Here is a 57,671-nt window from a genome sequence, read left to right on the forward strand (position 1 = left end):
CACGCCTTTTCTGTTAAAATATAAATGGAGTAGGAGGTTGTGCATGGATTTTTTAGAAGGCGCTTTGCTTGGACCTATGTGGAGCGATACTGATTATCAAACAAGGAAACATACAGGTGTCAACTTGCTGATTTCTTTGATTTTCTGGTTGTACCTGTTATATGCTTTTTACCGTATCAATACGTCGGGTACGCCGTTTTTAATTGCCGATAATCATTTGAATTGGTTATTATTGGGTTCTTTACTCTTTTTAATTTCTCCTTTGTTGTGCGTTATTTATTATCGCAGTTCTTTGCTTGTGCGCTTTATAATTTTATTTGTGCAGTTTTGCAAATATCTGATGCTTTATTTAGCCTTTTTCAAGTGGCTGGCACCTAGCTTGGATATTGATTTCAGCAATACATTAAATTCTATGACCGTATTTTTGAATGATACTGTCGGTACGGCGATTGAATATTATACTGAGAGATATCAAACTTCCGGCCTTTTTGCCAGTACCGCCGTTTTGGCTTTTATTGCTTTTGTTATCGGGATAATATTGCTCTGCTTATGTATAACATTACCTTTCCTCTATTTTAAGTTGTTGCGCTGGTTACAAGCGGTAACTGACGATGTGATGTGGATCTGTGTTGACTTCGGACGGGTTTTAGTACGCAACAAAACTATTACAATCCCCGCAAGGTTACATAGCCTGGTACAGCATATCAGTCAGGTACAACGCCGAAACGATGCCGGACGCAATAAAGTGCCTAACAAAAAATAAATTGAAAATTCAAATGAATAAGAGGTTGCATTATGAATAAGCGTAAGACAAAAATCATTTGTACATTGGGACCGGCTACCGACAATGAAGATGTTCTGCGGAAGTTGATTATCAACGGTATGAACGTTGCCCGTTTCAACTTTTCTCATGGAACATATGAGGAGCACGGGCGGCGTCTGGCTATGTTAAGACGTTTGTGTAAAGAGTTGAATATGCCTGTTGCGGCTTTGATGGATACTAAAGGACCGGAAATTCGTACAGGTCACTTTGTTAATAAAGGCGTTAATTTGCAGGAAGGCACGAAAGTCGTTATTTCGCATGAGGATGTTTTAGGTACGGCGGAAAAATTTTCCGTCAGCTATAAGGACATGGATAAAGACTTGAAAAAAGGAGACCAAATCTTGATTGATGACGGTTTGGTCGGCTTGCGGGTTGAGAGCATTGAAGACCGCGATATTCATTGTGTCTGCACCAACTCAGGTCCGGTTTCTGATTACAAGAGCATCAACTTGCCTGAAATTAATACTAATTTGCCGGCATTGACCGAAAAAGACGTGGAAGATTTGAAATATGCCGCAACCAACGATTTTGATTTTATTGCAGCTTCATTTATTCGTAAGGCCGCGGATGTTATTGCTATTAAACGTATCCTGAAAGAATACGGTGCCGCTCATTATGAAATTATTTCTAAAATTGAAAACCGGGAAGGTGTCAGGAACTTTAACGAAATTCTGGCAGTTTCCGACGGTATTATGATTGCCCGCGGCGATTTGGGCGTTGAAATCCCGGTGGAAGAAGTTCCGGCTGTCCAAAAAATGATGGTCCATGCTACATATAAGGCGGGCAAACCTTGTGTAACAGCGACCCAGATGTTGGATTCGATGATTAGAAATCCGCGCCCGACAAGAGCTGAAGTTACCGACGTTGCCAATGCTATTTATGACGGTTCATCCGCTACGATGCTTTCAGGTGAAACGGCAGCCGGTAAATATCCGGTTGAAAGCTTACAGATGATGGACAAAGTTGCCCGCTTTACCGAATCTAAGATAGATTACTGGAAACGTTTCGAGCAGGAACGTCACAGCGAACTTCCTTCAGTTTCGACGGCAATTTCCCATGCTTGCTGCACCACGGCTATGGACTTGAATGCCAAAGCCATTATGACGGTCACTATGTCGGGACGTACAGCCCGTGCTATATCACGTTTCCGTCCCGCCTGCCCGATTGTTGCAACCACAGTTTCCGAACGGGTCTTAAGAAATTTGCAGTTAGCTTGGGGTGTTCAGGCTTTTTTGGTGAAAATTGCGAACAAGGAAGATGATTTATTTGCCGAATCGATCGCTTTGGCGGAGCAGAACGGTATTGTCACCAAAGGCGATGTTGTTGTTGAAACATGCGGTAAACCTTTAGGTTTGAGCGGCACGACCAACAGCTTGATGGTTCAGAATGTCGGCAATATTTTATCTAAAGGCTTGGGCTACGGTAATCATAAAGTTACCGGAGAAATTATGGTCTTGAAGAGCACCGACTTTGTGGAGAATCTGGAGATGCCTCACGGTACAATAATTGTAGCTAAGCGCATCAGTGAAAAACATTTGCCGATTATCAGAGGAGCTGCCGCCCTGGTGGTTGAATCACAGGGTTCGGAAGATTATACGAAGATCGCCGGTTCAATTTTGGATATTCCGGTCCTTGTCGGCTGTGAAAATGCCACTAAGATTTTGAAAAACGGCTCTATTGCCACGTTGGACCCCGATAGAGGTATTATCTATTAATGCGGCAAGCGACATGATTTGCTTGATTAATCCAAACTGCCATTATTCCTGTTAATAGTGGCAGTTATTTCATAGTTGACGCTGTTCGAAGAAGGAGGGAGAAGAAAATGGTGAAAACGACAAGCAAGGAAGAATTTGTTGTAACTTGCCCGTTTTGTCGACAGGAATCTGTCTGGTCGCTGCAATTGCAATGGAGACAACAGAAAGATTTACTTTGTCCTGAATGTAAGAACAATGTAAGCAGAATAGTTTTGCAAGGTGCTTTGAATTTACAAAAACACCGCTTATTGAACTTGTTATACATTTGTGCGGCGCTTTTTGTCGGTGCTTTTTTGACCTGCTTATTTATCGTTAAAGCTTATAGTAACGAATTTAATCGCCTGCCGGCGATGGCGACTTTTTTATTTTCTCTGGCAGCAGTTGTTCTGGCACTTGATGCGTCGGTGTTAATAGTTTTAATTAATCGGCTAAGATTTCTGCGTAAGCGTTTACAGCTGCTTCAACAATAAAATACCACTTAGTCGGCGCTTTATTTGCAATAAAGTCAAATTTCATTGTTATACTAAGAGCGAATTAAAGTTCAAAGGAATAAGGTGATTATATGCAGGATGAGAATAATAATAATTTTGATTATCAGGCTTTTTGTGAGCAAATGTCGAAAAATATGCCGTCTGTTAAGAAAAACGCGGGAGCGAAATTTTGGAAAATCAGTTTTGCCGTTCTTATAATTGCGGGTGTAGCTTTTTCGCTTTTTTCCAACTTCATTTTGCTGCAAAAATACAATAACTTATTAGCCAATCAGAGTTCTGATAACAGAAGCGCTCAGCATGCAGCTGCTTTTGAAAATCAGGATAATACGACGAGCGGAGAACAGCTGGCAAGCGGCGGTTTAAGCACGCAACAGGTGGTGAAAAAAGCAATCCCGGCCGTTGTTGCTATTAAAACGGAAATAGAAGTCCAGAATTTTTGGGGCAAAGACAAGGTGACGGGAGCCGGTTCCGGCGTAATCATTGATAAGGACGGTTATATTGTAACTAATTATCACGTAATTGAAGGCGCGAAAGAAATTACCGTCAATTTAGCCGGTGATGATACTGCGCACAAAGCCAAGTTGGTAGCCGGAGATGCCAGAACTGATTTAGCGGTACTGAAGATAACCGACAAAAAAGGACCTTTTCCCTATATCAAACTTGCCGATTCGCAAAAAGTCGAGATCGGCGAAAAAGCTATTGCCATCGGCAATCCTTTAGGTGACCTGGAAGGTACGGTGACCCAGGGAATAATTTCCGGTTTGAATCGTGAAGTTTACACTAAATCTGCGCAAAGCGGTAAATTAACCAGATTGAATAATGTAATTCAGACGGATGCTTCCATTAATGCCGGTAATTCCGGCGGCGCTTTGCTGAATAATCGCGGCGAACTGATCGGTATAAATACGGCCAAGGCATCATCCCGTGACGGCGTAGGGGTAGAAGGTATCGGTTTCGCTATTCCGTCCAACACTGTCAAAAGAATAATCAGCGAGTTGTTGAAAAAAGGCTATGTCAGTGGCAGACCGGTTATGGGCATAAGAGTAACGGATGTTTCCGAAAGTAACGCCGAATTATACGGTATGCCCGTAGGTGTCTATATTGTTGCCGTTGATAAAGATTCCGCCGCCGAAGCAGCCGGTTTACGCAGACACGATATTATAACCAAAATGAACGGTGAGCCTACCAAAAATTCAACAACCTTGAATGCTATTAAAGATCGTTATAAAGCCGGTGATACGGTTGAACTTGAAGTTTGGCGTCAAGGTGAGACTAAGAAGATTAAATTGACATTCAGCGAGGCCAAACCTGAGAAAAACACTTCAGCCAAAGAAGAAAAACAAAAAGATGCAGATAAGGCTGAAGATGACAACAATAAAGAAGATAGTACGGCGAATGGCGCGGAAAAGAAAGGCAAAAATAGCCCGAACGGCAAAAGTAAAAGAAAAGCGGTCAAACGGAACGATTCTGATAGCGACAATGAGTTTGAAGGCAATGATCGGGAACCGGACGCTTTTAAGTGATTGATTCTTGCGTAATATTTGTAATCCCTTTTACCGTCTCTCTTTGAGGCTGTAAAGGGGATTTTTCTATTTTCGCTGTTTTTTTTCGGTGGCTGTTATTACTAGGATAATTCCGTCACTTGGAGCTTTTTTCCTGCTCTTTGGCTTGCCAATAGGCAGCTTGCAGCAGCCGCATAATTTCATCCCGTTCATCTGCATTCAAATTACCGCCGACAAACAAGGAGGTCAGACTGTTAAGTAAAGCATAAGCGTCATCTTTGGCCTGCTTCCCGCTCTCCCTGTAAACTTGATGCACGAAATTGCTTTGTTCATCTAAAAGATAGTTATAGTCAACTTGAAAAATTTGAGCCAACTTTTCGTAAGTTTCTTTATGTTTGGGAAAACGTAAGCCGTTTTCGTAATTAGATAAACTCCTGACACTGACACCTAATAATTCAGCTAAATCTTCTTGCTTAATGTGTCGTTCAGCACGAAGCTTCTTTAATTTTTCGCCAAAATTCACGGCCAATCTCCTTTTCTTAGATGTATAAACACAGCTATGCCGAAACTCGCTGCACATGCAATTAAATTCAAGTGAATTGTAACTTTACATGTATTTAATGTCAAATGCAGGTAAGATTATAAGAAAGATTGCGGAAAAGACTAATCAACACGAGATATTTTAACAAGCAGGCAGACACTCAAACTCAATGCCGCCGAGAGAATTATCGCCCCTCCAAGCGGAATATCGGCCAGATAAGAGAGGATAATTCCCCCGAAAGAATTTATTAAAGCGATAAGCACAGAAAGATGTAAAGTGCGATAATAGCCCTTTTTCAATAACATGGCGGCAGCTGCCGGTAATACCAACAGTCCGGAAATTACCAATGTTCCGGCAACTTTAGCAGCTGAAGCGACCGTAATTGCAGTTATGACGGAAAGGGAAATGTTAATTAAATTAACCGGCAGACCTTGAACGGCGGCAACTTTTTCTTCCAGAGAGATTAAAAGTAAATAACGTTGTAAGACAATAAAATATATTAAAACAATAACTGTCAGAACTATAATTAACAGCAGATCAAAATTACTTACACTTGCCAGACTGCCGAAAAGGTAGGCGGACAAATTGCCGGCAACAAAAGCATAATTTGCGAAAATTGCCGCCAAAGCAATAGTTACACTCATCATAATAGCCAGCACAATCTCACTGTATTGAGGATAATAACGGCGTAAATATTCAATTACTGCAGCACAAATAACAGTAAAAATCAGCGCCGTCACGGTAGGATTGATGCCGCAGGCAAAACCTAAAGTGACACCGGCCAAAGCTCCATGCGACAAAGTATCTCCGGATAAAGAGAGATGACGTAAAACTAAAATATGTCCCAAAGCGGCACAAATAAGACTCAGACAGACGGCGCAAATCAAGAGCTTAAGCAAATATATCTGCATAGATTAAAATTCTCCTTCTTGCATTTGTTGTTCGGAAAATTCGGAAAAAGTATAGCGGACGCAAGCAGTCTGCTCAATTTTGAGCACGGTCGGGGCCTGCTTAGCCCAATTTTCCCAGGCATGTGTTACGAAAATGCCGATAAATTTCGCTTCCTTCTGTGCTGCCCGTAAAAAACGGAAAAAATCATTTTGTCCCAATTTATCCAAGTTTACAGTAGATTCATCCAATAAAAGGATTTCAGGCCGGCGCAGCAGGCAACGAGCCAACTGTAATTTTTGCCGTTGGCCGGAAGACAGGTCGCTGAGCAGGCAATTGCTGTAACGACTTAAATTCGCTTTATCCAACCAGTCCGAGCACTGTTTTTGTTCTCTGGGCGACAAAGATTGCCAAAAAGGGAGATTGTAGTAATAACCTGATTCTATGTATTCTTTACAAGTTATCGGAAAATCCGGAGCGGCATTGGCGTTTTGCGGCAGATAAGCAATATTGATTTTACGCTGGCCGAATTCTATTGTTCCTTGCTGCGGCTTTAGCAAACCGCAGATTAATTGTAATAAAGTAGATTTGCCGCTACCGTTTTGTCCGACTACGAGATAGTTGTTTTGCGGATATAAATCAAGGTTGACATTTTGCAATACGATTTTGTTATGATAAGCAAAACTTAGATTGCGGATTAGTAATGTTGGTTTTTCAATAGTCTGGCACATCGTTTTATCCCTGATAATTGCTGAATTTGAAAAAATTATAGTTCTAATTGATTTCTTTGTTATTGTAATTGCTCTGCCCGGCAACTACAAGTCGGGTGAAATTATCATAGATTAATAGCAAGAAGCCTGTCGATGTATTGCATATGCTTTTTTTATTTGTTACAATAATGAACACGGCTCTATGGTCAAGCGGTTAAGACGCCGCCCTCTCAAGGCGGAATCCCGAGTTCGATTCTCGGTAGAGTCATTAACGGTCAATCAGGCATCAGCAGGTTGACCGTTTTTCATATTTACTATGAGATTAATTGCATATGTTATAATTTGAGAAATCATAAAAGGGGCATGATTATGAAAAAGGATAAAGACAACAAAAAATTGCAGGACAGTGAATTAAACAACGAGGAAGTTGAAGTTATGCCGGAAGAGTCGGAACTTTCCGATGACGATTTAATGGCCGCTTCAACAGTTGTTTTAACCGATTATGAAACAGGAGAGGAATTTACGTATTACGTTGCGTATGAGTTTCCTTTTGAAGATGAATATTATTATGTATTGGTTTCAGCAGCTGAAACTGATGAACCGGAGGCTTTATTCGCCCGTTCGGTCAAGTTGCCCGACGGCAGCGAAGGCTTTGAAACTTTGGCGGATGACGAGTTTGATAAAGTTGCCGATGAATATGAGAGATTATGCGATTTAATGGATGAGGATGATGAAGAGGAATTGCCCGACATCATCTATAACGAATAAATAGTTAAAGTCAAAGATTGTCAGGTAGATATATGCGTGGACAGAGACCGACAGATTTAGAAGAAAAGCTGATTGTTTTAGAAGATTTGGATAACGGCTATGAATTTTATATGCGAAAACTCGATTTGTTTGAATTGAATCAGCAGGAATATATAGTTTTTGCGCCGTTTGAACCTGATGACGGAGAACATAACGCTCCGGATATTATTATTATGCGAATTTTACATATTAAACCGAATAAAAATAACAGGCTCAAGCAGGAAGAAATTCAATTTGAATCAATACTTAATCGCAATGAGCTGGATGCGGCATTTACCCGTTTTAATGAAAGAATGGTTCTGGACGCTTTGGCAAAGGAGTAAGAAATTATGTTGACAAAAATTAAGGCGATTGCTAAAACTTTCGGAGGCTTGTTGTATTTTTTTCTTGTTGCGGCTGCAGTTCAAACTTTCGTTTTTATTTTTGCCATGCAAAAACCGCTAACGCCGGAAAATGCAACAGATAAATTAGCAGCTTCTGTTTTTCCGCTTGCAGCTTTAATTTACAGTATCATTCAAAGCGGTACATTCATTTCGTATGCGCTAGTTCGCAGGCGCAAACAAACTGATTATATCGCCGTGAAAGTTCCGGCAGGCAGAACTTTTCTCTATATACCGTTTATCGCCTGTCTTTTGTTGTTCGTCAGCTCGCTTTTTTCCAACTTACTCGTTTTTTTAGCGAAAAATTATGCCTTTTTTCAAAGTGCTTTGGAAGAATACAACAATATGATTTTGCAGAAAATCAATCCGTTTGCACCGATTACAATTTTGTCTGTAGTAATTTTAGTGCCTATAGCGGAAGAATTATTTTTCCGGGCGATGGTTATCGGCGAATTGAAACGCTTTTTTCCCTTGCCTGCAGTTTGTTTTATTTCCGCCTGTTTGTTTGCTTTGGCCCATTGGAATTGGTTGCAGTCGGCATATACATTTGTTGCCGGCTTGATTCTTGCCGCCGTATACGTTTGGACCGACAGTATTTTTTATAGTATTTTGTTGCATGGATTTTTCAATTTGTTGGGTTCTATGCTGCCTTATTGGATTAATCAGCTTAATTTTGCTGATGCGGAAGTGATTTTCAATTTGCTTATAATATTATTCGCTGTAGTCGGCTATGTTTATTTGCGTAAACTGTATCGTAATTACCGGCATTTACAGGACCTTAAATTACATACTTCTGAAAATGAAGGCGCTGATTGACTGTAAGTCCGTTCAGCGCTTGGCGGTTTTTGGCGACTTGGTAGAGAAAACAGAATTATGACTACTTTTTTGAGAGGCGAAAACATGCTTAAGAAACTTTTTTATCTGATCTTGTCGGTAGGTATTTTAACTTTTATGCTACCTAACAATTTGCAAGCGCAGAGTAATGTGCTCAACTTGCAATATACAATATATAGTCAAAATCCCGATATACAGAGTTTTAAGAATGAAGTTGATGACGGTGGATTCTTTTCAGATGTATATGAATACGAATTTGAGCAAAAAGATATTAAGCAGAAGACGCAACTTAATAACGGATTATATCGTTATGTTATTGAAACGAGCGATGAGGACGCGAATTATAACGGCAATGTTCTGAATGTCAATTTTACTGAACCGAAATTGGGCAGAAAACAGGGAAAAATTACTATAATTAACGGGCAAAAATATTTACAGTTAGAATTTAGAGAGAAAATACTAAAAAAATATGCGATTAAGTTTCAGGATGCTGCCGGAAAAGAATTGCAATTTACGGCAAGTTCTATTTCCTTAAAATTAGCAGATAATAAGAGTATTAATTTGCAACAAAAAAATAAGATGTATTATTTATATAGAGAAAAAGAATATACAGATCAAGGCGATTTTTTACCGTTGGCTGATTTAAATCTGTTGAGTAAGCAAATTGTCGAAATTTCCGGACGACAATATATACTGGAGAAAACTGTTTTAGACGATGATGTATACACTTTCACTTTGAAATTAGCAGAAAAAGCTGAAAGAGAAATCAAAATCAGCTTTGATATGAGCTTGCCTTATACTATAAGTGACGGGGATGAGCTGGAGTTGCTTATGCCGGACGGTACAGTTAATAAAGTTAAATTATCTGCATTTAATGGTCGAGGTGAAGCTGATTACAACTATAAATTGCTAACTATAAAAGAAGGCGCAATCAAGTTGAAGGAATTGCCGAGAAGTTTACGCTCCTATTATGGAATAATAAAGCAGGAATTTGATCCGAAGACTGAAACCCTGCGCGTTAAATTGGGCAAGCGTATAGGCATTGTCGTATTGCAGCCGCAGGCAGATGTTAATTATAACAACTGGATACCTAAGTCTATAATTTCCGGAGTTGCTTTAAATTTAGCGGATGAAAAGGGAAATATTATTCAAAGCGGGCAGAAGCGAGTAAACATGTACGGCTGGGAAGCTAACGATGTTTTTGTATCGCAGGCAGGAACTTATTGGATTCAAATTACGGCAATAAATGGGAGAAACGATTTAGACATCACAAGAAAATATCAATTGCAAATAAAAGAAAACGGTAGACCATATCTGCAAACTTACAACGGTCAGGAATATGCTTTGGCCAATCCTTTAGGAGCGGAAGACGGCACGATTGCCGATGATAATTCTTATACGATTAATTTGTTAGGCAGCAAAACTTTATATTATATTTTGCCGGGTCATAAAGCTGAATTTGCGAAAAATGTAGTAGATAAAACAAACAATCAATTGTTACAGACGCAACAGGTAAAAAATGGTGATACGGTAACTTTTAATTTAAAGATGCTTATTCCGTCTGATCACAATATCCTTTTACATAGCGGCAAATATGCTAAACTTGGCAATAAAAATGATTTAAGTTTTGCTGATAACTTAGATCCGCGCTTGCGTTTCGTTGAAGGAAGCTTACATTTAACCGTTAACGGTCAGCCGACTGATGATTTTATCGCTACATACAATGCGCAAAAGCACGCTATCGTCCTGCAAGACAAGTCAAAAACGTACACAGCCGATTTTGACTTTAATAATAATATTAAACTACCGCCTAAGGCCACGTTGGAATTAAGTTTTACGACAAAAGTTAATTGGACAAGCAATTCCCCCAAAGGTAATATAATCAATGAATTGGCCGGCGAAAAAGTAATATTGAAGCCTGTCAAAGATATTAAAGTACAGAAAATATGGCAAAATTCTGAGGGTGATAATATATCTGCGCTGCTAAAAGCAGTTAACGTTAGACTTTATCAGGATGGTCAGAAAACGGATAAAACTTATGAATTGACTGAATTAAATCACTGGCAGATTACAGTCACCGATTTACCGATATACAGCTCGCTTGATCAGCATAAAATTAGTTATGAATTGAAGGAAGAATATGATGATAATGCTTATCAAGTAATTTATAACAAGAAAGATGATAAAGTAACGATTATTAATAAGTTGAAAGAAAAGAAGCCGCAGCCGACCAAAAGTGAAAAAAATAAATTGACCGAAATCCCGGATAATCCGCTGCCGTCGACCAAGATTACCAAAAAAATTGTTGCAAAGACAGGGGAGAGGCATTCTAATACAAAAGCCGGAGGATTTTGTTGCTTGCTTTTAGCTGTTGCAACTGTTTTTGGGCGAAAGCAGGTCTTTACAAAAACCGACTATTAATAGCAATTAGCATAAAAATTACGCAATTGAAAATAGTATTTTTAGTCGGATAAAACATAAATATGTGAAAAGAATCACTAATTCTTGTTTTTCCCGCTCGCTTAATTCTATAATTATAGCTAATTGAGGCGAAAAGAGGAAAAAACTATGACGAAAAAATTAAAGTTATCTCTGGCTACGCAAATACTTATAGCTCTTTTTGGGGGCATAATTTTCGGCTTGATTTTAATGGAGACGGGACAAGCTGATTTTGCCGCTGCTTATGTTAAACCGTTGGGTCAAATTTTTCTTAATTTATTAAAATTTGTCGTTGTACCTCTGGTTTTAACTTCCATTATCGACGGTGTAATTTCGCTGAAAGATATCAAAAAAGTAGGAACGATCGGTTTAAGCACAATACTTTATTATAGTTTAACGACAGCTTTTGCTGTCGTCGGCGGTCTGCTGTCGGCGCATATTTTTAAAGGAACATTTCAATTGCTGCAAACAACAAATTTGAAGTTCGATCCGGGCAAAGCTACAGGTATTATGTCAACTATAGTCGGTCTTTTCCCTAAAAATGTTTTAGGACCTTTAGTTGAAGCCAACATGTTGCAAACGATCGTTATCTCTCTTTTTATCGGCTTTGCAATTATAATCTCGCAGGAAAAGGGTGCACCGCTGGCGAAATTAAATCGTTCAATTGAAGATGTATTCATGGTTATCATGGAAATGATTGTCAAAATTTCACCTTATGCCGTTTTTTGCTTGATAACTCCGGTTATCGCGGCTAACGGGGCGGAAGTTATCGGCTCTTTAACGATGGTTTTATTGGCGGCCTATGTTGCTTATGTTTTTCATTTGTTGGTAGTCTATTCTTTCACAGTTAAAGTCTTGGGTAAGACTTCTCCGAAAAAATTCTTTCAGGCCGTCCTGCCGGCGATGGTCTTCGCTTTTTCCAGCGCATCCTCTGTCGGCACCTTGCCGCTTAATGCTGCTTGTTTGGAAAATAATTTGCATATCAGAAAAGATGTTGTCAGCTTTGTTTTACCGTTGGGCGCGACGATTAATATGGACGGAACAGCTATTTATCAGGGCGTTTGTGCCGTTTTCATTGCTGCCTGCTATGGTATAAATTTAACTCCCGGTCAATTGTTGACTATTGTTTTGACAGCTACTTTAGCCAGTATCGGGACAGCAGGAACCCCGGGATCCGGCATGATTATGTTGGCCATGGTTTTGCAAAGCGTCGGGCTGCCGGTGGAAGGAATTGCTTTGGTAGCGGGTATTGACCGGATCTTTGATATGGGAAGAACTGTGGTTAATATAACCGGTGACGCCAGTTGTGCTGTAATTGTCAATCGCCGGGAAGACTTGAGAGAAGCGGCGAAATGATGTAAGTTTATGCAGCGGCCGTTTGTTCGGCATTTTATACAAAGACGGTATTATTACCGCCTTTTTTTGCATTCAAATAATAATTTTACTATACCGGGACATTATCATTTGTGACTCATAAAATCACCAATTCAGCTGTCCGACGTATTGACAAAAAAACATAAATTACTACAATGAAATTAATACAATTAATTGTATAGCAGTTTTTAATAAGTGTAAATAAATGTTTACACTTGAAAGGAGCATCTTATGAAGAAGATACTTAGTTTTTTTCTACTCCTTTTTGTTACGTTGGGATTATTTATTTTATTTCAGTATTTTGCCAAGCAGGAAATAAATCAATTCAGTTATGTCGGGCGTACACAAATTATCTTAAACACCGATGCAAGATTAAAAAATGAAGAAGCGTATCAGGAAATAAAGCAAATAACCGCCAAATTCGGCGTTAATATTTCTCGCTTAATTTGGCATGACTCTCAACATTTAGCTATATATACTACGGACGGAACGCTTAAAAACAACATTTTTTTACAACAAGGAAGCTTTCCGGCCGAAAATTCCGACACTTTTATCAGCAACCGACAAACGGAAGATCCGCATCAAGTAGGAAAATTTAATATTCTTTCTCAAAACTTTCGCCTGGAAATCGCTCCGTTCAGTCGCTTGCAGGAGCTAGGCGGCTATATCGGTATATTTTATTTAGACGCAACAAATATTGACGTTGTCAAGCAAATAAAAGAGGAATTTAGCGCTAAGTTGGGCAAGTGCGAAATTTTCCAAGCTTACGCTCAAAATAATATATTAGAAGAAATCATTTCAATGATACATAACTACAGAATCAATGCGGCATTTTTATTGCTTTGCTTTTTCCTGTATTCTATATTCTATATTTATTATATTTTACGCCAAGCTAAAAAAATAGGAATTCTGCAAATTAACGGTTATACCGATTTTAATATTCTAAAATCCCTACAATCGGGCGTAATTAGTGCCTTTGCCGTTTCAATCTGTATAAATTTAATTTTTCTTTTTGCTTATTTATACTATTGTAATATAACCCATTATATCTTCAGATTGACACTAATTATTTCAGCACTGTATTTATTCCTATATATTTACAGTCTCTTGCTTGCATTCTTCTACATTAAAGTGCAAGCATATATGTACAACCAAGCAGAAATCATCAAGGGTAAAAGACCGTTCGCTGTCCTTTTTTCTTTACAATTGGCAGCTAAAATGTTAGTCCTCATCTATTTAGTATTTTGCATTACTTTGAATCAAAGTAATTTACAACGGCAGAAAAAAGAACTGAAAAACAATGAGCAATGGCAGGAGGCCCAAAATGTTTATTTATTAAGAACCTCCTTTATTACTAATAAAATCAAAGAAAGAAGACCTTTAGAAGTAAGAGCCGCCAATCTTTACCGAATTTTGGAAAAAGAAAGAAATTTATTTTTGCTCAATACTAAGAAGTATAAAAATACAAATAATTTGGAAGTATTAAATGAAAAGGATCTTCGAGCTGCTTTGACAGAACAAATTATAACAGTTAATCGGAATTACTTAAAACGGCATCCTGTATTTTTGCAAGAAGATAAAAAAATCAGCGAAAAAGATCTACTTGTTGATAATTTTACCTTGAATGTATTAGTTCCGAAAAAATTGCAAAAGTTTGATAACTTACTTAAGGATATTTTGAAGGAACAATTTTATTTCCAAAAAGTTAAGGTGGCCGATATTTACCACAAAGAATTTAAGGAAGAATTGGAGAAAATCAAGCAAGCAGACTTGCGAATAAATATCATTTATATTGCCGATGACAACAAATATTTTACTTATAATGAAAATGTAGAAAAGGCAAAGGGCAATATAATTTACGACCCGATTGTAGCTGTCGATACCGCTAATATTGATGCCAGCTATTATTACGCGTATTTAATGTCTTCCTGTTATTATTACAGCCAAAACAGTATTAATCCGATTAGTGAGATAATGCCTTATATTCAGAAACTGGATTTAGCAGCTTCGTACAATTCGGTTGCGTCCGTTTACAATCAAAGAGGTGCTGTAATTGCAAATATAATTAAAAACATTAAATATTTGTATATCATAACCGGATTACTTATAGGTTTGCTTTTTTTGACAGTCATACTGTTTACCGTTTGCTACTTCACTAAAAACAGATACAGTATTTGTGTTAAACGCTTACATGGTTATAATTTCGGGCAAATTCACGGTTTATATCTACTCTTTAATATCGGAATTACTTGCCTTTTTATTTTGCCGTCAGCAATAAGTATGTGTAATAAATTGTTGATAGTTACAACGGAAATAATAGTGATTTTTTCTTACGGCATGTATTTGCAAAGAAAAATATTACATCAAGTTTTACAGGAGGGGAAATAGATGATTCAATTAAAAAATATCAGCTTAGCCTACGGCGAACATCAAATATTTCATAATTTGAATTTGGATATTGCCGATGGTGAATTTGTTGCAATCGTCGGGAAAAGCGGCAGTGGGAAAACTTCATTGCTTAATATTATCGCTCTTTTAGAAAAACCTAATCAAGGATATGTTTTAATTGATGGGAAGAAGTATACGTCTCAACGTCATATACTCAGATATCATCGCAGTTTGATGAGTTTTTTGCTGCAAAATTTTGCTTTGATCGATGAGGAGAGCGTCGCTTTTAACTTGCAGATAGCGGCTAAATTTGCCGTAAATCCCGATAATCCGGCGCAAGATATTGCTTCTGCCTTGAAACAGGTCAATTTACCGGAGAGTGTTTTGTCGCAGAAAGTGTATCAATTGAGCGGAGGTGAGCAGCAAAGAGTAGCTTTAGCCCGATTGTTAATTAAAGATGCAAAATACATCTTGGCGGATGAGCCTACAGGTAATTTGGACCGGCAAAACAGTAGAATTGTTTTTGAAATTTTGCAATTGCTCAATAAACTTGGAAGAACAATTATCATGGTAACGCACGATGAGAATTTAGCACAACAGGCCAAGCGAATTATTGAGATTTAAGTCGCTAACGTCAAGTCTTCAGCTTATACCGGGACATTATCATTTGTGACTTATAAATAATAGCGGAACTAATACAAGAAGTTTGACAATTATCTCAAAACATGTATAATTATCTTGCTTCGGGTGGTTAGCTCAGCTGGTTAGAGTACTTGCTTGACATGCAAGGGGTCGTTGGTTCGAGTCCAATACTACCCACTTAAAAAGGCTCAGATTAATCTGAGCCTTTTTCTTTACCTGATTGTAAGATATTGTATATAACAAATTAACAACAAGTGTAGGGGATAATAGAAATAAAGCAGACGACTGACCCACCATTTCGGCCGGTGACTTTTGGCGGCTAACGGCAATAAATAGGGAATAAAAATAACGAAAGTTTGCACATCGCCGAACATTAAACTGTTTATACCGAACCAGGGAAGCAGATAATCGGCCAATAATAAATAAACTCCGATAACACAAGCTAAGCGTAAAAGGTAAACGGGAATTAAATTTTGCAAAGCGGTCTTATCGAGCTTCGGATTGAAATCGCCGCATTTATAAACGATAAAATGCAGAGTCGCGATAAACAGCAACCCGAAAACGGCATAATCGGTTTTGAAAATATAGACGAGTAAAAGACAGCAAATAGCTAAAACCAAGCCCAGGAGCAGACAAATAAAAGCAACATACCTGTTTTCGGTCGGCGCTGTTAATTTTTGCCATAAGCGGCAGTTGCCGTAATGAAAAAGATGCCACTTTTCTGTCTTGCGTTTGCCGCTTAATGAGCGGTAGGAAGCGATAATCAGATCCAAGCTCATTATAAAAACAATTCCGGCAAACAACGTGAAGAAAATATTGACGAAATCAGCTATATCCCGTACGTGCCAATGGGTATAAGCGAAATGTATGGCATATTGTGAAATTACAGCCAAGAGACCCAAACGTGCTAAATATTTGGCAATACTGTGCGTACGCCTTAAACCCATTACGCAGTCATATGCGAAAATAGGGAAAGAAAGACGGCATATTAAGCGCAGAATAAAACCGACTTCGTAAGGAATATAATGGGGCCATAACCAACACATATGGTCGATAGTCATTAAAATAAATGCAATTAATTTCAGCATTTTTACTTTCCTGCCTTTTTCTGAATTAGTAAATATGTTAAAATACTTTCTGTTACAAGTCTAGTACAGAGGTCAAATTTCTGTTTTTTCCACTGATTATACTGCTTGCTCGTTACAACGTTCGGGTTATTTCCGCTTATCCGGACAATTTTATTTTCCTTGGAGGATACATGGTTCCGATATTTTATAGTGAACTCAGCAAAGAAACGCTTGTTAAATTACTGGTCAAGCGTAAATTAATGAAAATCAGTAAGGCGCTCCCGAAGAAACGTCAGGAACTTATGGAAACCCTGATGGCCGATGATCAGGCGCACGGTTACAAAACGATTGTGGAAGCTAATCCCGATGTTGAATTTACCCCGGAAATGTTCAGCAAAAAGCCTCGTAAAAAAGAAATTTACGAACAAAAAATTATGACTCAGGAAGCTGCTGCCGAACAGGGATTTATAGCAAACTCGGCAGAACCGAAAATTTTACCGACCGAAGCAGGAGAAAGACAGAAGGAAACAGTAAAAGAAGCAGCGAAAAAAGCGCAGACCGTTTCACCGACGAATGAAGAAAAAAAGCAGATTTTAACGGTCCGGGATGATAACAGCAATACAAAAATAACCGTTACCCCGCGTACACCTCAAATTCAGACTAAATCTTATAAAGCTAATAAAGCTGATAATTCTCGTAAATTCAATGCTCACAAACGCGAGAACCGCAATTCGGAAAATAATAAAAAGTATGCGAAAAAAGTGGCGGAAAACAGCGAATTGAATTATGAAAACACCCCTGAAGTATTACTTAATCCGGAAATTGAAAATAATAATGTAGCGCCGGAAATTATTACCGTTAATGAAAATCAGGCAGTTAATCCTGTCAATGAAAATTCGGAAGTTAATGAGATTAATGAAACGGAAGCACTTGAGCCGGAAAAAAGAGAAGTAGTCGGCGGCGTCCTCAATATTACCCAGGAAGGTTACGGATTTTTACGTACAGAAAATTACAATTTAAGCAGTAATGATTATTTCGTTTCCCCGCAATTAATTCGTCGCTTCAATTTGCGGGAAGGCGATTATGTCCGCGCCTATTTACGCAAAAAAAGAGGTGATGAGCGCTTTCAGGCTATCAATTATATTAAAGATGTTAATGATTTAAGCCCGGAAAAATTGTTCAAACGCCCTAATTTTTCGCGTTTGGTTCCTATTTATACGCAGGAAAGATATACTCTGGAAACTTCAAGTAATGAATTAAGCACCCGCATTATTGATTTGATTTGTCCGATCGGTAAGGGACAACGCGGTATGATAGTTTCGCCGCCGAAAGCCGGTAAAACCATCTTATTGCAAAAAATTGCCGATGCTATCAGCCATAATAACCCTGAGGCGCATCTGATTGTTTTGCTTATAGACGAGCGACCGGAAGAAGTTACCGATATGCAAAGACGAATTAACGGAGAAGTTGTCTATTCAACTTTCGATCAAACGGCGGAAAATCATGTCAGAATTACGGAATTGGTTTTGGAAAGAGCTAAAAGACTGGTGGAATTGGGCCGCGATGTGGTAATTTTACTTGATTCGATAACCCGTTTGGCACGTGCTTATAACCTGACGATTAATCCTACGGGAAGGACTTTATCAGGCGGCTTGGATCCGGGCGCTTTATATGGCCCGAAACGCTTTTTCGGTGCTGCCAGAAAAATTGAAAACGGCGGCAGCCTGACGATTGTTGCGACAGCCTTGGTTGAAACAGGTTCCAGGATGGATGAAGTTATTTTTGAAGAGTTCAAAGGTACGGGTAATATGGAAGTCTTCCTGGATCGTAAATTGTCGGAGAAGCGTATTTTCCCGGCTATTGACATTAATCGTTCCGGTACGAGACGGGAGGAGCTGCTGCTGAATGAAAGAGAGCTTGATTGTGTCTGGGCTATCCGTAAGGCTTTGAGCCGCCTGGATACAGCTTCAGTAACTGAACTTATCCTCAACTTTATGCAGAAAACTAAAAATAATGCTCATTTCATCGAGTGTATCACTATGTCTTTGAATGATAAGGACATTATAGAATCGCTGGTGAAAAAGAATACCGGTAATAAAAATAACTCCGCTAACGCTTTTTAGTCGAATGCTATTGACAGTGACGGGGAATTAGCGGTAGACTTATAAAGTTATTACTGGTATGGCATATGTGAAGTTTAACTGTCACACGCTATATTTTTGTGAGGTGAAATTATGAGAGAAGGAATCCATCCGAAGTACGAGAAGTGCGTTGTCCGTTGTGCTTGCGGTGAGACTTTCGAGACCAAGTCGACTATGGATAGTATAACTGTTGATATTTGCAGCAAGTGCCATCCGTTCTTTACAGGTCGTCAGAAGCTCATTGATACAGGCGGTCGTGTTGATAAGTTCAAACGTCGTGAATCACGCAAGTAAGAATAAGGGAGGCTTAGACCTCCTTTTTTCTTATTTACAGATAATTTAACAAGTGGAATTAAATATTATGGCCGAAACTTATTTGCAACTTATAAAAAATGCCTGCTTGCAGCTGCGAACTTGTCGTAATGATATTACCAGGCGGGATTTGATTATTTTGTTAGCTCGTAAATATTTGCAAATCAGCGAGTCACAACTGCGCTTGCGTTTGTACGATGATGAACCGGCTGCTGCCGATATCAGTCGTCTTTTTGCTGCAGATATAGAAAAGCTGGCGCAGGATTGGCCATTGGCGTATGTTAGCGGTTTTGTCGACTTTTTTAATTCTACTTACAAAATTGTTCCCGGAGTTCTGATACCTCGCCCCGACAGTGAAGTTCTGGTAGAAGAAGTTTTAGAAAGCATTAATTCTTTTCCCAAGTCGCAAGCTCAAACCTGGACTGCAACTTTTGCACGCCGGAAAACTGCTGCAGAAACGACGCCGGAGAGACTGAAAATTTTGGAAATCGGTATCGGCAGCGGGGCGCTGCTGGCAGCTATAGCCGGTGAATCTGCAAGAGAGTTGGAATTGACAGGAACGGACATCAATCCTGCAGCTATCGCTCTAAGTCGAGAAAATTTAGCTTGCCGTCAGGTCAAAGCACATTTGGAAGAGGCTGATATTTTCCCGAGTTTAACGGAAAATGAAAGAAAATACGACATAATATACAGCAATCCTCCTTATATTTCTGCAAGCGAGATGCAGACTTTACCGGCTTCCGTCGCTGCTTATGAACCGCAAAACGCTTTACAGGCTGCGGAAAACGGCTTGTATTTTTACAGAAAAATTCTGCAGGCAGCACCTGCGTATCTTGTAAACGGCGGATATATTTTATTCGAACACGGTTATCGTCAGAAAAAGCCTTTACAGGAACTTTTGAAGAAATATTCTTATGACGTTGTTAAATGGCGGCAGGATTACGGCGGTCGGGATCGAGTCCTTGTGTTGCGCTATTTTGCTTCGGAACTTTAGCCGGGTAAGTCGGACGGGCTGACAATTCGGACCATCGGTCAAGCCGGATAAGCCGGATAGGAGCAGGCGGAAAAGCCGGACCAAGCGGATAAATCGGACAATCAGCGAAAAAGAGCGGCATTAAAATACGTAACATTAAAGAAGGCGGAATACAATGATGTTGGAAAGCAATATACTGAAATTACAAAAATACGCACTGCGTCTGGAAGAGTTGGAACAAACACTTTCTCAACCGGAAATTATTAACGATATAGCCCGTTATACGGAATTATCAAAAGAATTGGGCGATTTACAACCTTTAGTCGAGCAGTATCGCCAATATACAAGTTTGCAGACGGAAATTGAGAAAAACCGTCAGTTGTTATTAGAAAATCATGACCCGGAATTACACGAATTGCTTAAAAGCGAACAGGAAGAACTGGAAGCGCGTTTGCAAAAAACGGAAGAAGAATTGAATCTCAGTCTTTTACCCAAAGATCCTAGAGATAATTTGAGCCTGTTTATGGAAATTAGGGCAGGAGCAGGCGGAGAAGAAGCGGCGCTGTTCGCAGCGGAATTGCACCGTATGTATTTAATGTATGCCGCCAAACAAAATTTCAAATGCAAAACCCTGGAATTGAACGAAACGGAAATCGGCGGCATAAAAGAAATTGTTTTTCAGGTCGAAGGTAAAGGTGCCTGGTCCAAATTGAAGTATGAGATGGGGGTCCATCGCGTGCAGCGGGTACCGGCGACTGAATCAGGCGGCAGAATTCATACTTCGACAGCAACTGTAGCCGTTATTCCGGAAGCGGAGACGAAAGAATTTGCAATCAATCCGAAAGATTTGCGCATCGATACTTATAGAGCGTCGGGTGCCGGCGGTCAGCATGTCAACATGACAGACTCGGCCGTCAGAATTACCCACTTCCCGACCGGTTTGGTTGTTACTTGCCAAGATGAACGATCACAGATTAAAAATCGGGAAAAAGCGATGCTTGTTTTAATTTCCCGTTTGCAACAATTGCAACAGGAAGAAGAGAACGCTAAACTTTCAGAGGAACGGCGTTCCCAGATAGGTACAGGTGATCGGAGTGAGAGAATTAGAACTTATAACTATCCTCAAGGTAGAGTTACAGACCACCGTATCGGTTTAACTTTGTATCAGTTGCCGCAGATTCTGGCCGGCGATTTGGATCTGTTGGTCAAAGAATTGCAGGCGGCGGAACAGCACAAGGTGAACGAATAGAGAGAAGATGATTTTATGCAAACAAAATTAATTACAGCTGTGCAGGCGGCCGACGGGCAGTATAAAATTGCACCGGACGAGCTTTTACAAGCGGCGGAATATTTGCACCGAGGTCAATTGGTCGTTTTCCCGACCGAAACAGTCTACGGTATCGGTGCCTTGGTCGATCAACCGGCAGCTTTGCGTGAAATATTTACAGTTAAAGGCAGACCGCAGGACAATCCGTTGATTTTACACGTAGACAGTTATGCGATGCTGCAACGCTATGTGCAGCCGCTCAATGCTGAAGAAAAATTGCTGGTGGATAATTTTATGCCCGGTCCTGTAACTTTTATTTTGCGGCGGAATCAGCAAGTTAATGATATTATTACAGCCGGACTTGATACAGTAGGCATCAGAATGCCGGGAAACGTTATTGCCCGCAGCTTAATTACAGCTTGCGGCGCCGGTATAGCCGCCCCTTCAGCTAATATTTCCGGCAAACCCAGCCCGACTGAAAGTAAAGCGGTTATTGATGACTTTTGGCAAAAAGTTGCCTGTATTATTGATGGCGGTGACAGTGCTTTCGGAGTTGAATCGACTATCTTGGATTTAAGCCGAAAACCTTATCATATTTTACGGCCGGGAGCTGTCAGTGCCGCCCAATTCAATGCCATTTTACAAGCTAACGGCTATGTTGCTGAAGTTGTAGAACAGCATGACTATTATTTACCGAATTTGAAGGCGGCGGATGTGCCCAAAGCTCCGGGGATGAAGTATCGCCATTATGCACCGGAAGCTGAAGTTAAAATTTTGCGTGGTTCACCGGCTGAGATGGCGAAAAATCTAATTAAACTTGTAAGTGGGAAAAAAGCAACTGCCGCTACAGCCAAGATCGCTGTTTTTGTCAGTCGGGATTTGTATGCCGCCTTACCGGGCGCTGTACAGAAACAAATTGATTTTCCTTATTTTTTTGAAGATTATGCCTGCAATCTCAAACAATTGCCGCACGAGGAATTGGTGGAGAGCGGTTTTTCTTCTTTGGACAAAAAAGCTTTTCAAGCTGCTAACGGTTTATTCCAAGCTTTAAGGCAGGCAGATAGAGATCAGGCGGCTTTAATTTTAGTGGAAGCGGTCGAAAATATGGGTATTGCGCAAGCGTACATGAACAGATTGACTAAGGCTGAAACCAAATAATTTTCAGTTTATAACAATCTGTGAGATGGGATAAACGCACAAAAAGACTTGAAAAAACTGTAAAAATATCAACATTGTGACGCAAAAACGGATTCTGCTATTTATAGGCAAGTAATTTTGTGCTAATCTAATAGGCGTATGAAATTATATTGTAATATAACCGTAAGGTTAAAAACATGGAGGAATATTGATGACAAAGTATGTTTACCTCTTTAAAGAGGGCAACGCTTCAATGCGTAATTTGCTCGGCGGTAAAGGTGCAGGTTTGGCAGAAATGACCCGTTTGGGTTTGCCGGTACCACGCGGCTTTACAATTACGACCGAGGCATGTAACCGTTATTATGAAGATAACGAAACCATTGCTCCGGAAATTGAAAGCGAAGTCTTCGCTACTTTAGCAAAGATGGAAGAGATTACCGGTAAGAAATTGGGCGATATGAAAAATCCGCTCTTAGTATCCGTTCGTTCCGGTGCTCGTGCTTCAATGCCGGGTATGATGGACACAATTTTGAACTTGGGTTTAACTGATAAAGTTGTCGAAGTTGTTGCCGAATTGACGAACAATCCCCGTTTCGCATGGGACTCTTATCGTCGTTTCATTTCAATGTTCGGTGATGTTGCCATGCACGTTGATAAATCCCATTTTGATGCCGCTATGGATGAAGTTAAAGCAGCTCGCGGCGTTAAGGGCGATTTGGAATTGAATGCTGAAGACATGAAGGAAGTTGCCCAAAAGATGAAAGCTGTTTATCAACAGCAATTGGGCAAACCTTTCCCGCAGGATCCGAAGGAACAATTGTTGACAGCCGTTAAGGCCGTTTTTGAATCCTGGAACAATGAGCGTGCTATTTATTATCGTCATATGCACGATATTCCCAGCAGCTGGGGTACAGCTGTTAACATTCAGGAGATGGTTTACGGTAATATGGGTGAAACATCCGGTACAGGTGTTGCCTTTACACGTAACCCTGCAACAGGTCAAGCCGGTATTTTCGGTGAGTATCTCATGAATGCTCAAGGCGAGGACGTTGTTGCCGGTATTCGTACTCCGTTCCCGATTACCCATATGGCCGAGCAGATGCCAGAATGCTACGCTCAGTTCAAGGAAATTGCCGCTACATTGGAAAAACATTACGGCGATATGCAGGATATGGAATTCACAATTGAGCGCGGTAAATTATTCATGTTGCAAACTCGTAACGGTAAACGTACAGCTTTTGCCGCCTTGCAGGTTGCAGCCGATATGGTCAAAGAAGGCTTGGTAACAAAAGAGCGTGCTTTGATGCAAATCGATCCTTCTTCTTTGGACACCTTGCTCCATCCGAATTTCGATCAGGAAGCTTTGAAAGCTGCTAAATCCATCGCCAAAGGTTTGCCGGCTTCTCCGGGCGCAGCATCAGGCGGTATCGTTTTCTCCGCTGAAGAGGCATTTGAAGTTACTCAAAGCGGCGCCAAGGTTGTTTTGGTCCGTACAGAGACATCACCGGAAGATATTGTCGGTATGAACGTTTCTGAAGGTATCTTGACAGTGCGCGGCGGTATGACTTCGCACGCAGCCGTTGTTGCCCGTGGTATGGGTAAGTGCTGCGTTTCAGGTTGTGCTGAAGTTTCTATCAATGCTGAAGCTGAAACCATGACAATCGGTGATAAAGTTTTCAAAAAGGGTGACTGGATTTCCCTTGACGGTGCTACAGGTTGTGTTTATGACGGCGCTATTGCTACCAAACCGGCTTCTTTGACCGGCAATTTTGCTACAATTATGCAATGGGCCGATGAAATCCGTGAGTTGGGTATTCGTACTAACGCCGATACACCTAAAGATGCTAAAGTTGCCCGTGAATTGGGCGCTGAAGGTATCGGTCTGGTTCGTACTGAGCATATGTTCTTCGCTGAAGACCGTATCTTTGCCTTCCGTAAGATGATTGTGGCCAAGACTGTAGAAGAACGTCGTAAGGCTTTGGCAGAATTGTTGCCGATTCAACAAGGTGACTTTGAAGGTATCTTTGAAGCTATGAAGGGCTTGCCTGTAACAGTTCGTTTGTTGGATCCGCCGCTGCACGAATTCTTGCCGCAGGCGGAAGAAGACATTGTCGAGTTGGCTAAGGCTTTGAACATCACAGTTGACAGCTTGAAGACCACAATTCACGATTTACATGAATTGAACCCGATGTTAGGTCACCGCGGTTGCCGCTTGGCTGTTACTTATCCTGAAATTGCCGAGATGCAGACAACAGCTATTATTAATGCCGCTTTGAAAGTTTCAACTCCTGAACAACCGATGGTTGCCGAGATTATGATTCCGTTGGTTTGCGACATTAAAGAGTTGCAATTTGTTAAGCGTGTTATTGTCAAGACTGCCGATAAGATTATTAAAGAATCCGGCAAGAGCTTGAAATACAAAGTCGGTACTATGATTGAAATTCCGCGTGCCGCTTTGACAGCTGATGAAATTGCGACAGAGGCTGATTTCTTCAGCTTCGGTACTAACGATTTGACACAGATGACTTACGGTTTGAGCCGTGATGATGCCGGTAAGATTTTGGAATGCTACTACAATGAAGCTATCTTCGAATCTGATCCTACAGCTCACTTGGATACCAAGGGTGTCGGTCAATTGATGCGTATTGCAACTGAGAAGGCTCGTGCCGTTAAACCTGAGATTAAATTGGGTGTTTGCGGTGAACACGGCGGTGATCCGGCTTCTATCAGCTTTGTTAATACTTTGGGCTTCAATTATGTTTCCTGCTCACCTTATCGTGTACCTATTGCTCGCTTAGCTGCCGCTCAAGCAACAATCAGTCAAAAAAAGTAAGCTGAATTAGTTTTGCCAATTCAGTTAATTGCCGGCTTTCTGTAACGGAGGCCGGTATTTTTTTGCCCTTGAAACAACAAGCGCTGCGCAGCGGCCTGAGAGAGCTTTGATTAGATTGCTTTTTTTCGGAATTAAGTTAGAATGAAGCAATGATAAAAATTAGGCAAAAATTCAGTTTATTAGTAAATGATGATTTGACTTCCGGGCCGATTATCTTGAAGTTGGCTGCTTTTTCCGCTCCCTTGCTGTTGGGAAATTTCTTACAACAGTTGTATTCAACTATAGATTTAATAATTATCGGCCGTTTTGCCGGTAGAACTGCTTTTGCAGCGGTAGGTTCAACCGGATATATTATTGTTTTACTGATCGGCTTGTTGGTAGGCTTGGCCGGAGGTATTGCAGTTAATGTCGCTCAACTTAAGGGTGCCGGTAATTATCGCGGCTTAAGCTTGATGATTCATACAGCTTATGCTTTGGCTTTTATCGCCGGAGTTGTACTTACCTGTTTCGGTTTGCTGACGGCGAGATTCTGGTTACGTTTGACACAAGTTCCGCCGGAGATATTTGCCGGGGCCGAACGTTATCTGGACTATACATTTATCGGCTTGATTCCCGGTATTGTATATAATTGCGGCGCTGCAATTTTACAAGCTTTGGGGGACAGTCGCAGACCGCTTTTACTTTTGTTTCTGTGCTCGGTAATCAATTTTATTTTGGATATGCTTTTTGTCGCATTTTTCCACTGGGGGATTGACGGAGCGGCCTTAGCCACCGTGCTTTCCCAGTTAATATCGGCAATAATTTTAACTGCTCATTTATTGCACGTAACAGCCGATTATCGTTTGTATTGGCGCAAGATTCATATTGATAAGCAGTCTTTGCAGGCTATTGTCAAAATCGGGGTACCGGCTTCTTTACAGGCAACAGTACTTAATGTTTCCAATATTTATATTCAAACTATGCTTAATACTTTCGGGGTTGTAGCGGTGGCTGCCTGCACGGCGGTTACGAAAATCGACGGCTTTTTCTGTTTGTATTTTAATGCCTTGGGTACAGCAACAATGACTTATGTCGGCCAAAATTATGGGGCGAAGTTAAGTCGGCGGGTTGTAGTCGGGGTCAGAACTATGGCTGCATTCGGCGTTATCAGCGGCATGTGTTTATGTGCTTTAAGCACCTGGTACAGATTTTCTTTGTTGCGGATTTTTACCGATGATCAAGTAATACTTGATGTTGCCGGTCGCCTGTTTGTCGCCTATATCCCTTATTTTTTCCTTTTAGCGGCGATGGAAATTTATTCCGGCAGTTTGCGCGGCTTGGGTAATGCCGTTTTGCCGATGACGATATATATTTTGGGAATTTGTGTTTTTCGCTGTTTATACGTATTTACCGCCTTACGGATTGATAATACGCTCAGTACCCTTTTTGCTGTCTATCCTTTCAGCTGGATAATTACAGCTGCGGCTCTGTTCTTGGCCTATAATTTGCGCAAAAGACGCTTATTGCGTGAATTGCAGTAAAAGTGCATACCGACTTTTCGCTTTGCTTAAAAGCTGAAAATAGGGGAATTTATTCATAATTTCCTACTGAATATTATTGATGGGGATATATTAATCACTTTCCTATCTTATAAAAGATTTCCTATCTTATAAAAGATAGGAAAGCAAGATGAAAAAGCTAAACAAGCTAATTATAGAATTAGTTAGATGATAAAACAAGGGGTGTGTATTAGTTCAATTTCTTGCAGTCTTAAATCCCCTTTCTTTTTGGACTAATACAAAAAACTTGATTTTAACGAAATTATGTATTATAAATGAAAAAGTAATATATGACTGCGATATTTTGGTCATTTTACACAAAAAATAGAGGAGGAAGCAGCAGAATTTTGCTGACGATTTTTATGAAAAGACATAGTACAAAATCGCTTTCTTTTTTGTTATCCGTTTTATTGATTTTTTCCGCTTTTATGCTTTTAACAGCAGATATGAAGGCTGAAGGAGAAGAAGAGGAAACGCAGGAGGAAGAATTGCAGGATATTGCCCTTGATGCGGAGCATTTTCCGGATGCGCAATTTTTAAAGTGTCTGCAAAGCGACCCGCAAGTTGATAAGGATGCGAACGGTGTTTTATCTGCGGATGAAAGGCAGAATGTTAAACAGTTGTACTTGGCGAATAAGGGAATTGGTTCCATTCAAGGTATTGAATATTTTCCTTTATTGAATATCTTGGAAGTAAATGATAATAAACTGAAAAAAATTGATCTCAGCCGAAATCCCGAAGTTATATTGCTGAATGCCGCCAATAATCAGCTGAGTGAGCTTATTTTGCCTCAGAAATGCAGCTTGTACGATTTAAAAGTCTATAGTAATCAATTAACCGAATTGGATTTGTCGTCCGCCGTCGACCTGAAAAATATAAATGTCAGAGATAACAAATTAACTGTATTGGATTTTACGAATAATAAAAAATTGGAGTCTATAATTCTCAAAAAAAACAGATTAACATCATTTAATTTTGACGGTTTGGGCGTAGCCATTTCTGATGCACCCGAAGTACCTTCCGGTCAACTTTATGCTATCGAAGTCGGAGATGATTTACTTTTTGATCTTAGTAAATTGCCGGGAAAATTTGAACTTGAGCGGGCGAGTGCCTGGGAGGATGCCGCCGTTAAGAGCGGTAATATCCTTAAACTTGCCGATAAAAGGCCGACAACGGTAAGCTATAAATACAGATATTACGGCGATGAAATGACAAATTTTCATTTGAAAATCAATTATTATGAGCTGGTTGATTTCCTTGCTGCCGGTGGCGAAGGCAGCATGCCGTCCGTAAAATTGCCGGAAAACACGGAATATCAATTACCGGCATGTGCATTTAAAGCTCCGGCAGATAAAAAATTTCACGCCTGGTCGATAAACGGTCGGGAATATAAACCTGAAGATAAAATTACAGTTAAGCGAAATACGAAAGTTGCAGCTGTTTGGCAGGACCTTAATCCTGCGCCGAAAAAAACTGAAGTTTCGTTACCGGCACCGACGCCTGAAACTTCGCTACCTCAAGCAGTAAGCACGGAAGAGGTGCGCCCGGGACGAGTTGCTAAAACGGGAGAATCAGCAAGCGGACAGATTTCTGCCCTCTTACTGCCGCTGCTTACAGCAGTTTTTATCATCAAGAAGCGGGAAATAGAAAATAATAAGTAAATTCATCGGAAATAAGGAAAAATTAAGAGCAGTGCTGTCCCTTGGCGGCGCTGCTTTTTTCGTGGCCGCCTGCCGCTTTGGCGTTCAGATACCTAAATCGTCCAAGCTGAAATAAGTAAAAGCAATATTACAAGTCGGGATTGCAAACAATCACAATTGATAAATTAGTAAATTTGTGCAGATTATCCATTTATTTGAGGAAAATACTGTTAAAATGGACGAAATCACAAAAATAAGTCACTTTTTTGCCCATAAGCTATTCCTATTTAATGGATAAAAAGTTATAATAAGGTTAAGTTTGAATTTAGGAGGACTAACATGTCAGAAGTTACACAAACTCAGGCAATGATCGACGAACTGGTCAAGAAAGCTCTGGTGTCTTTGGAAGCATTCAGAAAATTAGATCAGGACAAAGTCGATTACATTGTAGGTAAAGCATCAGTTGCCGCTTTGGACAAGCACGGCTATTTGGCCGAACTGGCGGTTAAAGAAACCGGCAGAGGCGTATTTGAGGATAAGGCGACCAAGAACCTTTTTGCTTGCGAGCATGTCGTTAACAAAATGCGTCACTGGAAAACTTGTGATGTTATCAAAGAGGATCCGGTCGAAGGCTTAGTTTATATTGCCGATCCGGTCGGTGTAGTTGCCGGTGTTACACCTGTAACCAATCCTACTTCTACAGCTATTTTTAAGTCATTAATTTGCTTAAAGACACGTAACCCCATTATCTTCGGTTTCCATCCGGGTGCGCAGAAATGCTCAGTTGAAGCGGCTCGTATCGTGTATGAAGCTGCAGTTGCCGCAGGTGCTCCTAAAGATTGTATTCAATGGATTGATAAGCCGTCGTTGGAGGCAACTTCCGCTTTGATGAATCACAAAGATGTTGCTACCATTTTGGCAACCGGCGGTAATGCGATGGTGCGTGCCGCTTACAGTTGCGGTAAACCGGCTTTGGGCGTCGGTGCCGGTAACGTTCCTGCTTATGTTGAGAAATCGGCCAATATTCGCCAGGCCGCACATGACATAGTTATGTCCAAGACTTTCGATAACGGTATGGTTTGCGCCTCCGAACAGGCTGCGATCGTCGATCAGGAAGTTTATGACAGCTTTATCAATGAGATGAAGACCTATCATGTTTATATGGCCAATAAGAAAGAGAAAGCTTTGCTGGAAGAGTTCATGTTCGGTGCCAAAGCTAACGGCAAAAACTGTGCACTGGCCAAACTCAATCCGGATATTGTCGGTAAACCGGCTACCTGGATTTGCGAGCAGGCGGGCTTCAAGATTCCGGCAGACTGTACCATGGTAGTGGCAGAGTGCGAAAGAGTAGGCGAATCTGAGCCGTTAACAAGAGAGAAACTTTCGCCGATTTTGGCCTTGTTAAAATCCCATTCCCGGGAAGAAGGCGTGAAGATGGCCGAGCAGATGGTTGAGTTTAACGGCTTGGGTCACTCAGCTGCTATTCATACTGCAGATAAAGCTTTGGCCGATGAGTTCGGTCATAGAGTTAAAGCCGTTCGTATTATCTGGAATTCTCCTTCGACTTTCGGCGGTATCGGTGATGTTTATAACTCAATTATTCCGTCCTTGACATTAGGTTGCGGCAGCTACGGTCATAACTCCGTATCCAATAACATCAGCGCTTTCGATTTGATTAACATCAAGCGTATCGGTAGGAGAAGAAATAATATGCAATGGTTTAAGGTTCCGCCTAAAATCTACTTTGAAAGAGATTCAATTCAATATTTACGTGTTTTGCAAAACTGCTCACGGGCGATGATTGTTTGCGATAAGTCGATGATTGAATTAGGTTTTGTCGGTATTATTTTGAATCAGTTGGAACAACGTCGCAATAAGTGTGTTTATCAATTGTTCTCCGAAGTTGAGCCTAATCCGGATATTACAACTGTCCAACGCGGTGTTGAGATCATGGATGCCTTCAAGCCGGATACTATTATTGCTATCGGCGGCGGTTCACCGATGGATGCGGCCAAGGCTATGTGGATGTTCTACGAGCATCCGGAAATCGACTTCCGTAACATGATTCAGAAATTCATGGATATTCGTAAACGTGCCTTTAAGTTCCCGCAATTAGGCGAGAAGGCCCAGATGGTATGTATTCCGACAACCTCAGGTACAGGCTCCGAAACTACACCGTTTGTCGTTATTTCCGATAAGAAGGAAGGCAAGAAGTACCCTGTAACCGACTACGCTTTGACGCCGTCAATTGCTATTATCGACGCTTCTCTGGTTGACGGTGTACCGGGAGTTATTGCTGCCGATACCGGTATGGATGCTTTGACCCATGCAACTGAAGCTTATGTTTCCATGTTGGCCAGTGATTATACCGACGGCTTGGCTTTGCAGGCGATCAAAATGATTTTTGAATATTTACCGCGTTCCGTTGCTAACGGTAGAAACGATAAGGAAGCGAAAGAGAAGATGCATAATGCCGCGACCATCGCCGGTATGTCCTTTGCTAATGCTTTCTTAGGTATAGTTCACTCCATGTCGCATAAAATCGGCGGTGAATTCGGTACGGTTCACGGCAGAACCAACTCCGTCTTATTGCCTTATGTTATTATGTACAACGGTTCACGTCCGAATAAACTTGCAACTTGGCCGAAGTACAATTATTTCAAGGCGGATGAGAAGTACTTTGAAATTGCCAATATGTTGGGCTTAGGTGCTACAAGTATTGAAGACGGTGTCCGCAAGTATGCTAAGGCATGTCGTGATTTGTCGAAGCGTTTGGGTATGCCAAGTTCCTTCAAAGAGATGGGTGTCGATCGGGAAGCTTTCATGGCGCAAGTGCATAATTTGGCGATGCTGGCTTATGAAGATCAATGTTCTCCGGCTAACCCGCGTTTGCCTATGGTTAAGGATATGGAACAAATGATGATTGATGCTTACGACGGCAAAGAATGGTTTTTGAAGTAATAAGTTAATCTTTTTTCATAAATTAACGCGATAACGATTGTTATCGCGTTTTTTTTTTTGTGTTTTTTTCTTGCGCAGAAAGAGCTTTATTTTACCTTGATTGGTGTTATTATGTTCTTCGGCATAATTTTTGCAGAAAAGGAGGTTTGCGGAAAATTAAAGACATTTCAGCAGCTTGTGCTATGTCGATAAGAGGCGGCATATTGTGGGTAACGGATGTCATAGAAACAGGATCGAAAAAATCACAGCCTCAAGTCATGCAATGAGGCGAAAAATATAAATTAAAATATAAAAATCTTTTACAGGAGGATTTGTATGAAATTATTGAAAACAATAATGGCTTTGGCTTTGTGCTGTGCTTTGACAGCGTGCAGTACAACTGCTCAAAAAGCTAAAGAAAATAAAAATAAAACAACTCAAGTTCCAACTACGACTGCTAAACAGTCAGTTGCAACGACAAGCAAAGCTGCATCGGATAACAAAGACAAGAAAGACAAGGAAACGACAGCTAAGAACTTGGAGTGGAAAAATATTAAATTACGCAATAATTTAGATAAACAAAAGGGCTTGGAAATTAAGTATCCGGAAGCTGTACAAAAAAAGTACGGCAAATCGCTTAAATTATCCAAATATCCGGCAAAAATTGTCGACCTTTCTACTTCAAGTTTGGCACTTATGGCGAAATTGAACGTTAAAATGGCGGCAGTTTCCCGGACTGTTAAGACAACTAAGGCCGCAGAATACTACAAAGATGTGAAGGACATTGAGTCGGGTATGCGCGGAGTTGATACGGAAGCTGTTATTGCTCTGGAACCGGATTTGGTTATTATGAGCGGCGGCATGAAGGAAAAATACGGCGCACAATTAGAAAAATTGAAAATTCCCGTATATTACACTTCTGAAGGTCCGTTAGTAAATTTAGCAGCTAATCAGGCGGAAACTGAAGCTTTGGCCGAAGCTTTCGGCGGCAGTCAGGCTAAAGAAGATGTTACGGCTATGTACAAAGCAGCCGAAGAGGCTTGTCAAAATTACGCCAAGGCACATGCATCAAAGAAAACGGCCATTATGTTCGGTGTCGGTGGTAAAAGTATCATGTTGGCAACCTCAAAGAGTTATTTCGGAACCATAATTAAAATGTTGGGCTTTGAAAATGCAGCTGATGCCAAAGATGTCAAGGGTAGCGGTATTTTACCGTCAAGTCTGGAAACATTGGTACAGGCCGATCCGGAAGTTATCTTTTTAATTGCGCCGCCTACAGGCTATGATCCGCAAAGTTTGTTGACCGCTTTTACTAAAGCTAAGAATGCCGATAAAGCCGTATATGAAGGTATTAAAGCGGTAAAAGCCGACAAGATTGTTGCTTTACCGGGGAATTACACAACCAGCAGAGGCTTAGAAATTGTTCCGGATCTCTATCATTTGTGTGAGATTTTAACAGAAAAGTTAGGGAAATGATGCAACGCCCGTCCCTTACCGGGCGAGCAGGAGCTTGGGGTTTCGCAGGCATCCTCTTAGGAATTCTGGCTCTGCTCGCCCTGCTTTCGTTAAGAATCGGATCGGCGGGATATAGTTTGGATGAAATAGTTCGGGCCTTGTTCGGCAACGGGTCCGTTACGGTCAGAAATATTTTATTACATTTACGCTTACCGCGTGTCATTGTCGCGATGGTTGTAGGTGCCTGCCTGGCTACTGCCGGCTCTTTGTTACAGGCGGTAATGCGTAATCCTTTAGCTGATCCGGGAATTATAGGTGTTTCAGCCGGTGCCGGTACGGCGGCAACGGCGATTATGTTACTTTGTGCCGATTTAAGCTTAAGCATTCCTTTTTTTGCCTTTATAGGTTCTTTGACGGCGTGTGCTCTTATTTATATCATGGCATACGACGGCGGATTAAGCCCTGTCAGAATTATTTTGGCAGGAGTGGCTATTAATACTGTTTTAGGTGGATTCAATGCCTTGTTACAGTTGTTGTACAGCGACAGCCTGACGGGAGTGTTATCTTTTTTGACCGGTTCAATAGCCGCTTCCACCTGGTCGAATGTTCGCTTGATTTTGGCATACGGGATTCCCTGTTTGTTGTTAAGCTTTTTAACAATCAGAGGAGCCAACGCTTTGCAATTGGGGGATGAGATGGCTACCAATCTCGGCTTCCCCATTACTTTAACCAGAATTTTAATTTCGGCCTTGGCAGCTTTTTTAGCGGCGGCAACAGTTGCCGCTGTGGGCATTATAGGCTTTGTCGGTTTAGTTGTACCGCATATAACTCGTATTCTGGTAGGGTCGGATTATCGTCGCTTATTACCGATAGGGATGATTTTGGGAGCAGTTGTAGCATTGGCAGCCGATACTGTCGGGAGAGTTTTAATTTCCGGCATGGAATTGCCTTTAGGCATTGTGATGGCGGTGGCAGGAGGTCCTTTTTTCCTTTATTTGCTTAAAACCAAGAGCAAAATTCAACAAGGAGGTAAGTGATCAGGTGCTTATTAAAGTAGAACATTTGCAAGTCGCTTATGGTACGAAAACGATAATTACTGATTTTTCCTGTGAAATATCCGAGGGTGAGATTTTAACGTTGATCGGACCTAACGGCTCGGGTAAATCGACTTTGTTGAAAGCTGTGGCCGGAATATTGCCTTATCAAAAGGGCAAGGTGTATTTGGACGGCAAGGATTTACACTGTTGGAAAAAGAAGGAAATTTCCCGCAAAATTGCCCTGTTACCTCAAATTCATCAGGCCCCGGAGGATTTTACCGTGCGTGAACTTGTCAGTTACGGCAGAATGCCGCATCAAGACTTGTTGCACCGAGACTCGGAAGAAGACCGGGAAATAGTTGATTGGGCGCTTAAGCGTACACATACGGCAGCCTTTGCCGAACGTTATTTGTACGAACTTTCCGGCGGAGAATTGCAAAGAGTATGGCTAGCCTGTTCTTTGGCACAAAAACCGCGGATATTATTTCTGGATGAACCGACAACATATTTGGATATTTGTCATCAGCTGGAAATGATTACATTGATTAAGGAATTGCAAAAACAGGAAGGTTTGGGCATTGTTATTGTTTTACATGATATTGCTCAGGCGATGGATATCAGCGATCGGGTCATTGTGCTGGCAAACGGCAGACAGTATGCAGCCGGAAATCCGGAGACGGTTATCAATACCGCGATGCTGGCTGAAGTTTATAAAGTTCAGGCCAAATTATTGAAAATTGCCGGCCGTCGACGCCCGCTGATAGATTATACGGTTTATACTGAAGAGAAATAGAAAGAGGTTAATATATGAAATACGCTGTTTGTTATCGGTCTTTGACCGGTTGTACGAAAAAAGTAGCACAAGCTATATACGATGATATTAAGGAGAAAGATAAAGCTTTGCTTGATATTAAGGACAATCCTGATATCACTGCCGTTGACATTGTCGCTTTGGGCTATTATGTTGATCAGGCCGGACCGGATGATCTTGCTTGCAAATTTATTACAAGATTAAAGGGTAAACGTGTCTTTGTTTTTTGCACTTTAGCTTACTTTGCCGACTCTACGCATGCTTTTGAAGCTATTCAGAAGGGTATTAAACTTGTTCAGGAAGCCGGCGGTCAGGTTATCGGCAGCTTTATTGCCAACGGCGCCCTGGCACCGCAAATTATTGCCGAATTCAAGCGGATGGCCCAATCCGGTAACGGTAATCATCACGCTTACACCCCGGAAAAAGGCTTGCGTTATGAGCTGTTCAAAAATCATCCGACAAAAGCTGAATGTGCTTTGGCAAGTGAACGCTTCCAAGAAAGAGTATTGCTGTCGGATCAAGTTGAAGCATTAAAGGCGCAACATTAGTTATCATATTTTAATTGTTGAGTAATTAATTTGCTATTAAAGCCAACTATACTGAAAGCTAAATATCAAGGCTGAAAATGAGGCAAAAAAGATGACATTAAAAGAAGCTATTTTGCAACGCGCTTCAGTGCGCAAATTTAAGCAACTGCCGATTAAGTCGGAAGAATTAAATAATTTTATGCGCGGTTTGAAGTCCATTCCCGGATTAATGCCCGGAGCGGAGCTTAATTTTGTCGTTTTAACTTACGAAGAGGCACAACGGAAATATAAGAATTTTTCCAAAGTTTGTACCTTTGCTCCGTATTATTTATTCTTTTACGGAGACGATTGTCGGGAAAATTGGCAAAATGCAGGCTATCTGGGTGAGATTGCTTCTTTGTGGTTGACTTGTAACAATTTAGGCGCCTGTTTCCAAAGATGTGATAAATTGTTGCCTTCTTCCGATACTGTTCCTGTAACTGAGCTGGTGCCCGCTGCTCCCGTTACTCCCGCTGCCCCTGCTGCTTCTGTGTCAGAATCTGAATCCGAACTTGATTCTGAGCCCGAAACGACGCTTAAAACAGCAGCGACAACGTCAACGCCGGCAGCAAGTGCAGCCGAGGCCGAGACTGTCAGCGATGCGGAAAAATTTGCCGAAGATAAACGTCTGCCTTTAATTTTAGCTATCGGCCATCCGGATAAGTATCCCGGAAAATGTCGGAAGATAGCGGTAAGAAAACGCTTAATCTCAGGTTCACCTGCAATTAATGCGAAAGTCGAGCTACTTTTGCATGCAGCCTGTCAGGCGCCATCCGAGTACAATACTCAGCCCTGGAGATTTTGGGTTACAGAGGACACGATACATATTTTCAGCAAACCGAGTCTTATTTTTCGCAGTGCCTGGCACAAAAAAGCGCAGGCGGCGGCAGTAGGAGCTTTAGTGGCCAATTTGGCGACTTTAGCCGAACTTGACGGTTGCAATTATCGTATTTTTGCTGAAACACAAGCTTTTGCCGATATTCATAATTTGCAATATCAACTCAGTGTTTCGTGGAATTAAAGCTTTAAAAGTCGAAAAAAAAGCGCCCGTCACTCAACGGGCGCTTTTCTTAATAATCAGCGACTTTGCTGTCGCTATGAATTATCGAGGTGACAGGACTCGAACCTACGACATCCTGCTCCCAAAGCAGGCACTCTACCACCTGAGCTACACCTCGACGTCAGGTTATTATACAAAATTAAGCTGCCTAATGCAAGGCGATTTTGCAGCGACAATATGTGATGTATTTATTTGCCTGGGACATTTTTCGTCACACCTCTTTAAAAAAGAAAAAAACTCTCAAAAAAGAGAGCCTTTTAAATATATTTTCTTTATTGCCAGCTATGCCCACAATTATTACATACAAAATGTTTTTCCACTCTATTAATAGTTTTATATTTTTTGGGCTTAAGTATTTTTATTATTAAAGCTAACCAAAAAAAGAACAACCATTTAATAGTGATAAACCACCAACCTATTAATATCCACCAGATTATTCCTTTTCTTTTTACTTTTAAATCTATTTGATTTAAAAGTTGTACTTGTACATTGCTTGAGCCACATTTCTCACATTGTAGCAAACTTTGATTTTCCATAAATCCTCCATTTAATTTATTAAGTGTTGCATTTGTTATTGTAAATCATCATACGAAAAAAGTAAAGATAAGACTCTACCGACGATAATCTGAATTAATTTCTATAATTTTTTTGTGATAATAAAAATGGTGCCGGCGGGTTTGGCGTTCGGCAGGAGAGAATGTTATCTTTATAATAACTCATACAAACAGCAAATTTAGTGAACTTGCACAAAAACAATGCAAAAATTCATCGTTTTATTATTGCAGTGAGAATTTATGCTTGATAAAATAGACATATATTACAGTCTTAGTGGCTTGTTATGGAGGTAAGCATGGCCAAAAAAGAAATTATTTCCATGATTCTGGCGGGCGGTCAGGGCTCACGCTTAGGGACATTGACCCAACATATGGCAAAACCGGCAGTTCCTTACGGCTCACGTTATCGCATAATAGATTTTCCTTTGAGTAACTGCGTTAACTCGGGAATAAATACAGTCGGTGTATTAACTCAGTACCAACCGTTAGGCTTGAACACTTATATAGGCAACGGTCATCCGTGGGATTTGGACAGAAGCACGGGCGGAGCTTTTATTTTGCCGCCGTACCAGCGTTCAGGCGGCAGTGACTGGTACAAAAATACAGCCAATGCTATTTATCAGAACATCGGCTTCATTGATATGTTTTCGCCGAAATATGTCCTTGTTCTTTCCGGTGATCATATTTATAAAATGGACTATGCCAAAATGCTGAAAATGCATGTCGACTCGGGCGCCGGAGCGACAATAGCCGTTCTGGAAGTCCCTTATGAAGAAACTTACAGATTCGGTATTATGAATGTGGATGAACATGACAGAATAATCGAATTTGAAGAAAAACCGGCCCACGCCAAAAGCAACCTCGCTTCGATGGGAATCTATATTTTCACCTGGGAAACCTTGCGCCGCATGCTGATAGCCGATGAAAACGATCCGGCAAGTTCACACGATTTCGGTAAAAATATTATCCCGAAATATTTGGAATCGGACATCAAATTACAAGCCTATCGCTTTGCCGGCTACTGGAAAGATGTCGGTACGATTGCCTCTTTGTGGGAAGCTAATATGGATATCTTGGATTATCCTGATGAAATTAATTTGCGTGATGCTTCCTGGCGTATATACAGCCGTAACCCGGTAAAACCGGCACATTATATTGCCGATACGGCCAAAGTTATAAATTCGGCCATGACAGACGGTTGCCAAATTTACGGTAAGGTACAACACTCTTTATTGTCGGCAGCCTGCATTGTAGAACCGGGAGCCGAAGTTATAGATTCCGTCTTAATGCCGGGTGTACATGTCAAAGCCGGAGCCAAATTGGAAAGAGTTATTGCCGGCATAAACGCGGTAATCGGCGAGGGCGTAGTTATCGGTCATAATGTAGACGATAATTCTCCTTACAAGAACAAGCTGTGCACTGAAGGCGTATCTGTTATTAATCATGGTGCGACCATCAAAGCCGGCAGCAAACTTCCGGCGGAAGTTATGGTTTGTCAGGATATGCAGATTGAAGCGGCAGAAAATGTCGTGGAAAAAGAAGTCGCAATTTTGTGGGAGGGTAATGTATGAAAAATGACGCTTGCGGATTGATTTTCGCTGACGGTCAGGGCGTATCTTTGAGTGACTTAACCCGTCTGAGAGCCTTGGCGGCAGTTCCTTTTGCCGGCAGATACCGTATTATTGATTTTGCTTTGTCCAATTTGGTTAATACCGGTGTCAGCAAGGTGGGTATTGTCACGCATAATAAATTCAAGTCCCTGATCGACCATGTCGGAACAGGATCCAACTGGGACCTGGATCACAAAAATCAGGGAGTATTTCTCCTTGCTCCTTATATTACTTCCAGCTTTTATCCCGGCCATATTGATGACTTATCGTCCATCGCTAATTTTTTGAGACATGACACTTCGACCGACGTCATTATTTGCGGCGCCAATGTTGTCTTCAATTCCAATTTGCTCGATGTTTTGCGCTGTCACAAGGGAACAGGGGCTGATATGACCGTAATGTACGATCGCCATGATGAATTTCCCAGTGAACCGAACATTGTTTTGGAAACCGATGCGGAAGATAAACTGTTGAATGCCTGGAATAATCCGATTGAAAAAGTCAGCAACAAATTATTCCTGGGAACGATGATTATCCGGCGCAATTTACTTCTGAAAATCGTCGATGAGGCTATCAGCAAAGGTTTCGGAGAAGTAACGGCACCTTACCTGTTAAGAATGTGCAACAGCCTTAATATTCGTTGCTATGAATATAAAGGCTTATGTCTGAGAATTAATTCTATTAAAGATTATTTCAGAGAAACTTTTGCTTTACTTAACCCGCAAGTCAGTCAGCAGCTGTTTGAAACCGATGATATTTTGTATACTAAAGTAAAAGATGAAGCGCCGACTATCTACACGGAAACTGCCAAAGTTACCAATACTATTGTTTCAGACGGTTGCTTGATCTCGGGCCAAGTGGAACATTCCATGATTTTCCGCCATGTGCGAATCGCTGAAACGGCAGTCTTAAAAAATTGCATAATTTTTCAAAATGTCGATATCGCCAACGATTGCTATCTGGAGAATGTTATACTTGATAAGGATTGTGTAATTCAACCGGGAATTCATATGGTCGGACATAATGATTATCCTGTAGTAATAGGTAAAGGAGCAATAGTGTGATGAACGACAAACAAGTCAAGGTTTTGATGGTAACGGCAGAGGCTGTGCCCTTTGCCAAAACCGGCGGGCTGGCGGATGTTGTAGGAGTTTTACCGAAAGAGTTACAGAAGTTGGGTGTAGATGCGCGGGTCGTGATGCCCCTGTATAAATGCGTAAAAGAAAAGTTCGCCGCCGACTTGGAGTTCGTTCGTTGGTCAATGTTGCGTATGGGCTGGCGTACACTGTATGCCGGTTTATTTCGCTGCAACTACGAAGGCGTAGAATATTACTTTATAGACAATGAATATTATTTCGGTTATGACGAAATTTATAAAGACTATGATTTTGACATTGAAAGATTTTGCTTTTTCCAGAAAGCGGTGCTGGAAGCGTTGGGACAGGCGATGCGCTTTTATCCCGATATTATTCATTGCCATGATTGGCAGGCGGGCTTGATTCCCGTACTTCTGCAGGCACAATACCAACAGTTCGGCTATTTCCCTGAAATTAGGACTTTGCTGACTATCCATAATTTGCGCTTCCAGGGATATACAAGTTATGAGAAAATTGCCGATTTGACTGGCTTGGATAACAGTTATTTGAACGATTACGGTGTCCTCAAAGACGGATATGCCAATTTCTTGAAAGCCGGTATTGTTTATGCCGATAAAATCAATACAGTTTCCCATACTTATGCGCAGGAAATTATGTATGAATTTTACGGCGAACGGCTGGAAACCGTCCTTAACTATTACAAGAATAAATTATGCGGTATTACAAACGGTATAGATACGGTTGAATTTAACCCGGCTACGGATCCTGCTTTGGTGAAAAATTATTCCGTCAGCGATTTTGCGCAAGGCAAGGCCAAGAATAAAGTGGCAGTGCAGAAACAGCTGAACTTAACAGTGGATGAAGATGTGCCTCTAATTGTTATGATCAGCCGCCTGACCGACCAGAAAGGCTTGGATTTGTTCAATTGTATTGCAGAAGATTTACTAAAGATGGAAGATTGCCAAATCGTCATTTTGGGTACAGGACCGAGTATGTATGAAGATTCGTTACGCTATTTCAGTAACAAATATCCGCAAAAAATGCGCGCCTGTTTACGCTTTGACGACCATTTTTCCAATCTCCTTTATGCCGGGGCCGACTTGTTGCTGATGCCTTCCATTTTTGAACCTTGCGGTTTGAGTCAAATGATTGCCATGCGTTACGGGACATTACCTATTGTCCGGGAAACAGGAGGCTTGGTCGATACGGTGCAGCCGTATAATCGTTATGAACACAGCGGCAACGGCTTCAGCTTCACAAATATTAATGCCCATGACTTCCTGCACGTTATATGTCAGGCTTTAAGATTATATCGAGCGTATCATAATGGTGAAAATATGGATTTCGCCAACTTGATAACAACGGCGATGAAATGTGATTTCAGTTGGAACAATGCCGGCAAAGAATATCTGAAATTATACGAAAGTATGATAGAATAAGTAGGAAACAAAGTTACTGCTGCCGCTTCAATTGAGGCGGTTTTCTTTATAGAGAGGCGTAAACGGATGCATATTAAAGGATTCAGAACGCGCGATTTTATCGCTTACGCATTGATAGCGGGTGCAGTTTATTGGCTGTCGCTCAATTTCAATTTTTTACCTAACTGGCTGCACAGCTTTTCCTCCAAGTTATTACCGATAACTTTGGGAGCCGCTTTAGCTTTCGTAATCAATATCCCGACGTCTTACATAGAGCACAAGTTTTTCTCGATTAATTGGGGCAAATATGATTCTGCCAGAAAAAAAGTGAAAAGACCTTTGTCGTTATTACTGTCATTGTTCTTCTTCGGAGCTTTGATTTATGCTTTTTTCGCTTTGCTCTTACCCCAAATTAACGCTACTTTGGTGCGCCTGAGTACGCAAATTCCGCTGACAGTTGCCCGTTTGACCGATCAGGTTGAGAATTTTTTAGAAACCAAACCGCAAATTCGAGAATTTGCCGAAGCCAATAATATCCATCTGGATGATATTGCTCGTCAATTTACTTTAAGCTATGACAAAGTTATTCGTTCGTTAATCAGCGGTATTTCCAATATAGCATTAAATATTATCAGCGGTTTTGTAACCTTCCTCATCAGCCTGATTTTCGGAATCTATATTATATGCGGCAAAGAACAGATAGGGCGGGAAGTTACCGGTCTGCTTTATGCTTTGTTTAATGAAGAAAAGGTTGACCATTTCTTGAAATTGATGATTTTCGCCGGTAAAATGTTCGCCCGTTATATTGCCGCTGCCTGCATGGAAGCGGGAATCTTGGGCTTTCTTGTCCTTGTAGTAATGTTTTTATTCGATATTCCTTATTACAGCCTGATTGCCGTCCTGGTTGCCCTTTTTGCGCTTATTCCTATTTTCGGGGCCTATATTTCCGCCGGCCTTTCCTTTATTTTAATTTTGACTGTAAATGTGCATAAGGCCTTATTATTCTTACCTTTATTTTTTGTCGTGCAACAAATTGAAGGCAATTTAATTTATCCTTTTGTGGTCGGTTCACAGGTGGGTTTGCCGGCAATTTGGGTTTTCGCAGCCGTTTTAATCGGCGGTAACTTTTTCGGTTTCCCCGGCTTAATCCTTTCAGTTCCGCTTTCAGCTGTCCTTTATGTTGTCATAAAACAATATGTCAAGCAGAGCAACGAACAAAGAAATATTGCTGTTGCCAAATTGCACAGTGCCGTAGAATATTTTGCGGTAGAGAAAGACGTTGATGCTCTTATGCGGCGGGATTACAATCCTACACCGTTTTTTACCGCTATTATGAATAAGCATTTACCGCTTCCGCACCTGCCGCACATCTCTTTGCCCTATTTGACAACAAATGAAAATATGGATAAAAAGAGTGAAGAGGAGCAAGTTAAAAACCCTAAAACCAAGAAAAAACGGGAAACGGGAACTGATAAAACAACCCCGACGAATGGCCCGAAGGATGCAGGGGTTTGAACAAAGATTAGACAATTTGTACAAAATGTGAGAAGTTGGCCGCTTTTATTTGAAATCCGGTGACATCTGATATAAAATAAACAATAGTTCGATAGTTCTTCGAGCATATTTGCTAGATTTAATTTCAGGAGGAAGTTATGGCAATTAAAGTAGGTATTAATGGTTTTGGACGCATTGGTCGTCTGGTATTTCGAGCAATCGCTGATCAAGGTTTGTTAGGCAAGGAAATTGACGTCGTTGCTGTAACAGATATGGGTACTGATGCTGATTATTTTGCTTATCAGATCAAGTATGATTCAACTCAAGGCAGATTTGAGCATGAAGTTTCCAGCAAGAAATCTTCTGCTGAATTAGATCATGACGATATTATCGTTGTTGACGGACATGAGACCAAATGTATCATGGCTCAACGTAATCCGGCCGATTTGCCTTGGAAGGAATTAGGCGTTGATTATGTTATCGAATCTACCGGTTTATTCACCAAAAAAGAAGCAGCTGAAGGACATTTGCAAGCCGGCTGTAAGAAGGTTATCATTTCCGCTCCCGGTAAAGGCGGCGTAAAGACAATCGTTATGGGCGTTAATGAGCACGAATATAATCCTGCAGAGGATAACGTTGTTTCCAACGCTTCCTGCACAACAAACTGCTTGGCACCTGTTGTACACGTTTTGCTCAAAGAAGGTTTCGGTATTGAAACAGGTTTGATGAGTACAATTCACTCCTATACTGCAACACAGAAGACTGTTGACGGTCCGTCCAAGAAGGATTGGCGCGGCGGTCGTGCAGCTGCTGTTAATACTATTCCGAGTTCAACCGGCGCTGCTAAGGCTGTAGGTCAAGTATTACCGGCAACTAAGGGCAAATTAACAGGTATGAGCTTCCGTGTTCCGACACCGACAGGTTCAGTTGTCGATTTGACATTCCGTTCCGAAAAAGATACAAGCATTGAAGAGATTGATGCTGCAATGAAGAGAGCCAGCGAAACATACATGAAGGGTGTTTTGAGCTATTGCAAGGATGATATTGTTTCTACTGATATTATCCATGATAATCATTCCTCTATCTATGACAGCAAGGCTACTTTACAGAACAATCTCCCGGGCGAGAAGCGTTTCTTCAAAGTTGTCAGCTGGTATGATAATGAGTGGGGTTATTCCAATCGTGTAGTTGATTTGTTGCGCTTTATGGCAAGCAAGGATGCTAAATAACAGCTTTCCGGTCTGAAACTTGAAAGTTAAGCCCTGCTCGTCGAAATGATTTTGACAGGCAGGGCTTTTTTGGCATAAGTTTTTCAACAAAGTTTTGTTTGATTGTGTCAACGAGTTAATTGCCCCGATTGTCGCAGTAATATATAATATAGATAACAAAGGTAACTTTGTTCCGGTAATTAGCGTAGAGGGAGCGTGACATTTATGAAGTTTAATTTACAAGGTATTAATGTTAAGATCAGTGAGCGAATTAAAGAACATGCTACTAAGAAGATAAATAAATTGGAGCGTAATTTAGCTGCTCAGGATCAGGTGGAAGCTAAATTCAGCGCCGTCAATAATTCTGTTATTTGCGAATTGACATTGAAGGTTGACGGTTATTTCTATCGTACGACAGCTAATGTTAACGACGCTACTGTCGCTTTTGATCAGGCTCTGGATTTAATGGAGCGTAAATTACGTAAGCATAAAACCAGAATTTTGAAACATCATCACAGCGAAAGTCTCAAGCGTTTGTATGATGAACTGCAGGACGGATCTGCAGTTGCGGAAGACCAAGAAACCGTGCAAAAAATTACTAAACATAAACGCTTTAATATCGCTGTTATGGATGAAGAAGAAGCTTTACTGCAAATGCAGCTTTTAGGTCACAGCTTCTTCCTGTATTTAAACGGTGAAACGGGTAAGGTCAATGTAATTTATGCTCGTAAAGCCGGGGAATACGGTGTAATGGAATTGGAATATTAGAGATTGAGTATTACTAATTATTAATTATTAATTATCAATTTACTGAGAGGCGCAGGATATACCCTGTGCCTCTTTCCCGCTTATTTGTTATAATCAGCATATGGAAAATACAAGCACAATTTATAATGATTTGAATGCCGCCCAAAAAGAGGCGGTACTTTACGGTGAAGGACCGCTTTTGATTTTGGCAGGAGCAGGTTCAGGCAAAACACGGGTAGTTACTTATCGTATCAGCCATTTAATTAAAGATTTACAGGTAATGCCGCAACAAATTATGGCTTTAACTTTTACCAACAAAGCGGCGTTGGAAATGAAAGAACGTGTAAGTAAATTAATCGGCAGTAACGTCGACCGTATGTGGATAGGTACATTCCATTCCGTGATGGTTAAAGTTTTGCGCCAGTTCGGCTCGCTCTTGCACTACAGCCCGAGTTTTCAGATTTTGGATACCGAAGAACAGCAAAAACTGATTAAAACAATTTTGCAGGAACAGGGTTTGGACAAAGACATGTATGACCCGCGGGCGGTTATTCAGGCTATATCCAAACAAAAAGGTCGTTTGTTAACGGTGGAGCAATTTTACGAGAAATATCCGACATTGACGAAATGTTTGGACAGTACAGCTAAGCTGTGTTTCCCGTTTTATGCGGAATATCAGAAAAGATTATTAAGTCTCAATGCGATGGATTTTGATGATTTGCTGCTCAACGCTTATGTTCTGTTTGTGAATTATCCCCATGTTTTGGAACTTTACGCTAATCGTTTCCGCTATATTTTTGTTGATGAGTATCAGGATACCAATTTTGCTCAGTACAACCTTGTTCATATGCTGAGTTCCAAGCATCGCAATTTATGTGTGGTCGGGGATGATGATCAGTCTATTTACGCTTTTCGAGGTGCAGATGTCCGAATTATTCTGAGTTTTGAGGAAGATTTTCCGGATGCGAAAGTAATTAAATTGGAACAGAATTATCGCTCCAGTGCCACTATTTTACAGGCTGCAAATAATATTATTAAACATAACCGGAAGCGTAAGGCCAAAGAATTGTGGACTACGGCGGCGTCAGGCGACAAAATTACGTATTATCGAGCTTTGAACCAACAGGATGAAGCTGATTATGTTGTTGAAACTATCAAAAAATCGGTGCAGCAGGGACAGGAATACAGACAATTTGCTGTCTTATACCGTGTTAACGCTTTATCGCGTAATTTAGAGTTGGCCTTCCTGAAAGCGCAGATACCTTTCCATATATTCGGCGGCTTACGCTTTTATGAACGCAAAGAAATCAAAGATGTTTTGGCTTATTTGCGTTTGATTTGCGATCCTAAAGATGATTTGGCTTTCATTCGGGTAGTTAATACGCCTAAAAGACAAATAGGAACAAGTACAGTCGAAAAAGTTTTAACTTTGGCTCGTACCTCCGGCAAATCGGCTTTAGAAATTTGTGCGGAAGTTTCCGGCTATCCGGAACTGCAGAAAGCTCAGAATAAATTGGCAACTTTTGCCAAGCTTGTGGCCGATATGAGACGTAATTTGCAAAATCCCGCTTTTACTTTAGCCTCTTATATTGAATATGTTCAGAATGAAAGCGGTTTAGTAGAAGAGATTTTGAATCAAATGGAAAAAGGACGCGAAGATTCGGCGCAACGGGTGGAAAACTTGAAAGAAATGCTTTCGGATGCTGTCGACTTTGTTAAGCAAGCTAAGTTTGATACCTTGGATTTTACCGATGAGCAATTGGAGGAGAACGATTTGCTGGCTTTTGTCAGCCGCGAAAGAAAAGCTATTACAGATTTGAGTACAGCGCCGGTAAAGACTTATGACGGTAAGGCCGCCGACTTGTCGTTGTTGGAACAGGAAGCTCTGAAAAGAACGACAGAGAGTAATTCCGAAGCTGAAAGTCTAAAACAGCGGACTTTGTTGGACGATTTGCATGATTATTTGGAAATGACAGTCTTAAATCAGGCGGTGGAGGGCGAAAATGACGGGAATTTCGTTACTTTAATGACTTTACATGCCGCTAAAGGATTGGAGTTTGATAACGTTTTTATTGTCGGGATGGAAGAAAGTATTTTCCCCGGTGTAAGATCGTTGAATAATATTGAAAGTCTGGAAGAAGAAAGACGTTTAGCTTATGTCGGAGTTACCAGAGCTAAAAAGAAATTAACGTTAACAGCGACGGCGGAACGCTTACTTTACGGTAGTACTACCTATAATCCGCAATCCCGTTTCGTAAAGGAAATACCGCCTGAATTGTTGGATGAAAAGCAAAATGAGACGAGCACCGATAACTATGATTTATTTCAGCATAATGATCGTCGTCACTATGGCAGTGCCGGTAGTTTCAGCTTCGGCAACTACCAAGCTGACAACTATAACAGCAACAAAAACACAGTCGCTTACTCGCAACGAGTAATTAATAAAGGTGTACAGGAGGCTATGAGTCAATTACACAAAATCAGTAACAACAAAAAAACTGAAATCAAATTGACCCCCTTAGCGGCCGGCAAAAGCACAAATGAATTGGAGTTGGCACAATTAAAAGTTAATATGCGAGTTGTGCATGCCCGCTTGGGACATGGCGTAATTAAACAAATAGAACCGGTTGCCAATGACGCTATTATAGTTATACAGTTGGATAACGGTGAAAGTAAGCGCATTATGGCCAAAGCGGCCCATCTGCAGCGGGAGTAGTATTATGAATGAGGAAAATTATAACTTCTTTGCCATGCTCAATCGCCTAAGTTTAATTGAGCGTTGGAGTTTGATGCAATGTCGCCAAAAAGAAAATGTATGTGAGCATTCTTATCAGGTGGCGATAATTGTGCAAGCTCTGTATTATATTCGCTTGAATAAGTTGACGGCGGTAACCTTACCGCAAATTAAATTGGATTTGGGAGAATTGTTGCAGTTAGCTTTGTTGCATGATGCCACCGAGGTAATAACGGGCGATTTACCGACACCGGTTAAATACTATAATCCGGAATTGAAGCAGGCATACAAAGTTGTTGAAGACATTGCCGCCCAACGGCTGTTGGCACTTTTACCGCCGGAATTACAGGCAAATTATCGTCCCTTAATTCTGACAGGTGAAAATACCGCTGCCGCCGGGACTCTGTCGGAACAGCAAAAATTGAATCGATTATTCATCAAAGCTGCCGATAAAATCAGCGCTTTAATCAAGTGCAGGCAGGAAGCTGCTTTAGGCAATCAGGAATTTGCAGCAGCTTGCAGCAAAACCGAGCAAAGAATCGGGGAACTGCAGTTGCCGGAGGCTGATTATTTTGTGCAACATTTTGTTCGTGCTTTCAGTATGTCTTTGGATGATTTGAATCATGCCGCCTTGGATGCGGAATCGAAAGAGAGCGTTATATTACAGAATGAATATCGAATCGAATAAAAATGAAAATAATGTTCGGGGCCGAAGTTATTACGTCAAGTTTATCTTAGCTCCGACTGTGCTTTGCTTCTTAATTCTGCAAGCTGTTTTGCACTTTTTGCCGGCTGCAGTACCGGGAGTTTTACAGACGGAATTTACTTTTAATTTAGCATCTTTGACCGTCTGCAGTTGCCTTTTGGCTTTGTTTTGTTATTACGGTACGAAATTTTACTTACCTTGGTGGCGCCGCAGCATGATTTTTTTTGCTGCCGTCATCTTTCCTCCGGTCAGTTTGATTTATGTCAAGCGTTTACAGCTTCTGCAGATTTTTCCGAATTATATGTGTTGGGAAGCTTTAATATTTTTAGGCTGCCTGCTTGGAATTTTCTTATTGACCGTTTTATCGCGCGAGTTGACTTTGTATTTATTTTTCGGCGCTTTAACCACGGTAGTTTCCGTAGGCAGCTTCAGTCTTTTCGCCCATATATTCTCTTTGTTTGCTACGGAAGAATGGCTGATTCCCCAAATTTTATCTTTCGTAATCAGCGTTATTTTCGCTTTTTGGGTTAATCGCAAATATGTTTTTAGCGGCAAGGGAATCTGGTGGCAGGAATTACAACGCTTTGTCTTTTCCCGCTTATTTTCCGGCTTTGTCATTGAATTTGCCTTGATGGCTTTTCTGGTTGAAATATGTCGGATCAATCAGGATTGGGCGAAAATTGCCACCGCATTTTTAGTTGTCGTGTGCAATTATATTTTGAGCAAATTTTTTGTTTTTATGAAGAAATAAGGTAAAATTGACTTAGCCTGCTGTAATTGTCGGGAGAAATGAGGAATATATGCAATATTTACATATCAGAACATTTGAGAAAATCAACGATTCGGATTTGCTTTTGACGGTGGAAAACTTGGAAAACGGTTATTACGTTCCCGAAACTTTCCCCGAAATTACGGCTGCCGATTTGCAAAAGCTGGCACAACTCAAACCGGCTGAAAGGATAAGTTCTCTTTTGGCATTGTTTTTCCCCTCTTTTACCCGCAAGGAATTGGATGAAATTGTCGGAAAACAATTTTCCAAGATTGACAGTCTGTTGCCGTTGAAGCCGTTCAATCATTATATGCCTTTATATTTGGCGGAATTGGATAAGTTGGACAGCGGCAGTATATATGATTATATATTGCCTTTACTGGTTCAACTGCAGGCTGCAGCCTTACGCAAACGGCAGGATCGGCGAGACTTGATTTTGTTGGAACATAATTTGGGTAACAGCAGTTTTGTCGCTTTAGTTCGAGCTTTGGAAGCGGTTAAATATGACCGGAAATTAACGCTGTATTATAATCCTAAGCGCATTAATCCGATTGTACATGCGGCTATGAAGAAATATGTCAATAATATAATTCTGGCGCCTGTAGATAACGCTTTGAGCTTACCGACAATTAATCTTTTTGCCAGTCGTTTGCGGCACATTAAATCTCAAGTAGCTCTCAGTCGCAGTGAAGTTAATGATTCCAAGTCCGATTCTGATAATTCAGGCAAAACAGCTCCGGCTGTCGATTTGACAAATGAAGGCAACCTCAGTGACTACCCGGCTCCTACTTTATCGACATTGGACAGCTTATCGGCAGTTTTAATCGCCACGGCTTTACAACTTGCAGTAATTGCTGAATTACCCTTAAATAAAGCGGACAAAATTCATCCTGAAAATAAAGGAGAAATTTCAGACTCACCTGAAAAGGGCGCAGGAGATTCCTATCGCCGAGTTAACCTTTTCTTACCGGCAAAACAAGGATACTTATTATTGGCCGCCTGCTATGCCAAAGTAATGTGCCCGTTGATTAATAAAATTATTTTATCCGGACAAAAGGGTAATATGTTGAGCGAACTGGTACATAATTTTCGCTTTGAAGTTAAAGGTAAGCACAATACTTTTGAATTACCTGTGCAATTGGAACGGATGCTGTTTGAATTCAGCAGTCGTGATAACGTCAAATCACTGGCCTGGATGAATGATTTTGCCCACAAAGGGGTCTTACAGCTGTCGTTACAATGTCGCCATAATATTAATGGCGTTATCAGTGCCGAATTATATACCGAAAAAGCGGAAGAAAAATTACTTTTGACAATTTATGACCGCTTCGATCTTCTCTTGCCGCCTTTATCGGTCTTGGCTTTTGCCGGATTTTTAAAATATTATGAGAAGAATCAAAAAGAGGATGAGCTGGACGTTGTCTTCGTTAACGCTTCGATTTATCGCTATGCCGACAGAGTAATTAATGCCATTTATGCCCCTGCGGAAATTAAAGGCAGAAAATTTAAAGAACTTATGCAGGCTTTAGCCTTGGAATCCGGTCAGCTCTTCCCGCAATGGTTTATTATGGAACAGGATATTCCGCCGGAAAATATTGTCAACAATGATCGCTATGATCCGGAAAAACATAAGGCCGAGTTTGAGAAAATCCGCTTGGAAGGACTGACTCAGGAAGAAATCGACAATCTTGTATAAGTGCTAATTGATTAAGCAGGAAATTATATGATGGGCGATGCGTAAACCGGCAGTGCCGGGAACGAAGATCAAACTGGCCAAAGGCACTTTAGCCCCGGGCTGTTGCAGTTTCAGGCGGGAAATTTCGGCCGTTTGTTCCTTTAAAGGTTCAGGTGAATAACAGACAGTCAAGTGTTTTACCTGTCTTTGCCGTAATTCCCGGCGCATAACTCTACAAATTCTGTCATATTTTGTTTGAAAAAGATCACAAACGGTAATTTGAGCCGGATCGAATTTTCTGGCAGTTCCCATGGCGCTGATTAAAGCGATATTTTTGCTTTGACAATATAAAACCAGAGCAATTTTACTGCTGACCGTGTCGATACAGTCGGCAACAAAATCACAGTCGTCCAGATATGACAGGTTGGTGACCGGCGTGATAAATTCTTCTTTTCCTTCAACTTGACAAAATGGCGCTATTTCTTTAATCCGGGCACAACTGACTTTGACCTTGCTGCAATTTATACTTTGACAATCGGCACCTAATTGGCGATTCAGATTTGAGGCCTGATAGACATCCTTATCAATAAGCAACAGGTGACCTAAGCCGCTGCGAGCCAGAGCTTCGGCTACAAAAGAACCGACACCGCCTAAACCGATAACGGCAACTTTCGCCTTTTGTAATTTCGCAATATTGTCCGCTCCGAGGAGGAGAGAACTTCGTTCAAAAACTTCTGTCGATGATAAATTATGCAAGTTAAATGAAACCGCCTTTCTTCAGTTGATGCTAATTATAACTGTAAATTATGAAATAATTTAATCGCCTCATTCCAAGCTCAATTTCCCCGAGTTTTCATTGACAGGAAATTCTATATATTCAAAATATGCCCGAAATTTCGGGATATTAATCCGGATACGCTCTGAATCATCCCGGCAAATATGATATAATTAATGTAAGTGTTTGGAGGATGAAATGAAGGGAAAATACAAAGCGGAGCGTGATAAAGCGCAGGAATTCAAGATTGATCAGATGTTCAGAGAGAACCTTGAGAATGTCGTCCCCGTTAATTTGGAAGACGAAATGAGGAAGAGCTTCATCGACTATGCTATGAGTGTTATTTCCGATCGGGCTTTGCCTGATGTCAGAGACGGTTTGAAACCTGTACATAGAAGAATTCTTTATTCCATGTTTACTCAGGGCTATTCCTCTGATAAGGCTTATAGAAAATCAGCCTCAACCGTCGGCGATGTCATCAGCCGCTTCCATCCGCACGGCGATGCTGCCGTTTACGATGCTATGGTACGGTTGGCACAGGACTTTTCCATGCGCTACATGTTGGTGGACAGCCACGGCAACTTCGGTTCCCGCGACGGAGATCCGCCCGCTGCTTATCGTTATACGGAAGCCAGAATGGCTAAATTGGCGGAAACTATGATGTTGGATATCAACAAAGCAACAGTTGATTTCCGGCCTAATTTTGATGACCATCATGTTGAACCGGTTGTTTTACCGACCAATTTCCCCAATTTGCTGGTCAACGGTTCCGTCGGTATTGCTGTCGGTATGGCGACCAATATTCCGCCGCACAATTTACGTGAGACGATTTCTGCCTGTATTTACCTGTTGGATCATCCTGATGCTACAGTCGAAGAACTGATGCAATTTATAAAAGGCCCGGATTTTCCGACGGCCGGCGTTATTTTGGGAACTAACGGGATTCGGGAAACTTACAAAACCGGTCACGGTCGTATTGTCGTTCGCGCCAATGCGGAGATTGTCGACGGTTCACCGGCTAAAATTATTGTGCACGATTTACCATATATGGTTAATAAAGCTCGCCTGCTTGAGAAAATATCGGAACTGGTGAAGCAAAAACGGATAATCGGAATTTCGGCAATTCGCGATGAATCGGATCGCAATGAAGATGTACGTATTGTTATTGAGTTGAAAAAAGATGCCAATCCGCTGCTGACGTTGAATCAGCTTTATGCCAATTCACAATTACAGGACGCTTTTAATGCGCATATGTTGGCACTTGTTCCGAACGCTGACGGAGCTTTGGTTCCGGAACTGCTGAATCTTAAGAGTGCTTTACAGTATTATCTGGATCATCAGCGGCAAGTGATTTTGCGCCGTACACAATTTAATTTGGAGAAGGCCCAATTACGGCAACATATTTTGGAAGGCTTGAAGATTGCTGTTGCCAATATTGATGAGATCATTAAAATCATTCGGGCGTCCAAGAGTGAATCTGATGCTAAAGTTAATTTACAGGCACGCTTTAATTTTTCCGATCGGCAGGCACAACATATTGTCGATATGCGCCTGGGTCGTTTATCCGGCTTGGAAATTGAGAATCTTTATCAGGAATATGATGAGATTTCCCGTAAAATTGCCGAATACACCGAGATCATTGAGAAGCCTGCAATTTTGGACGGCGTGTTGAAAACTGAAATTACGCAAGTTGCCGAACAGTTCGGTGATGAAAGACGGACGGAAATTGATCCTTTCGGAGTTGACGGGATTGACGATGAAAGTTTGATTAAGCAGGAAACTGTTTTGGTCAGTTTGACAAATAACGGTTACATTAAACGCTTGGCAGCCGATACTTATAATATGCAGCATCGCGGCGGTAAAGGTGTCAGCGGTATGAGTATCAAAGAGGAAGATCGAATTCATAAGATGATTACCGCTTCAACCCATGATGATATCTTCTTCTTCAGTAATTCGGGTAAAGTTTACAAATTACGGGCATATGCTATCCATGAAGCTTCCAGAACCGCCAAAGGTACGCCGATTGTCAACTTGCTGCAATTGGAAGCCGGCGAGAAAATCGTCGAAATTTTAGCCGTGCCGGAAGCTGAAGAAAAGCGCAGTTTAGTTTTGGTGACCAAAAAAGGTTTAATTAAAAAGACCCGTTTGAATGAATTTTCTAACATTAATAAGAACGGTAAAATTGCCTTCGCTTTGCGTACGGACGATGAATTATGTGCAGCAGCGTTGGCGCCTGATGAAGCGACGGTAATTATGGCGACTCATACGGGTATGGCAGTGAGATTTTTAATTGACAAAATTCGGGCTGTCGGCCGCAAAGCTTACGGTGTATGCGGCATAAAGTTAAGAGCTGATGATTATGTTATCGGTATTGTCGTTGAGCAACCGGGTGAAGACCTTTTCCTCCTGACGGAAAAAGGCTACGGTAAGCGTTCGGTTTTCTCTGATTTCCGTTTAGCTAATCGTGGCGGTGTAGGTGTCAAAGCCTATAATTGTACTGATAAAACCGGCAATTTAATGGCTATTACTTCTATTAGTGATGCTTACGATTTAATCATTATGAATGATGAAGGTATGACCATTCGAATCAGTAGCAGCGAGGTTAATGTTCAAGGACGTAATACGCAAGGCTTAAGATTGATGCGGAGTGAAGCGCAAGTTGCAGATTTGGCTCGTATTTTACATACAGAGACAGCCGAAAACGAAGCGTCCGCTACGGACGTTGCCGGTGAAAGTTTGACATAATAAATTTTTATTTCAGCCATCTGATTTTATTAAAGCTCGGAGAAATCCGGGCTTTTTAATTAGCTATTTTTCTAAAAAAACAGCACACAAATACAAAGTGGCAAGAGAAAAAACATAAATATATCTAAGAAAGCAAATTTGGATAAAAATAATTTGTGCATAATGGAGAAAAAAGAACAAATTTATTGACAGTAATCCAATTAATACTAAAATATTCATCAAGAATGCTTTTAAAGTTTAAAAAGGGGGATAAAATTATGAATAAGAAAAGCAATCAAAAAAATATTGTAAATAAAAATTTTGTTGAAATTGCTATTAAGAATGCAGAACAAGCATCCGGAGAACCTAATACTAATTAGTCTATGCTCGATAAATAGATTCAATTATTTAAATGACAATGTTAAATATAATTTGGGGTAGGAAGTTATATGAAAAGAAATTGGAAGAAAAACCTTATTGGTTTACTTATTTTGAGTCAGCTTGGTAGTGGCGTTTTATCATTTATTCTTTCGTGGTATGTTTTGGAAGTTACTAACAGTGCGCTTTCTTTCAGCAGCGTGGTAATACCCACAAGTATTGTCGGCTTGGTTGTAGCTTATCCTATCGGTAAAGTTGTTGATAAATACTCAAAAAATCGTTTGATGGTTTTAGCACAATTAATGAGTATTTTGTCTCTTGTAATTTTCGGTTTATTTAGATATACACATGGAGACGCTTATTTGAGTGTCAGCATTATTACATTGAATGTTTGCCTATCCGTATGTGATGAGTTTATTTCAACGAGTTTATTGGCAGCAGCTCAACAAATCGTTAATAGTGAAGATGAATTGGGAAGCTATAATTCTTTAAGTCAAACGATTCGCAGTATTTGTAGCATGACTGCTCCTTTATTAGGTGCCGCTTTATACCATCTATTCAGCCTGACAACTTTTGTCATAATTGAAATTGTGATTGAAGCAATTTGCGTGTTTTATATTTATAATATTAAGTTGGTTAATGAAGTGGAAGTCCAGGAAGAAACTGAAACAGTCAAATCCGACTTAAGTATCGGAGATATGGTTAACTACTTACTGAGCAGAAAAATTATAGTACATTTGAGTATTTGCATGCTTTTCTTAAATCTTCTGATGGGTTCGCTTAATGTAGGTTATCCTTTTATTGTTTCGGAAAATTTTAAGGATAAGCCTTATATTTTCGGCTTTATAAGTTTCGTAATACCTTTGGGCATGCTGTCAGCTTCTATTTTATACCAGATTCTAAGATTAAAGAGCAGATTGGTTAAACAAGCGGTTTATTCTTGGTCCGGCTTTGCCGCTGTTATTATTCTTATCGGGGTGAGCACGTATTATTTAGATCTTAAATCTTATTTATTTGCCTTTATTATGATTCTAAGTTCTTTTATAGTGGGATTTTTAGCTTCATTTTCTCAAATACCGACTATGACATTTATACAGAAAGTTGTACCTGCTAAGTTACAGGGACGAATTTTCTCTTTGCTTGATTCATTTGTCAAAGCTGCTGTACCGGTTTCATATTTATTGTATGGCTTGTTGTTTGATAAGTTTAATTTGAGCTTGATTTTTATGCTGTCAGGTATTTTAGTTTTGCTGTATATGTTGTTTATGATTATTTATGCTAATAAAGTGAAAGAATAATTATTGTAAATGATAACGAGTTTAACTCGAGTGTTTTAGAGAACTTATAACAGAAAATATTTATAGAGCCGCTTTTCAAAAAAAGAGTACAACTAACAGTTGTACTCTTTTCAGTTTCGCCGTAGCGGAAATATTATTTATCAACCTTGGGCACCGGTCATATCCAAGTGCATCAGCTGATTCAACTCAACCGCATACTCCATCGGTAACTCCCTGGTAAATGGCTCAATAAAGCCCATAACAATCATTTCTGAAGCTTTTTGTTCCGTCAATCCGCGTGATTGCAAATAGAAAAGCTGTTCAGCCGAAATCTTGGAAACAGTCGCTTCATGTTGCAACATCGTTTCGCCGTTTTTAATCCGATTGGTAGGGAAGGTGTCGGATTTTGATTTTTCATCCAAAATCAAAGTATCGCAACTGACATTAGTCTTAGCATATTTAGCATTAACCCCATGTTCAATCGTTCCGCGGTAAGTAGCTTCGCCGCCGTCCCGTGCAATTGATTTGGAAATAACGGTAGAAGACGTATGCGGGGCCAAATGAATCATTCTCGAACCGGCATTTTGAATTTGCCCTTCACCGGCAACAGCAATACTGATAGCGGAACCTTTGGCGTAGGGGCCGGCAAGAATACAGGCAGGATATTTCATGGTCAATTTACCGCCCAAATTACCGTCAACCCATTCCATCGAACCGCCTTCTTCGACGTAAGCTCTTTGAGTTACCAGATTATAGACATTGTTGGACCAATTCTGAATCGTTGTATAGCGACAACGGGCATTTTTACCGACGTAAATTTCAATTACACCTGAGTGCAAAGCATCTTCGGAATAAGTAGGAGCGGTACAGCCTTCGACATAATGAACATCAGCATCATCATCAACAATAATTAAAGTACGTTCAAATTGCCCCATATTAGCGGCATTAATACGGAAATAAGCTTGCAGCGGCCGCGAAACTTTAATTCCCTTAGGAACATAAATAAATGAACCGCCGGACCAACAGGCGGAATTAAGAGCTGAAAGCTTATTATCACCTGTCGGCACGATTTTACCGAAATATTTACGGAATAAGTCGGGATATTCCCGCATACCTGTTTCCGTATCGAGAAAAATTACGCCTTCTTTTTTCAGTTCATCCTGTACTTTATGATAAACAACTTCCGACTCGTATTGGGTTGAAACCCCGCACAGAAAATTCTTTTCCGCTTCAGGAATACCCAGACGTTTGAACGTATCTTTAATTTTACCGGGAACCTTATCCCAACTGTTTTCCTTATGATCGGAAGGCTTAAGATAATAACAGAAACCGTCCCAATCAATATGACTTAAATCGCAACCGAAATCAGGCAAAGGAATCTTGTTAAAAAGCTTTAAGCCTTCCAAGCGGAAATTCAGCATCCATTCCGGTTCTTTTTTTATTTGAGAAATATGTCTAACTACTTCTTCCGACAAACCGCGCTTAAACTGTAAGACACCGACTTTACCGTCACTGAAGCCGTAACGATAATCACGATTGATTTTTCCGGCTTCTTCGCGGTTCTGCTCCGTTTGCATTTCAATTCTTTCTTCCGGGGTGAGAAAATCAATCTCTTTATTTGTTTCAGACATTTTAATCTCCTTTATTTTCTCTAACTATTCATTTACTTCCAAATCAATGGCCGTCGGCTGACCCTGTTGCGCGGCTGATTTTTTATTTTCATAAGCACTTACAGCGTGCGCTAAAGCCTGCCAAGCCAAGTTGGCACATTTAATCCGCGGTAAGACCCGACTGATGCCTTTAAGTGCTTGGGCATCTCCCAAAACTTCCGGATTATAAGGATCCGCCTGCAGCATATGACTGAAATTTGCCAATGCCGTTTTTACGAACTTTATATCATGTCCTTCCAATTGCTCGGCCATCATAGAGGCTGAAGCCAGACAAATGGAACAGCCGCTGCCTTTTTGGCGAATATCCGCTAATTCTGCCGTATCGCCCCGGCCGCTGAACTCACATTGAACAGTCAAATCATCGCCGCAAGAAGGATTTTTCAAACGAACCGTTATATACTCCGGATTATTAAGCAATACATTGTGTCGCGGATGCTCATAATGATCCATAATCACTTCTTTCATTAATTGTTCATCCTCTGTCA

The 57,671-nt window shown here is 40.8% G+C and carries 45 protein-coding genes and 3 tRNA genes (1 of these 48 cut by a window edge); 39 read left to right on the forward strand and 9 right to left on the reverse strand.

Annotation, left to right across the window (positions count from 1 at the left end; genetic code table 11):
- The first annotated feature begins 43 nt into the window (after nt 1–43).
- The 4 genes from PYS60_RS01885 (at nt 44) to PYS60_RS01900 (ending at nt 4,591) form a co-directional block, all read left to right on the forward strand.
- On the forward strand, nt 44–763 hold the full coding sequence (locus PYS60_RS01885) for a hypothetical protein (RefSeq protein WP_315570336.1): 720 nt from the start codon (nt 44–46) through the stop codon (nt 761–763).
- A gap of 32 nt (nt 764–795) precedes the next feature.
- On the forward strand, nt 796–2,538 hold the full coding sequence (gene pyk, locus PYS60_RS01890; protein ID WP_315570338.1) for a pyruvate kinase: 1,743 nt from the start codon (nt 796–798) through the stop codon (nt 2,536–2,538).
- 107 nt (nt 2,539–2,645) lie between these two features.
- Entirely contained in the window at nt 2,646–3,047 is a 402-nt protein-coding gene (locus tag PYS60_RS01895) for a hypothetical protein (RefSeq protein WP_315570340.1), read from the forward strand.
- Between the two features lie 92 nt (nt 3,048–3,139).
- Nucleotides 3,140–4,591 carry a S1C family serine protease gene (locus tag PYS60_RS01900; RefSeq protein ID WP_315570342.1) on the forward strand — a complete coding sequence of 484 codons (1,452 nt, stop codon included), beginning with the start codon at nt 3,140–3,142 and terminating at the stop codon, nt 4,589–4,591.
- A gap of 115 nt (nt 4,592–4,706) precedes the next feature.
- Here PYS60_RS01900 and PYS60_RS01905 read toward each other — a convergent pair whose 3' ends face one another.
- The 3 genes from PYS60_RS01905 to PYS60_RS01915 form a co-directional block, all read right to left on the reverse strand.
- Nucleotides 4,707–5,093, reverse strand: a complete 387-nt coding sequence (locus PYS60_RS01905) for a helix-turn-helix domain-containing protein (RefSeq protein WP_315570344.1) — start codon at nt 5,091–5,093, stop codon at nt 4,707–4,709.
- 140 nt (nt 5,094–5,233) lie between these two features.
- The gene (locus PYS60_RS01910) at nt 5,234–6,022 is read right to left on the reverse strand and encodes a metal ABC transporter permease (protein ID WP_315570345.1); all 789 of its coding nucleotides are present in this window, start codon (nt 6,020–6,022) and stop codon (nt 5,234–5,236) included.
- 3 nt (nt 6,023–6,025) lie between these two features.
- Nucleotides 6,026–6,730 carry a metal ABC transporter ATP-binding protein gene (locus PYS60_RS01915; protein WP_315570347.1) on the reverse strand — a complete coding sequence of 235 codons (705 nt, stop codon included), beginning with the start codon at nt 6,728–6,730 and terminating at the stop codon, nt 6,026–6,028.
- 175 nt (nt 6,731–6,905) lie between these two features.
- Here PYS60_RS01915 and PYS60_RS01920 point away from each other — a divergent pair.
- The 9 genes from PYS60_RS01920 (at nt 6,906) to PYS60_RS01960 (ending at nt 15,750) form a co-directional block, all read left to right on the forward strand.
- Nucleotides 6,906–6,977 (forward strand) — tRNA-Glu (locus PYS60_RS01920).
- Nucleotides 6,978–7,078: 101 nt separating this feature from the next.
- The gene (locus tag PYS60_RS01925; RefSeq protein WP_315570349.1) at nt 7,079–7,477 is read left to right on the forward strand and encodes a DUF1292 domain-containing protein; all 399 of its coding nucleotides are present in this window, start codon (nt 7,079–7,081) and stop codon (nt 7,475–7,477) included.
- A 32-nt stretch (nt 7,478–7,509) separates the two neighbouring features.
- Nucleotides 7,510–7,839: a DUF1292 domain-containing protein gene (locus tag PYS60_RS01930; protein WP_315570351.1), complete on the forward strand. Its 330-nt coding sequence runs from the start codon at nt 7,510–7,512 to the stop codon at nt 7,837–7,839.
- 6 nt (nt 7,840–7,845) lie between these two features.
- Complete coding sequence (locus PYS60_RS01935) at nt 7,846–8,712, forward strand: CPBP family intramembrane glutamic endopeptidase (RefSeq protein ID WP_315570353.1); 867 nt, start codon at nt 7,846–7,848, stop codon at nt 8,710–8,712.
- Nucleotides 8,713–8,796: 84 nt separating this feature from the next.
- Nucleotides 8,797–11,151: a Cna B-type domain-containing protein gene (locus tag PYS60_RS01940; protein WP_315570355.1), complete on the forward strand. Its 2,355-nt coding sequence runs from the start codon at nt 8,797–8,799 to the stop codon at nt 11,149–11,151.
- A gap of 147 nt (nt 11,152–11,298) precedes the next feature.
- Nucleotides 11,299–12,525 carry a dicarboxylate/amino acid:cation symporter gene (locus PYS60_RS01945; RefSeq protein WP_315570357.1) on the forward strand — a complete coding sequence of 409 codons (1,227 nt, stop codon included), beginning with the start codon at nt 11,299–11,301 and terminating at the stop codon, nt 12,523–12,525.
- 249 nt (nt 12,526–12,774) lie between these two features.
- Entirely contained in the window at nt 12,775–14,931 is a 2,157-nt protein-coding gene (locus tag PYS60_RS01950) for a DUF1430 domain-containing protein (protein WP_315570359.1), read from the forward strand.
- Nucleotides 14,932–15,555 carry an ATP-binding cassette domain-containing protein gene (locus tag PYS60_RS01955; protein WP_315570361.1) on the forward strand — a complete coding sequence of 208 codons (624 nt, stop codon included), beginning with the start codon at nt 14,932–14,934 and terminating at the stop codon, nt 15,553–15,555. It begins immediately after the preceding gene.
- Between the two features lie 121 nt (nt 15,556–15,676).
- Nucleotides 15,677–15,750 (forward strand) — tRNA-Val (locus tag PYS60_RS01960).
- A 35-nt stretch (nt 15,751–15,785) separates the two neighbouring features.
- Here the strand turns inward: PYS60_RS01960 and PYS60_RS01965 are convergent.
- Nucleotides 15,786–16,661, reverse strand: a complete 876-nt coding sequence (locus tag PYS60_RS01965) for a TraX family protein (RefSeq protein ID WP_315570363.1) — start codon at nt 16,659–16,661, stop codon at nt 15,786–15,788.
- A gap of 170 nt (nt 16,662–16,831) precedes the next feature.
- On the opposite strand from PYS60_RS01965, the gene rho reads away from it, so the two are divergent.
- The 14 genes from rho to PYS60_RS02035 all read left to right on the forward strand — a co-directional run bounded on the left by rho (nt 16,832) and on the right by PYS60_RS02035 (nt 36,311).
- Nucleotides 16,832–18,763 carry a transcription termination factor Rho gene (gene rho, locus PYS60_RS01970; protein WP_315570365.1) on the forward strand — a complete coding sequence of 644 codons (1,932 nt, stop codon included), beginning with the start codon at nt 16,832–16,834 and terminating at the stop codon, nt 18,761–18,763.
- Between the two features lie 111 nt (nt 18,764–18,874).
- Nucleotides 18,875–19,075: a 50S ribosomal protein L31 gene (gene rpmE, locus PYS60_RS01975; protein WP_315570367.1), complete on the forward strand. Its 201-nt coding sequence runs from the start codon at nt 18,875–18,877 to the stop codon at nt 19,073–19,075.
- Nucleotides 19,076–19,142: 67 nt separating this feature from the next.
- Nucleotides 19,143–20,087 (forward strand): peptide chain release factor N(5)-glutamine methyltransferase, encoded by a 945-nt coding sequence (gene prmC, locus PYS60_RS01980; protein ID WP_315570368.1) that lies wholly within the window; start codon nt 19,143–19,145, stop codon nt 20,085–20,087.
- A gap of 154 nt (nt 20,088–20,241) precedes the next feature.
- Complete coding sequence (gene prfA, locus PYS60_RS01985; protein WP_315570369.1) at nt 20,242–21,315, forward strand: peptide chain release factor 1; 1,074 nt, start codon at nt 20,242–20,244, stop codon at nt 21,313–21,315.
- 15 nt (nt 21,316–21,330) lie between these two features.
- Nucleotides 21,331–22,491 (forward strand): L-threonylcarbamoyladenylate synthase, encoded by a 1,161-nt coding sequence (locus PYS60_RS01990; RefSeq protein WP_315570370.1) that lies wholly within the window; start codon nt 21,331–21,333, stop codon nt 22,489–22,491.
- A gap of 190 nt (nt 22,492–22,681) precedes the next feature.
- Nucleotides 22,682–25,303: a pyruvate, phosphate dikinase gene (ppdK, locus tag PYS60_RS01995; RefSeq protein ID WP_315570372.1), complete on the forward strand. Its 2,622-nt coding sequence runs from the start codon at nt 22,682–22,684 to the stop codon at nt 25,301–25,303.
- 149 nt (nt 25,304–25,452) lie between these two features.
- A complete protein-coding gene (locus tag PYS60_RS02000) occupies nt 25,453–26,823 on the forward strand; it encodes an MATE family efflux transporter (RefSeq protein WP_315570374.1) in 1,371 nt (456 codons plus the stop codon).
- A gap of 380 nt (nt 26,824–27,203) precedes the next feature.
- Nucleotides 27,204–28,502: a leucine-rich repeat domain-containing protein gene (locus PYS60_RS02005; RefSeq protein ID WP_315570375.1), complete on the forward strand. Its 1,299-nt coding sequence runs from the start codon at nt 27,204–27,206 to the stop codon at nt 28,500–28,502.
- Nucleotides 28,503–28,820: 318 nt separating this feature from the next.
- Complete coding sequence (adhE, locus tag PYS60_RS02010) at nt 28,821–31,442, forward strand: bifunctional acetaldehyde-CoA/alcohol dehydrogenase (protein WP_315570377.1); 2,622 nt, start codon at nt 28,821–28,823, stop codon at nt 31,440–31,442.
- Between the two features lie 315 nt (nt 31,443–31,757).
- On the forward strand, nt 31,758–32,897 hold the full coding sequence (locus PYS60_RS02015; RefSeq protein ID WP_315570379.1) for an ABC transporter substrate-binding protein: 1,140 nt from the start codon (nt 31,758–31,760) through the stop codon (nt 32,895–32,897).
- Nucleotides 32,894–33,913, forward strand: coding sequence for a FecCD family ABC transporter permease (locus PYS60_RS02020; RefSeq protein WP_315570381.1), 1,020 nt, complete (start codon nt 32,894–32,896; stop codon nt 33,911–33,913). The genes PYS60_RS02015 and PYS60_RS02020 overlap by 4 nt, the downstream gene beginning before the upstream one ends.
- A gap of 4 nt (nt 33,914–33,917) precedes the next feature.
- Nucleotides 33,918–34,706, forward strand: a complete 789-nt coding sequence (locus PYS60_RS02025) for an ABC transporter ATP-binding protein (RefSeq protein WP_315570383.1) — start codon at nt 33,918–33,920, stop codon at nt 34,704–34,706.
- Between the two features lie 14 nt (nt 34,707–34,720).
- Nucleotides 34,721–35,272 carry a flavodoxin family protein gene (locus PYS60_RS02030; protein WP_315570385.1) on the forward strand — a complete coding sequence of 184 codons (552 nt, stop codon included), beginning with the start codon at nt 34,721–34,723 and terminating at the stop codon, nt 35,270–35,272.
- Between the two features lie 91 nt (nt 35,273–35,363).
- Entirely contained in the window at nt 35,364–36,311 is a 948-nt protein-coding gene (locus tag PYS60_RS02035; RefSeq protein ID WP_315570387.1) for a nitroreductase family protein, read from the forward strand.
- 84 nt (nt 36,312–36,395) lie between these two features.
- Here PYS60_RS02035 and PYS60_RS02040 read toward each other — a convergent pair.
- A tRNA-Pro gene (locus tag PYS60_RS02040) sits at nt 36,396–36,468 on the reverse strand.
- A gap of 154 nt (nt 36,469–36,622) precedes the next feature.
- Nucleotides 36,623–36,886 carry a hypothetical protein gene (locus tag PYS60_RS02045; RefSeq protein WP_315570389.1) on the reverse strand — a complete coding sequence of 88 codons (264 nt, stop codon included), beginning with the start codon at nt 36,884–36,886 and terminating at the stop codon, nt 36,623–36,625.
- Between the two features lie 314 nt (nt 36,887–37,200).
- Between PYS60_RS02045 and PYS60_RS02050 the strand changes: the two genes are divergently transcribed.
- The 10 genes from PYS60_RS02050 to PYS60_RS02095 all read left to right on the forward strand — a co-directional run bounded on the left by PYS60_RS02050 (nt 37,201) and on the right by PYS60_RS02095 (nt 50,383).
- Nucleotides 37,201–38,475: a glucose-1-phosphate adenylyltransferase gene (locus PYS60_RS02050; protein ID WP_315570391.1), complete on the forward strand. Its 1,275-nt coding sequence runs from the start codon at nt 37,201–37,203 to the stop codon at nt 38,473–38,475.
- Nucleotides 38,472–39,578 carry a glucose-1-phosphate adenylyltransferase subunit GlgD gene (gene glgD, locus PYS60_RS02055; RefSeq protein WP_315570392.1) on the forward strand — a complete coding sequence of 369 codons (1,107 nt, stop codon included), beginning with the start codon at nt 38,472–38,474 and terminating at the stop codon, nt 39,576–39,578. The genes PYS60_RS02050 and glgD overlap by 4 nt, the downstream gene beginning before the upstream one ends.
- Entirely contained in the window at nt 39,578–41,050 is a 1,473-nt protein-coding gene (gene glgA / locus PYS60_RS02060; protein ID WP_315570394.1) for a glycogen synthase GlgA, read from the forward strand. Before glgD ends, glgA begins: the two co-directional genes overlap by 1 nt.
- A gap of 66 nt (nt 41,051–41,116) precedes the next feature.
- Nucleotides 41,117–42,544, forward strand: a complete 1,428-nt coding sequence (locus tag PYS60_RS02065; protein WP_315570396.1) for an AI-2E family transporter — start codon at nt 41,117–41,119, stop codon at nt 42,542–42,544.
- Nucleotides 42,545–42,681: 137 nt separating this feature from the next.
- Nucleotides 42,682–43,752: a type I glyceraldehyde-3-phosphate dehydrogenase gene (gap, locus tag PYS60_RS02070; protein ID WP_315570398.1), complete on the forward strand. Its 1,071-nt coding sequence runs from the start codon at nt 42,682–42,684 to the stop codon at nt 43,750–43,752.
- A 204-nt stretch (nt 43,753–43,956) separates the two neighbouring features.
- Nucleotides 43,957–44,499, forward strand: a complete 543-nt coding sequence (hpf, locus tag PYS60_RS02075) for a ribosome hibernation-promoting factor, HPF/YfiA family (protein WP_315570400.1) — start codon at nt 43,957–43,959, stop codon at nt 44,497–44,499.
- Between the two features lie 100 nt (nt 44,500–44,599).
- Nucleotides 44,600–47,194: an ATP-dependent helicase gene (locus PYS60_RS02080; RefSeq protein ID WP_315570403.1), complete on the forward strand. Its 2,595-nt coding sequence runs from the start codon at nt 44,600–44,602 to the stop codon at nt 47,192–47,194.
- A 4-nt stretch (nt 47,195–47,198) separates the two neighbouring features.
- Nucleotides 47,199–47,900, forward strand: a complete 702-nt coding sequence (gene yfbR, locus PYS60_RS02085) for a 5'-deoxynucleotidase (RefSeq protein WP_315570405.1) — start codon at nt 47,199–47,201, stop codon at nt 47,898–47,900.
- On the forward strand, nt 47,881–48,669 hold the full coding sequence (locus PYS60_RS02090; protein ID WP_315570407.1) for a GtrA family protein: 789 nt from the start codon (nt 47,881–47,883) through the stop codon (nt 48,667–48,669). Before yfbR ends, PYS60_RS02090 begins: the two co-directional genes overlap by 20 nt.
- Nucleotides 48,670–48,718: 49 nt before the next feature.
- Nucleotides 48,719–50,383 (forward strand): hypothetical protein, encoded by a 1,665-nt coding sequence (locus PYS60_RS02095; RefSeq protein WP_315570410.1) that lies wholly within the window; start codon nt 48,719–48,721, stop codon nt 50,381–50,383.
- Between the two features lie 3 nt (nt 50,384–50,386).
- Here the strand turns inward: PYS60_RS02095 and PYS60_RS02100 are convergent, their stop codons facing one another.
- Nucleotides 50,387–51,118: a tRNA threonylcarbamoyladenosine dehydratase gene (locus PYS60_RS02100; protein WP_315570412.1), complete on the reverse strand. Its 732-nt coding sequence runs from the start codon at nt 51,116–51,118 to the stop codon at nt 50,387–50,389.
- A gap of 217 nt (nt 51,119–51,335) precedes the next feature.
- Between PYS60_RS02100 and gyrA the strand changes: the two genes are divergently transcribed.
- Complete coding sequence (gene gyrA / locus PYS60_RS02105) at nt 51,336–53,882, forward strand: DNA gyrase subunit A (RefSeq protein WP_315570414.1); 2,547 nt, start codon at nt 51,336–51,338, stop codon at nt 53,880–53,882.
- A 428-nt stretch (nt 53,883–54,310) separates the two neighbouring features.
- Nucleotides 54,311–55,537, forward strand: coding sequence for an MFS transporter (locus PYS60_RS02110; RefSeq protein ID WP_315570416.1), 1,227 nt, complete (start codon nt 54,311–54,313; stop codon nt 55,535–55,537).
- A 140-nt stretch (nt 55,538–55,677) separates the two neighbouring features.
- On the opposite strand, the gene sufB is transcribed toward PYS60_RS02110, so the two are convergent.
- Together sufB and sufU are read right to left on the reverse strand one after the other, a co-directional pair.
- The gene (gene sufB / locus PYS60_RS02115) at nt 55,678–57,093 is read right to left on the reverse strand and encodes a Fe-S cluster assembly protein SufB (RefSeq protein ID WP_390866549.1); all 1,416 of its coding nucleotides are present in this window, start codon (nt 57,091–57,093) and stop codon (nt 55,678–55,680) included.
- Between the two features lie 78 nt (nt 57,094–57,171).
- A protein-coding gene (gene sufU / locus PYS60_RS02120; protein WP_315570420.1) for a Fe-S cluster assembly sulfur transfer protein SufU crosses the window boundary here: on the reverse strand, nt 57,172–57,671 show its 3' portion. The gene runs 1 nt beyond the window's last position; 500 of the gene's 501 nt are visible here — the last part of the coding sequence; the start codon is cut by the window's right edge — 2 of its three bases fall inside, at nt 57,670–57,671; the stop codon is at nt 57,172–57,174.

It is taken from the genome of Amygdalobacter indicium (assembly GCF_029101545.1).
GTDB lineage: Bacteria > Bacillota > Clostridia > Saccharofermentanales > Fastidiosipilaceae > Amygdalobacter > Amygdalobacter indicium.

Bases quoted from the DNA above. Each gene is read 5' to 3' on its own strand.
- PYS60_RS02090 (WP_315570407.1), top strand. From the start codon at position 47,881: ATGAATATCGAATCGAATAAAAATGAAAATAATGTTCGGGGCCGAAGT.
- PYS60_RS01940 (WP_315570355.1), top strand. From the start codon at position 8,797: ATGCTTAAGAAACTTTTTTATCTGATCTTGTCGGTAGGTATTTTAACT.
- adhE (WP_315570377.1), top strand. From the start codon at position 28,821: ATGTCAGAAGTTACACAAACTCAGGCAATGATCGACGAACTGGTCAAG.
- rpmE (WP_315570367.1), top strand. From the start codon at position 18,875: ATGAGAGAAGGAATCCATCCGAAGTACGAGAAGTGCGTTGTCCGTTGT.
- PYS60_RS01990 (WP_315570370.1), top strand. From the start codon at position 21,331: ATGCAAACAAAATTAATTACAGCTGTGCAGGCGGCCGACGGGCAGTAT.
- PYS60_RS01930 (WP_315570351.1), top strand. From the start codon at position 7,510: ATGCGTGGACAGAGACCGACAGATTTAGAAGAAAAGCTGATTGTTTTA.
- glgD (WP_315570392.1), top strand. From the start codon at position 38,472: ATGAAAAATGACGCTTGCGGATTGATTTTCGCTGACGGTCAGGGCGTA.
- gap (WP_315570398.1), top strand. From the start codon at position 42,682: ATGGCAATTAAAGTAGGTATTAATGGTTTTGGACGCATTGGTCGTCTG.
- PYS60_RS01945 (WP_315570357.1), top strand. From the start codon at position 11,299: ATGACGAAAAAATTAAAGTTATCTCTGGCTACGCAAATACTTATAGCT.
- PYS60_RS02080 (WP_315570403.1), top strand. From the start codon at position 44,600: ATGGAAAATACAAGCACAATTTATAATGATTTGAATGCCGCCCAAAAA.
- PYS60_RS02050 (WP_315570391.1), top strand. From the start codon at position 37,201: ATGGCCAAAAAAGAAATTATTTCCATGATTCTGGCGGGCGGTCAGGGC.
- PYS60_RS02020 (WP_315570381.1), top strand. From the start codon at position 32,894: ATGATGCAACGCCCGTCCCTTACCGGGCGAGCAGGAGCTTGGGGTTTC.
- PYS60_RS01895 (WP_315570340.1), top strand. From the start codon at position 2,646: ATGGTGAAAACGACAAGCAAGGAAGAATTTGTTGTAACTTGCCCGTTT.
- PYS60_RS02000 (WP_315570374.1), top strand. From the start codon at position 25,453: ATGATAAAAATTAGGCAAAAATTCAGTTTATTAGTAAATGATGATTTG.
- gyrA (WP_315570414.1), top strand. From the start codon at position 51,336: ATGAAGGGAAAATACAAAGCGGAGCGTGATAAAGCGCAGGAATTCAAG.
- prmC (WP_315570368.1), top strand. From the start codon at position 19,143: ATGGCCGAAACTTATTTGCAACTTATAAAAAATGCCTGCTTGCAGCTG.
- PYS60_RS01885 (WP_315570336.1), top strand. From the start codon at position 44: ATGGATTTTTTAGAAGGCGCTTTGCTTGGACCTATGTGGAGCGATACT.
- PYS60_RS02030 (WP_315570385.1), top strand. From the start codon at position 34,721: ATGAAATACGCTGTTTGTTATCGGTCTTTGACCGGTTGTACGAAAAAA.
- sufB (WP_390866549.1), bottom strand. From the start codon at position 57,093: ATGCAAACGGAGCAGAACCGCGAAGAAGCCGGAAAAATCAATCGTGAT.
- PYS60_RS01900 (WP_315570342.1), top strand. From the start codon at position 3,140: ATGCAGGATGAGAATAATAATAATTTTGATTATCAGGCTTTTTGTGAG.
- ppdK (WP_315570372.1), top strand. From the start codon at position 22,682: ATGACAAAGTATGTTTACCTCTTTAAAGAGGGCAACGCTTCAATGCGT.
- glgA (WP_315570394.1), top strand. From the start codon at position 39,578: ATGAACGACAAACAAGTCAAGGTTTTGATGGTAACGGCAGAGGCTGTG.
- PYS60_RS02065 (WP_315570396.1), top strand. From the start codon at position 41,117: ATGCATATTAAAGGATTCAGAACGCGCGATTTTATCGCTTACGCATTG.
- PYS60_RS01910 (WP_315570345.1), bottom strand. From the start codon at position 6,022: ATGCAGATATATTTGCTTAAGCTCTTGATTTGCGCCGTCTGTCTGAGT.
- PYS60_RS01955 (WP_315570361.1), top strand. From the start codon at position 14,932: ATGATTCAATTAAAAAATATCAGCTTAGCCTACGGCGAACATCAAATA.
- PYS60_RS01965 (WP_315570363.1), bottom strand. From the start codon at position 16,661: ATGCTGAAATTAATTGCATTTATTTTAATGACTATCGACCATATGTGT.
- PYS60_RS01925 (WP_315570349.1), top strand. From the start codon at position 7,079: ATGAAAAAGGATAAAGACAACAAAAAATTGCAGGACAGTGAATTAAAC.
- PYS60_RS02035 (WP_315570387.1), top strand. From the start codon at position 35,364: ATGACATTAAAAGAAGCTATTTTGCAACGCGCTTCAGTGCGCAAATTT.
- rho (WP_315570365.1), top strand. From the start codon at position 16,832: ATGGTTCCGATATTTTATAGTGAACTCAGCAAAGAAACGCTTGTTAAA.
- pyk (WP_315570338.1), top strand. From the start codon at position 796: ATGAATAAGCGTAAGACAAAAATCATTTGTACATTGGGACCGGCTACC.
- yfbR (WP_315570405.1), top strand. From the start codon at position 47,199: ATGAATGAGGAAAATTATAACTTCTTTGCCATGCTCAATCGCCTAAGT.
- PYS60_RS01915 (WP_315570347.1), bottom strand. From the start codon at position 6,730: ATGTGCCAGACTATTGAAAAACCAACATTACTAATCCGCAATCTAAGT.
- PYS60_RS02095 (WP_315570410.1), top strand. From the start codon at position 48,719: ATGCAATATTTACATATCAGAACATTTGAGAAAATCAACGATTCGGAT.
- PYS60_RS02110 (WP_315570416.1), top strand. From the start codon at position 54,311: ATGAAAAGAAATTGGAAGAAAAACCTTATTGGTTTACTTATTTTGAGT.
- hpf (WP_315570400.1), top strand. From the start codon at position 43,957: ATGAAGTTTAATTTACAAGGTATTAATGTTAAGATCAGTGAGCGAATT.
- PYS60_RS02045 (WP_315570389.1), bottom strand. From the start codon at position 36,886: ATGGAAAATCAAAGTTTGCTACAATGTGAGAAATGTGGCTCAAGCAAT.
- prfA (WP_315570369.1), top strand. From the start codon at position 20,242: ATGATGTTGGAAAGCAATATACTGAAATTACAAAAATACGCACTGCGT.
- PYS60_RS01950 (WP_315570359.1), top strand. From the start codon at position 12,775: ATGAAGAAGATACTTAGTTTTTTTCTACTCCTTTTTGTTACGTTGGGA.
- PYS60_RS01935 (WP_315570353.1), top strand. From the start codon at position 7,846: ATGTTGACAAAAATTAAGGCGATTGCTAAAACTTTCGGAGGCTTGTTG.
- PYS60_RS02015 (WP_315570379.1), top strand. From the start codon at position 31,758: ATGAAATTATTGAAAACAATAATGGCTTTGGCTTTGTGCTGTGCTTTG.
- PYS60_RS02005 (WP_315570375.1), top strand. From the start codon at position 27,204: ATGAAAAGACATAGTACAAAATCGCTTTCTTTTTTGTTATCCGTTTTA.